Below are 55227 nucleotides of genomic sequence, written 5' to 3'. Positions count from 1 at the left end.
GCTCGCCAATGCCTCGCCCTATACCGAGGCCGTCGGCAAGGGAGCCAGCACGGTCTACCGCGCCCGCTTCACCGGCTTTGCAAGCCGCGATGATGCGAATTCCGCCTGCTCGGCGTTGAAGCGTAAGGACTTCGATTGCATGCTGCTGCCAAGCAAGGGCTGAGTATAAACCCAATTGTATAAAGTCGAGCCGGCGGAGCAATCTCCGCCGGCTCGACTTTTTTGCCGGAATCGTTCATTGATGTTGAGAACATAAGAGGAACGATTTCGATGCTGAAAGATCTGATGACGCAATTCGAAAGGGCGTCGGCGAGTTACGCCGCTGACAACGGCATGGAACGCGACGACGATTGGTTCGTCCTGAAACTCCAGGAAGAAATGGGCGAGTTGGTCCAGATCTGGAATAGGATTACTGGCCGTGGACGCCGCAAGGGCATGAGCGACGCGGATCTCGCGACGGCGCTTGCCGATGAAACGGCCGATGTGCTCGGCCATATTCTTCTATTCGCGCATCGCAACGGCCTCGATCTGCCGGCCGCCGTCGAGCGCAAGTGGCTCTTTCGCCCTCAGGCGTAGCAGGCCGGGGCGGCTAGGCCTTGGTGCCGCCCACCGTGATCTGGTCCATGCGCAGATGCGGCTGACCAACGCCGACGGGAACCCATTGGCCGGCTTTGCCGCAATTGCCGATACCGGTATCGAGCTTCATGTCGTTGCCGATCATCGAAACGCGCTTCATCGCGTCCGGGCCGTTGCCGATCAGCATGGCGCCCTTGATCGGCGCGCCGACCTTGCCGTCCTCGATGAGGTAGGCTTCGGTGCAGCCGAAGACGAACTTGCCTGAGGTGATATCCACCTGGCCGCCGCCGAAGGAAACGGCGTAGATGCCCTTTTTCACCGAGGCGATGATCTCTTCCGGCGTTTTGTCGCCTCCAAGCATATAGGTGTTGGTCATGCGCGGCATCGGGGTATGCGCATAGCCCTGGCGGCGGCCGTTGCCGGTCGCCTTCATGCCCATCAGCCGCGCATTCTGCCGGTCCTGCATGTAGCCGACCAGTTTTCCGTTCTCGATCAGCACGTTGTAGGCCGAAGGCGTGCCTTCGTCGTCGACCGTAATGGAGCCTCGGCGGTTCTCGATCGTCCCGTCATCGACGACGGTGACGCCGGGTGCGGCAACCATCTGACCCAGCAGGCCGGCGAAAGCCGATGTCTTCTTGCGGTTGAAATCGCCTTCCAGCCCGTGGCCGACGGCTTCGTGCAGCATGACGCCCGGCCAGCCGGAACCGAGCACGACGTCCATCGTACCGGCAGGCGCTTCGATCGCTTCCAGGTTGACCAGTGCCTGTCGCAGCGCCTCGTCGGCGCCGTGGTGCCAATTGTCCGCTGTGACGAAGTCGCCGAAGCCGATCCGTCCGCCGGTGCCGAAGGAGCCGGATTCCTGCCGGTCGCCGTCACCCACGATCACGGAGATATTGACACGCGTCATCGGCCTGACATCGCGTACACGGTGACCGTCAGCGCGCAGAATGTCGACCACCTGCCAGCTTGCGGCGATGGATGCCGTCACCTGACGCACCTTGTCGTCCTTATCGCGCAGGTAGCTGTCGATCCGCTGCAGCAGCTTCGCCTTCTCCTCGAAGCTCGGCGTGCCAATCGGGTTCTCGTCGCCGTAGAGCACCTTGTTGGTGCGCTGGGGCGCAGCCGCATAGGAACCAGCATAGCCCGATGTCACCGCGCGCACCGCATCGGCGGCCCGTTTCAGCGCGGCTTCGGACAGGTCGCCCGCATGGGCATAACCCACCGCTTCGCCTGCGACGGCGCGAAGGCCGAAGCCCTGCTCGGTGTTGAAGCTGCCGCCCTTCATCCGGCCGTTGTCGAATGTCAGCGATTCCGCCTGGACATGCTCGATAAAGAGCTCGCCGTCATCGGCGCCGGAAAGAGCTTCGGCAACGATGCCGCGCAGCTTGGCTTCATCGGCATCGAAAAGTGTAAGGAGATCGGTATTCATGGATCAGGTGCTCCGTTCAGAGCCGATGTAGGCTTCGCACCGCGCAAGAGCAAGCCCATGCGGTCAGGGAAGGGCGTCGTAGCCGTCCGCAAAGCCCTTCAAATCCACAGGGATGCCGATGCCTTCTTCCGGCGACTGGAAGACGATGAAGGTTGCCGTGGCACCGCTGCGCAGCGTCTTCAGCAACTGGTCCTCCAGCACGACTTCGGCGTAGCAGCCGTCGGAGAAGCAGCGCACGAAATAGGCGCGGCCGATATCCTTGCCGTCGATATTGAGACCTAGACCGTTTGGCAGCAGCACGCCGAGCGGCGCCAGTACGCGCAGGATCTTGGACTTGCGGTCAGCCGTCTTCAGCACGACGACAGAAAGGCCGATTTCCGGACGATCCTCGGCGATCACGTTCTGCATCAGCGCGCATTGCTCGGTCGCCGCACCAGCCGGCTTGTCGCAGACGACTGACCATGCGCCATGGCTGGAGCGGACCGTGCCCGGCGGCTGTGGAACCTGGCTGGTCGGGACCTGCTGCGTATGCGGCTGCTGCTGGCCCGGCTGGTCCGGCTGCAACTGTTGGGTCTGCTGCGCCGGCGGCTGAGTCTGCTGGCCCTGTTGCGCCCATGCGGGTGCGGCAACTGCGGCAGCGACGCTGCCGGTAACGAGCAAAAGCCGGGCGAGGGAACGAAAACCCATGGAAACCTCTAGATTCGAATCAGTGCCGCTATTGTTGAAGCCCAGGCCGGCAAATGAAAAGCCCCGGCTGCTGGATTCCAACCGACTACGGCGGAAATACGACCTCTACTCCATTTTGTCCCGGCGGCGCCATGGACCACGATGCAATTTTTCGTATGATGATGAAATGCTTGCCATGTCCGGGACAAGCATGGAGGGATATTCGCGCAAAAATGCCGCACTAACAAATGTCTTGAGTTGTTGCGGAGCACCCCAAACTGTGGTTTGAAGCGCAATGGATTGTAGGGATACTGCGTTTGAGGAAGATCTGGGATCAAACGCTGGAGGGAGAGACATCGTGATGAAAAGAGCTTACGCGGCTCTGGCGGCTATGATCTGTCTGCTTTTTGCGACAGGCACCTACGCCGATCAGCCGAGACCTTGGGAAACCGGTATGCAGCAGGCGGCAACCGGCAACATGCATCAAATCCGCTGGTTTGAGGCATACACGCTTTGGTTTATCATTCCGATCACGCTGCTTGTTCTGGTCCTCCTGGTAGTGGTCATGGTCAAGTTCCGGGCTTCCAAGAACCCGGTTCCGTCCAAGACGAGCCACAACACGCTGATCGAAGTCATCTGGACCATCGGACCGGTCCTCATTCTTCTCTTCCTGGCCATTCCCTCCTTCAATCTACTGACCGACCAGCTGACCTTCCCGGAGAAGACGGATGTCACCGTCAAGGCGACGGCGACGCAATGGCAGTGGAACTATGAATATGAGGGCAGCGGCGCGACGCCGGTCGCCTTCGATTCCTTCATGCTGAAGGAACAGGACCGCACCGCCGCCGGCAAGGACGACAAGTCGAAATACCCGCGGCTTCTCGCCGTCGACAATGAAATGGTCGTGCCTGTCGGCAAGAACGTGCGCCTTCTCATCACCGCTGCGCCGGCCGACGTCATTCATTCTTTCGCCATGCCCGCCTTCGGCGTCAGGATCGACGCCATTCCGGGCCGCCTGAACGAAACCTGGTTCAATGCCGACCGCGAAGGCCTTTACTACGGACAGTGTTCCGAGCTCTGCGGCAAGGATCACTCTTTCATGCCGATCGCCATCCGCGTCGTCTCCGATGATCAGTACAAGCAGTGGCTGGCCGCTGCGGCAACAGATGTCGGCAAGGCGAACAAGGCTCTGATGGCCGCCGTCGACCAACCGACGACCGTCAAGGTCGCCGAAAACACGGCGAAGTAAGAGGGGATAGGAACAATGGCTGGATCCACGGCACACGACGATCACTCGCATGATCTTCATGACGCGCACGCGCATGACGATCATCACGCACACAAGCAAAGCTTCGCAAATCGCTGGCTGTTCTCGACGAATCACAAGGACATCGGCACGCTCTATCTGATCTTCGCGATCTTTGCGGGCGTGATCGGCTTCCTCCTCTCCGTTGCCATCCGCATGGAATTGCAGGAGCCCGGCATCCAGATCTTCAGCGGTCTGGCGTCGATGGTCTATGGCTTTTCGGGCGACGCCGCCATCGATGGCGGCAAGCAGATGTACAACGTCTTCGTCACCGCCCACGCGCTGATCATGATCTTCTTCATGGTTATGCCGGCGATGATCGGCGGCTTCGCCAACTGGATGGTGCCGATCATGATCGGCGCGCCCGATATGGCTTTCCCGCGCCTGAACAACATTTCGTTCTGGCTGCTCGTTCCGGCCTTCCTGCTGCTCATCCTCTCGATGTTCGTCGAAGGCCCGGCAGGCGCCTACGGCGCAGGCGGTGGCTGGACGATGTATGTGCCCTTGTCTGGCACGGTCGGCCATCCCGGCCCGGCGATCGATCTGGTCATCTTTGCGCTGCATATCGCGGGCGCTTCGTCGATCCTTGGCGCGATCAACTTCATCACCACGATCCTGAACATGCGCGCTCCGGGCATGACGCTGCACAAGATGCCGCTGTTTGCCTGGTCGGTTCTGATCACCGCATTCCTGCTGCTCCTGTCGCTCCCGGTTCTGGCTGGCGCCATCACCATGGTTCTGACGGACCGCAACTTCGGCACGACCTTCTTCGCGCCGGAAGGCGGCGGCGACCCGCTGCTCTACCAGCACCTCTTCTGGTTCTTCGGTCATCCGGAGGTCTACATCCTGATCCTGCCCGGCTTCGGCATGATCAGCCACATCATCTCGACCTTCTCGCGCAAGCCGATCTTCGGCTATCTCGGCATGGCCTATGCCATGGTCGCGATCGGCGCCGTCGGCTTCGTCGTCTGGGCTCACCACATGTATGTGACCGGCCTCTCGCTCGACACGCAGCGCTACTTCGTCTTCGCGACGATGGTCATCGCGGTTCCGACGGGCGTCAAAGTCTTCTCGTGGATTGCGACGATGTGGGGCGGTTCCATCCAGTTCCGCACGCCGATGATCTGGGCGCTTGGCTTCATCTTCCTGTTCACGCTCGGTGGCGTCACCGGCGTTCAGCTCGCCAATGCCGGCCTCGACCGCGAACTGCACGCAACCTACTTCGTTGTGGCACACTTCCACTACGTTCTGTCGCTCGGCGCCGTCTTCGCCATCTTCGCAGCCTGGTACTACTGGTTCCCGAAGATGACCGGCTACATGTACAATGAGCGGATCGGCAATTGGCATTTCTGGATCACCTTCGTCGGCGTGAACATGGTGTTCTTCCCGCAGCACTTCCTCGGTCGTGCGGGCATGCCACGCCGCTACATCGACTATCCGGATGCCTATGCCGGCTGGAACTTCGTCTCCTCCATCGGCTCCTATGTCGCAGCCGTGGGCCTTTGCTTCTTCTTCTGGGGCGTTATAGATGCGTTCTCGAAGAAGCGTGTCGCAGGCGATAATCCCTGGGGCGAGGGCGCAACCACGCTCGAGTGGCAGCTTTCGTCGCCGCCGCCGCACCATCAGTGGGAAGAGTTGCCGCGCATCAAGTAGCTCATTTCCGGACGCCGTGATAAGCGGCGTCCGGTTCAACGGATAATTGGAAGAAAGCATGACGGTCATCGACAATCACGAAGCACTCGCCAAGCAAGCCGAAACCGGCCTGTCGGAAGCGGGTGCGCGCGATTATTTCGAGCTTCTGAAGCCGCGCGTGATGTCGCTTGTTGTCTTTACCGCCTTCACTGGCCTCGTGCTGGCTCCCGGCCACATCAATCCGGTCCTCGGCTTCATCGCCATCCTCTGCATTGCCGTCGGTGCCGGCGCATCCGGTGCCTTGAACATGTGGTACGACGCCGATATTGACGCGATTATGACCCGCACCGCGCGCCGGCCGATCCCGTCGGGCCGTATCAATCCATCCGAAGCCCTGGCTTTCGGCCTGGTGCTGTCGGGCTTTTCGGTTGTTATCCTCGGTCTCGCGATCAACTGGCTTTCCGCCGGTATTCTCGCCTTCACGATTTTCTTCTATGCCGTCGTCTACACGATGTGGCTGAAGCGCTCGACGCCACAGAACATCGTCATCGGCGGTGCTGCCGGCGCTTTCCCGCCCGTTATTGGCTGGGCCTGCGTCACCGGCAGCGTGCCGGTCGAGAGCATTGTGCTCTTCCTCATCATCTTCCTCTGGACGCCGGCTCATTTCTGGGCGCTGGCACTCTTCAAGATGGGTGACTACGAGGCCGTCGGCGTACCGATGCTGCCGAATGTCTCCGGCATTCAGACAACGAAGAACCAGATTGTCGTCTATGCCGTGCTGACCGCCATCTTCGGCGTCGTGCCGGCTTTCATGGGTTTTGCGAGCTTCGGCTACGGTGTCGTTGCAGCGGTGCTCGGCGCGATCTTCGTGCACTGTTCCATCGCCGTCTGGCGCATGGCCGATGGCGACGTGAAGATGGTGCCGGCAAAGAAGCTCTTCGGTTTCTCCATTTTCTATCTTTTCGCGATCTTTTCCGCGCTGCTAATCGACCGGCTCGTTGCCGTGCTGATGTCGGGCGGCGCTGGAGGCTGGCTATGATCGAACTCGTCAAGCTGACCGAGGTGCAGAAGAAATCGCGGCGAGGGCGCAATATCGCGCTCGGGCTGGTGCTTGCCGGTCTGGTGGTGCTGTTCTACGCAATCACCATCATCAAGGTCGGTTCCGGACACGTTTGAGGAGGCGTCATGGAGGGGGAGGTCACAAAAAGCACGAGAGGCGGCGCCCGCAACAACGGGATGATCGTTGCCATGTGCCTGAGCTTCGTCGTCGGCATGAGCGCCATGTGCGCCGCCGCCGTGCCGCTCTATCGCATGTTCTGCCAGGTGACGGGCTATAACGGCACGACGCAGCGCGTCGAGCAGGTCTCGAACCTCATCCTCGACAAGCAGATTCAGGTTTCGTTCGACGCCAATGTCGCGCCGGGTCTGCCATGGGATTTCACGCCGCTGCAGAAGTCGGTGAGCCCGAAGATCGGCGAGACTGTCGAGGTCAAGTTCCAGATCGAGAACAAATCGGACAAGATGGAGCGCGGCCAGGCGATCTTCAACGTCACGCCGCTGGAAGCCGGGGTCTATTTCAACAAGGTCCAGTGTTTCTGCTTCAACGAGACGGATCTTGCGCCCGGCGAAAAGCGCGAGATGTCGGTGGTTTTCTATGTCGATCCTGAGATCACCAAGGCCGTGGAAACCAAGACGATCAATGCGCTGACACTGTCCTATACCTACTACCCACGGGAGGGCGCAAAGCCCGTGGCTTCCAATGACGGCGGTACGAAGCCGGTGGAAAAGAAACTTTGATGGAGAGTGCTTTTCGGTTTGACCGGAAGCAATATGGGAAAAAGTTATTCGGGGATTGCTGATATGGCCGAGGCGCATCAGAGAAAACACGACTATCACATTATCGATCCCAGCCCGTGGCCGATCATTGCGGCCTTTGGGGCTTTCGTGATCACCTTCGGCGGCGTCTGCTTCATGCGCTACCTGAATGGCGGCGCGCTTCATCTGTTCGGGATCAATTTCGCGCAGCCCTGGCTGTTCTTCATCGGCCTCGCGGTGATCCTCTACGTCATGTATGGCTGGTGGGCCGACACGATCAAGGAAGCGCATGAGGGCGCCCATACCCGCGTCGTCTCGCTGCATCTGCGCTACGGCATGATCATGTTCATCGCTTCCGAAGTGATGTTCTTCGTTGCCTGGTTCTGGGCCTATTTCGATGTCAGCCTATTCCCGAATGAGGCGATCCAGGCATCTCGCACGGCTTTCCTTGGCGGCCAGTTCCCGCCGAAGGGCGTTGAGGTTCTCGACCCCTGGCACTTGCCGATCTACAACACCATCATCCTGCTGCTGTCGGGCACGACCGTCACCTGGGCACACCATGCACTGCTGCATGGCGACCGCAAGGGCCTGATCCAGGGCCTGACGCTCACCGTCCTCCTCGGCGCGTTGTTCTCCTGCGTCCAGGCCTACGAATATGCTCACGCTCCGTTCGAATTCAGAAACTCGATCTATGGCGCGACCTTCTTCATGGCGACCGGCTTCCATGGCTTCCATGTTCTGATCGGCACGATCTTCCTGCTGGTCTGCCTTGTTCGCGCCATCCGGGGTGATTTCACGCCGAAGCAGCATTTCGGCTTCGAGGCGGCGGCCTGGTACTGGCATTTCGTCGACGTGGTCTGGCTGTTCCTGTTCTTCTGCATCTACATCTGGGGCAGCTGGGGCGCACCGCTCGCGGCTGGCTGATCGGTACCGATCTTTCGAAAACAAAAGACGGGCGCTCAGCGCCAGCCTCTAACTGAAATGTGGAATAGTTTCTGTCGTCAAACTCTTATTTGCCAAAGAGTTTGACGACAGATTTCCTTTGAAAATTCAGTGATCCGATTTTGTCGCTAAACTTACGAGATTTGCGACTTCTGCACGACACAGAAAAGATTGCCGTCAGGGTCCTGCAAAACCACATAGTCGGCATTCTCCGGATAGCGCCACGGGTATCGTTTCGCTCCGATTGTCAGCAAACGATTGACTTCCTCCTGCTGGCGATCGGTATAAAGGTCCAGGTGCAGCCAGCTTCTCCGCCAGCCGCTTCGATCACGCGCCTGAAAGGAAACATTCGGGCCGTGGCCTTCAGGATCACGAAGCACAACCCAGTCATCGCTGACAGGCTCACGCGGGACGTAATGCAAGGCTTCCCGCCAGAATGCGACCATGCGCTCAAACTCACAGCAATGAATCACGATCGAGCCAATTTTGATCATTGTGGCTGCCTTCTTCGCGGCATGGCGTGCTCTCGAGTGGAATAAAGTGATATGGCCGTCGCTAAATCCCCGAAGCCTGCGGCACATTTTGGGACTCAAACCCGTGGCGTGACAAGTCTCAGGAATCTGCGACGGGATGTTTGCCAGGTTACTTTCTAAGCATAGGCTAGGCACCAGCCGGGACCTCGAACCCAACATTGTTCAGTTGGCAGCTCATCACCACGGTATAGCCGCGCCACTCTCTTATGTTTCCCGCTCTCGAATGCCGCCGCAAGCGCTTTTTCCGATTCCGCGTCGCGCATTCCTTCACAAGGGAAGATGGCCACCGGCGAAATCCATTGCGCGTGAAATTCCCCGCCCCTGCGCGTCACGAGGAACACCGCTCCTCGGAGGTGCATGTTGCTCCAATTGCTGCTGGTGAACCCAAGATCGGTTGTCAGCGGGAGGACCAGCCTTCCGCCATCATTGAGCCGGTCCAGCCAGATATCTGCCGGTCGAGTTGCTCCCGCGTTTACATAGATCACATCGGCTGAATCGAAAGCCACGGAGCTTCCATCCCCCTGAACCACGGAAACATTCCGATAGGGAGTAAGATTTGCTTTCGCCTGCGCAGCAAGCTCTGGTTCGAACTCGATCGCCGTTACCTTGCCAGGGTCGGCAACGAGGTTGGCCATGATCGCGGAATAATAGCCGGCACCAGCTCCAACATGCACGATATGCTCACCTGCTCGTGGCGCAGCTTGTGAAAGCAGAAAGGCGTGAAGTGATGGTTGCCCGTTGTTGATGTGGCGCTCCGGGACGATGCCAACGATCTCATCCATATAAAGGTAGACCGGATCGGCGGTCGGGGTTGGAACATAGGCTTTGCGCATTCGGAAGATCGGCCAGGGACCGGGACCAAGGAAATCTTCTCGCGGCACTTCGGCAAAAGCTGTTTCGATGCGCTCATCGACAATTCGAACAGCGGCCATGATCTGTTTCGCATAAGCTCGACGCACGATCTTCAATTCGTCCGGTGTCATCGGTGGAAGCAACTCCAATGAATAGTTTTCCCGTCACGAAATTCCCAGTTAAAGCTACAGTTCTGCGACAGTACGCAGAATGCCTCACGAAGATACTTCCAACAAGATAAACCGTCCGAAACGCCGATGTCACAATGGGTTCGGCAGCAGTATTTACTTGGATTCCACATTAAGTCAGGGGCGGCGCTCAGCGCCTGTCTTTTGTTTTGGTGCCCTCAATCTCTTGAGGCAATCCTCTCGAATGCCGTCGGATGAGGCAGACCCTCAGTGAGCAATCGCCGGATTTGCTCGGCGCATGCCTTGGGGCCGCTCACGGATGTATCGATCTCCAGATCGTAAATGCCGGGCCGATGTACCTGTTCCTGCCAGGCAATGACCGGCGCAGGGACAGGCATGCCAGCCTCGACCTTGACGTAAGTGTTCCGTTTTTCCGGCCCTTCGGCCAGCCGCCGCCCCATCACGACATCGAGTGGGCAGCGCACGCCGACGAACAGAGCGGGCAGCCCCGTCAGCAGCCGGGCGCAATCGGCGAGAATGCCAAGCGGTTGGGAATAGCTGTCATGATGACCGAACTCGGCGACGACATTCAATCCCATGCGGCTGTGTGCGGCGATCGACGCATAGAGTGCGGCATAAAGGCGCGCAACCAGCGGCTCGAGATCAGGCCGCTCGCCGCCGGGACGCAAACCGATACCAGGACGGTAGCGTGGAGGCGTGATGTGGCGCGCATAGGCGTCGACACCGAGATTGACCCACACGCCTGCGAATTCAGCCTGAATCACGTCAACGATGCTGCTTTTCCCGGATCGTGGCGCACCGTTCAGAATCACGATTTGGCCAAGTTCTGTACCCTCGCTGAATGCCATGAATTCGATCCTTTCTGCATGCTTTTCACGCTGATGACGGGTACTCGAGAGCTTTTCGATTGGACGGATGCGCACATCGCAGCTACTGATAGTGACAGGGGCGAGATGGATAGGTTCGCCCGCAATGGCAGACCGATCGAGACAGAACTTGACCTCAGAGCAAGACAAGACGCCGGACGAGGCATCCCATAGTGATAGCGCTCTCTTTGCGCCCGTCGATCCATTCAAGGTCGGCATACAGGGATGTTGTCCGCGTTGCGGTCAAGGCAAGCTCTTCGACGGATTATTGTCGCTGAAGCCGCGCTGCGCCGCCTGTGATCTCGATTATGCCTTCGCCGATGCCGGTGATGGGCCAGCGGTCTTCGTCATCCTGATCGTCGGCTTCATCATCATCGGTTCGGTCTTGTGGATGCAGATCAATTATGCGCCGCCGATCTGGGTCTACATAGTGCTGTTCGCCCCGTTGACGATCATCCTTTCCCTGCTGTCCCTGCGCTGGTGCAAGGGCATCCTGATCGCCTTGCAATATCGCAACAACGCCGCCGAAGGGCGCGTCCACCGTGACTGAGTCCGCAGTGCCTGTGCGCCGCGCCAATCCCTTGTGGCAGATCGCCAAGGCACTGCTTCTGCTCGTTGCGCTCGTCATCCTCATCGGGCTCGGCACCTGGCAGGTCGAGCGGCTGCAATGGAAAGAGGGCCTGCTGGCTGACATCGCGGCCCGCAAGGACGCACCGACTATGCCCTTGTCGGCGATCGAGACGATGGCGGCATCCGGCGGCGATATCGAATATCGTGTCGTAACCGCCACCGGCCATTATATCAACGACAAGGAGCGGCATTTCCTCGCCACCTATGATGGCGATCCCGGCTATCACATCTATACGCCGCTGCAGCTGGACGACGGCCGCTTCATCTTCGTCAATCGAGGCTTTGTACCCACAGAGGCGAAGGACCCAGAAAAGCGCAAACAGGGTGAATTGACAGGCGAACAGACTGTCACCGGTCTTGCCCGCGCCAAACTTACCGAGCGGCCCGACGGCATGCCGGATAATGATCTCGGCAAGAACATTTTCTTCTGGAAGGATCTGGACGCCATGGCCTCCAGCGTCGGCCTGCCGAAGGACAAGGTGCTGCCCTTCTTCATCGACGTGGACAAGACGCCCAATCCGGCGGGCCTGCCGATCGGCGGTGTCACCATCATCGATTTGCCGAACAATCACCTGCAATATGCCGTGACCTGGTATGGCTTGGCGGTGGCGCTGGCAGCGATCGTCGCTATATCCTGGTGGCGCAAACGCCATCCGGACGCACCCCGACAATAGAGGCATGCAATAGAATAGCTTCATTTCGATGGAATATTCGGCTAGAGCATGATCCCAAAAAGTGCGCAGCGGTTTTTCGATGAGACCATGCGGACTGAATGGAGCAGGCGGCAGGGCAGCCCATCTATGGCTCAGCCATCGTCGCGCATTTCGGAAGAGATATGAACATAGCCGTTTCCAAACCTGACCTGACCATCCGGCTTTGCGGGCCGCGCGGCTTCTGCGCCGGCGTCGACCGCGCTATTCAAATCGTCGTTCTGGCGTTGAAGGCCTATGGCGCGCCTGTTTATGTCCGCCACGAGATCGTCCACAATCGTTATGTCGTCGAGGGGTTGGAAGCCAAGGGCGCCATCTTCGTCGAGGAGCTGGATGAAATCCCTGCCGAACATCGCGCCCAGCCCGTCGTCTTCTCGGCGCATGGCGTGCCGAAATCCGTGCCGGCCGATGCCGATGCGCGCAATCTCTTCTATCTTGATGCCACCTGCCCGCTGGTCTCGAAGGTACACAAGCAGGCCATGCGCCACAATCGTCTCGGCCGCCACGTCGTGCTGATCGGCCATGCCGGCCATCCGGAAGTGATCGGCACCATGGGCCAGCTGCCAGAGGGTGCCGTGTCATTGATCGAGACGGTCGAGGATGCCGATATCTACGAGCCCGCCGATCCCGACAATCTCGGCTTCGTCACGCAGACGACGCTCTCGGTCGATGATACCGCCGGCGTCATCGCGCGTCTGCAGGAGCGTTTTCCAAATCTCACGGCCCCGGCCGCCGATTCGATCTGCTATGCCACGACGAACCGCCAGGAAGTGGTGAAGGAAGCGGCACCGGGCTGCGATCTCTTCATCGTCGTCGGTGCGCCGAATTCGTCGAATTCCAAGCGCCTCGTCGAAGTGGCGCTGAGGGCAGGGGCGAAGAAATCCGTCCTTGTCCAGCGCGCTGCCGAGATCGATTGGGATAATATCGGCGATATCAAGACGGTCGGTTTGTCCGCTGGTGCATCCGCGCCAGAAGTCATCGTCAACGAGATCATCGAAGCCTTCCGCGCCCGCTATAATGCTGTGGTGGAACTCGCTGAAACTGTGAAGGAAACCGAGAATTTCCTCGTCAATCGCGAGCTTCGCAGTATAGAGCTGACGACAGCAGATATGGCTTTCGTCAACGGAGAATGAGAGGGTCACCTCTTCCTTCGAGGCCTTGCCGCTTGCGCTGACGCTACATCGGCAAAGCACCTCAGGATGAGGTGGAGCGAATTTTGCCGCCAGACGCCTCGATCAGCCCTCATGGTGAGGAGGCGATCCTGAGCTTGTCGAAGGGGGCCGTCTCGAACCACGAGGGCGGGTGGCTGGCTGCGGCAGCTTATATGTATCAAGGGAATAGTTCGTGGCCGTTTATACCGATATTACAGAAGACGATTTGAAGTGGTTCCTGACCGAGTATGATGTCGGCGAGTTGCTCTCCTACAAGGGCATTGCCGAAGGCGTCGAGAATTCGAACTTCCTCTTACATACGAGCCGCGATCCGCTGATCCTGACGCTTTATGAGAAGCGCGTCGACAAGGGCGATCTGCCGTTTTTTCTGGGGCTGATGCAGCATCTGGCGAGCCGTGGCCTGTCCTGTCCGCTGCCCTTGCCGCGCCGTGACGGCGCCTTGCTCGGCCATCTCTCCGGCCGCCCTGCAGCCCTGATCTCCTTCCTCGAGGGTATGTGGCTGCGCAAGCCCGAAGCGCATCATTGCCGCGAAGTCGGCAAGGCACTGGCCGCCATGCATATTGCCGCCGAGGGTTTCGAGATCCGTCGCCCGAATGCATTGTCGATCGCGGGCTGGCAGACACTCTGGGAAAAATCTGAGGTACGCGCTGACGAAGTCGAAGCCGGCCTGCAGGATGAAATCCGCGGCGAACTCGATTTCCTTGCAAAGCATTGGCCAAAGGGTCTGCCCGAGGGCGTCATCCATGCCGATCTCTTTCCGGACAATGTCTTCTTCCTCGGCGACACGCTGTCCGGCTTGATCGATTTCTATTTCGCCTGCAACGATCAGCTCGCCTACGATGTCTCGATCTGCCTGAACGCCTGGTGCTTCGAGAAGGATCACGCCTACAACATCACCAAGGGCATGGCGCTGCTGGAAGGCTATCAGAGCGTGCGGCCGCTGAGCATTGCCGAAATCGCCGCCTTGCCGACGCTTGCCCGCGGCTCGGCGCTGCGTTTCTTCCTGACGCGCCTCTACGATTGGCTGACGACCCCAGCCGGCGCAATGGTCACCAAGAAGGACCCGATCGAATATCTTCGCAAGCTGCGCTTCCACCGCCAGATTGCTTCCTCAGCGGAATACGGGCTGAAGGCATGAAGCACGTCGATATTTTTACAGACGGCGCCTGCTCTGGGAATCCCGGTCCCGGCGGCTGGGGCGCGGTGCTTCGTTACGGCGAGGTGGAAAAGGAACTCTCCGGTGGCGAGGCGGAGACGACCAACAACCGCATGGAGCTGATGGCGGCGATCTCGGCACTCGGCGCCCTTAAGAGCCCATGCGAGGTCGATCTCTATACCGACAGCGTCTACGTCAAGGACGGCATCACCAAGTGGATCTTCGGCTGGAAGAAGAACGGCTGGAAGACCGCAGACAAGAAACCGGTGAAGAATGCCGAGCTCTGGCAGGCGCTGGACGAAGCCTACAATAGGCACAAGGTGACGCTGCACTGGGTGAAGGGCCATGCGGGACACCTGGAGAACGAGCGGGCCGACGAGCTGGCGCGCAAGGGCATGGAGCCTTTCAAGAAGAGGTAGTAGAGGCGGGCTGCTATGTGTGTATCCAACAAACAAGCAACGATGCGCTATCGGGGAAACCTGCAGGGTTAAGGCTGGGCGCCGGCTTGCTTATAAAATGGAGTGAATTGCAAGTCTTTGACCCAAATCGGTCATTCACGCTTAGCGCTGCGGCAGTCATAGGCCAAGTTTTGTCCTCGCCCAACGTACCGAAAGTGGAGAAACTTGGGAGCAACAATTTGCTGTTTTTTAGTTGTGCGCAAGGCATCTTTTCTGCATGTTAGCGCTAAAATTGTATTGAGGAGAATGAAGAATGAGCGTTGCTCCAAAGGGGTTGAGTATTCAGTCATTATATCGCGATTATCGCGATGGTAGTTTAGTAATCAACCGGCAATATCAAAGGAAGTTGGTTTGGACCGTTGCGGAAAAGCAAAAACTTATTGAAAGTGTTCTTCTGAATTACCCAATACCGTTGATACTTCTTGCTGAAAAGAAGGTTGATGGGAAGGGTGTAATCGAAGTAATAGACGGAATGCAACGTCTGAATGCGATTTTTAGTTTCATTGAACATGCTTTACTGTTTCTGGAAAGTGCTTTGATCTCAACGAGTTTGCGCGTGCTCGCCAAGCCAAAGAAGAGAGACTTTTTGACGAGTTTGGTGCAAGCGTTGAGCGACTTACAGCAGCTATTTGTGCAGATTTCCTAGATTACCAACTAGCAATTACATCATTTCCTGGTGAACATGAGGGGAGAATCACGGACATCTTCGGTCGCATTAATTCAGGAGGTAAACAACTGAGTGATCAAGAGAGGCGCCAGGCTGGTGTTTTATCAGGGTTCGCTCAGCTTGTCAGAGATCTTGGGGCCGAGTTGCGTGGAGATGTTTCAAAAGAAAAGCTAGCGCTCTATGAAATGCCTGAGATTAGCATTGAGACCATTAAAAATACCCATGGATATAAGCTCAAAGCAGAAGAAATATTCTGGTGCCGCCAAGGTATTCTGAGGACTGGAGACCTCAGAGATAGTGATGATGAGGAGATGATTATCGATGTTTGTGCATCGATATTGCGTGGCGGCCCTGTCGACGGAACGCGTGTATACAGGGATAATCTGTATAATATTGAAAGCGACGATGCAAAAGAAATAGAAAGACTTCTTTTAGCATATGGAGCAGAAAAGATATCAAAGGAAGTTAAGCTTGTTTTCTCTGCAGTTCGATCCGTTGTCGAAGAAGCTAGCGAGGAGGTCAATTATTTCAGAAAGGTAGTATATCCGACCCCAACCTCGAACGCCCAGAAATCTCCTTTTTATGCCGTTTACATGGCTTTCTTTGACTTAATTGTTAAAGAAGGTATGTACCCCGGCGACTCCAAAAAGATTATGGAGAACCTAACTAATCTTACGAATAGTATAGAAGTTGGGCAAAAGCAGACAAAAGCTACCGATAGGCAGAAGAATATCAACAAGACAAAAGGTCTTATTCGCGACGAATTTGTTAAGAAAGATGTTGCTGCCTTCCAACACGGAGCCGGCGTTGTTTTAGACTTTGAAAATTCGATCACCCGAGCAAAAACTGAAACATCTAGATACGAGTTTAAACAAGGGTTCTTGAGGCTGAATGCTGAACGAGACTTCGATCCAAATATTCTGCAAAATATCCTGGAAACGGTTTGCGGTATAGCAAATGTTGGTCCAGATTTCGATGGTTTTCTGTATGTTGGTATTGCTGACAAAGAAGCAGACGCCAATCGTATTCGTGCACTGGACGGAGTGAATGCAGTCATGGTTCGCCATGTGAGTGTAGTTGGAGTGGAAAGAGAAGCGGCAATACTGAAAAAGAGTATGGATGATTACTTGCGAATTCTTACGGATTTCATACAAAAATCAGGACTTACAGATCCGCTTAAAACTATGCTGGCAACCTCAATCGACACCATTACATACAAGGGCCTCGAGGTAATTAGGGTACGCGTTCCCAAACAAACAAAGATGAGCTTTGTTGGAAATGATGCGTTTTATAGAACGGGTTCAAACACGCACAAGGCAACGGGGCCGCAAATTGCTGCTTTGGCCGCAATGTTTGCATGAAAGGCATTATTTGAATGTGGGGCGCGTTAAGCTCCCCACATTCTTTTGGAAAAGAGCAACTTATGTGATTCTAAGTTATCTTTTGCTTTCTGCTTGATAGCGCCCATTATTACACCGACCGCATTATACCAAAAGTAGCTATTTTGGCAGCCGCTGCGAAAAGCCCCCGGCATCACTTCACCCGTCTTGCCCCATCCCCTTTCTCTCTATGCTGCCCCTGAGGCCCCGGGGAGGCTGAGTTATGATCTTGCATGCGCTTTTCTTCGGCTCAAATCCACCATGACATCGGATGAAAAGAAGGCCCTTTTCCAATCCATAGCCACCTTGCAGCAAGCCATCTCCGGTATTGTCGATGTGAAACACGAGCCGAATGTTTCGCCCGAGGGCCTGCATGGTGGCTTCGCGGATGGATTTGTCGTCACCTTTGAAGGTGCCGAGGCGTGTGATGCCTATCTGATCCATCCCAGACCATGTCGCCGTCGGCGGGCGGATCGTTTCGTTCACAGGCGGTGGCTTGGCCGGCCTAATGCGGCGATGGTTGCAGGCAACCATGTCGGCTGTCCGGAGAATGAGCGGGCCGACGAGCTGGCTCGCAAGGGCATGGAGCCGTTTAAGCGGAAGTAGCTCGTCGGCGATAAACTCGGACCAGCCGCGCCGCACAGAACTCGATCACGCTAAGACATGATCGAGCGCACTTCTCACGCGCGCCTTTTCGGCTGCGGAGAGCGGCAGGATCGGGCGCGGCGGATCGATCCTGCAAAGATCGAGCGCTTCGGCAATCGCAAACATGACGCGGAAGCTGCCAAACTCCTTGAATAGGTTCCATAGCGGCTGAAACTTCTGATCGAGCCGCTGAGCTTCCGCAATGTCGCCGGCTTGGGCAGCCCGTGTGAGCGCCAGCGCCTCAGCGGGCAGAAGGCCGGCGGCCACGCTGTACCAGGCGTCGGCGCCGGCCAGCAGCCCGGCCGCCGCTCCCCAATCGCCGCTATAGCCGATGGCGAAACCCTTCGGCGTTTCCTGGCGCAGACGCCCTATCTCTCCCTCGAAATCGCCTCCTTGCGGCAGAGGCATCTTTACCGCCGCGATATTCGTCACCTTTGCCAGGCGGGCAATCAGCCCATCGCTGAATGTGAATTTCGTCGTGCCGGGATTGTTGTAGATGCAGAGCGGCAGTTCGCCCGCCTCCGCGACGGCTGCGAAGTGCTGATAGACCTCCTCCTCCGTGAGTGGAGTATAAGACACCGGGGCCAGCAGCAGCCCGTCCGCACCGGCCGCCTTGGCATCGCGCGCCAATGCCTGCGCTTCGTCGGTTCGCAGCGCTCCAACCCCAACGATGACGGGGATCTTGCCGCCGACGCTGGCTGTTGCGGCCTGGACAGCCCGCCGGCGCTCGTCGCGTGACAGGAAGGCGTAACCGCCCGTACTGCCAAGCAACCCGATGGAATCAACGCCCGCCAGTTGGATGCGTTCGAGCAGGCGGGCGAGCACTACAATATCAACGTGTCCGGAAGCATCGGTCGGGGTAATCGGAAAGGCCGAAAGGCCAGTAAAGAGCGTCACGATTGTTTTCCTTCTCTGTCAGGCTCCGACCGGCGATAGCGCTCGAAAAGCAGAAGCTGAAATCGTCCTACGCTTGGCGCCGTGTGACTGTCCATGAATGTAACGCAGAAATCATACTCCGCTCAGCAGCTTGGTGGCGATCATCCACATGGTAAGGGCAATGAGCGTTTCCAGAATGCGCCAGGACGCGGGTTTCGCAAAGATCGGTCTCAGCCATCTCGCGCCAAAGCCGAGCGAAAAGAAGAACAGGAAGGAGCCCGTCATGGCACCCGCCGCAAATGAAGCTTCGTTTCCCGGAAATCGAGTCGAGATCGTTCCGAGCAGTGCGACGGTATCGAGATAGACATGCGGGTTGAGCCAGGTGAGCGCCAGGCACATGGCAAGCGTCTGCCGGAAGCTCGATGACTTCGCCTCTCCGGCAGCCAGCACCGCGGAGGAACGAAAGGCGGAATAAAGACTCCTGGCTCCATACCAGATGAGGAAGGCCGCTCCTGCATAGCGCATGACAGGATCGAGCCAGGGCAGCAGCGCGGAGATTTGGCGGAAGCTCGTCACCCCGAGGATGATGAGCGCTGCGTCGGAGAGCGCACATGCAAGGCACACGGCGAATACGTGCTCGTTGCGAAGGCCCTGACGCAGGACGAAGGCGTTTTGCGCGCCGATCGCGACAATCAGGCTGAGCCCCATCATCAGGCCCGTCATATAGATCGAAAAATTCATCCTTGCCGAAGTGCTCCAAAACCGATGAGCATTTCCGGTATCGGCATATGAAGATTTAGGCTACTTAATGTTGCTAATCCAGATTAAGAAAAACTAAGCCATGCTCGACTATTCCGCTCTCCGTGCCGTTTCCATGGTCGTCCAGACCGGCAGCTTCGAAAAGGCGGCAGCCATTCTCAACGTCACGCCTTCGGCCGTCTCGCAGCGGGTGAAGCAGCTTGAAGAGCGCCTGGGCATCGTCTTGATCGTCAGGGGTAATCCCTGCACCGCGACGGAAAAGGGTGATTGGCTCTGCCGCCATATGGAGAATGTCGGCATGCTGGAAGACGAGCTGTTCGGACGTTTACCGGCGCTTGTCGATCCGGGCGATCCCAAGCAACGAGTTACGCTTCACGTTGCCACCAATGCCGACAGTCTTGGGACGTGGTTCGTGGAAGCCATATCCGGTTTTGCCAAAAATTCCTCCTATCTGCTTGATATCGCCATCGACGACCAGGATCATACGGCCGAATGGCTACAGCGGGGGCGAGTTATTGCAGCTGTCACCAGCCTGGAAAAACCGATTCAGGGCTGCTGGCGTATGTTTCTCGGCGCGCTTCGCTACCATGCGACAGCAAGTCCCGATTTCATCGCTCGGCATTTTTCAAAAGGTGTTACCCCGGAAGCGATCCAGAATGCGCCCGCCCTGACCTTCAACCAGAAGGACAGGCTTCAAAGCCGCTGGATACGCCAGACATTCGGAGAGGATTTTGCCTATCCGAGCCACTGGCTGCCTTCGACTCAAGGCTTCGTCGATGCCAGCCTTGCAGGCATGGGATGGGGCATGAATCCCATCCAGCTTGTGCGGGAGCATCTGGAGACCGGGCGCTTGGTCGAGCTGATTCCCGAAACGCCGCTGGATATTCCATTATATTGGCAAGTGAACCGTCTCGCAGCCGACCGGCTTGCGGAATTGACACGCGAAATCACTGCGGCAGCCAAAGCTCATCTGTCGGTGTGAGCTATTTTTCCAGCTAACACGTTGCCATTCGCCTCGCTACCGGAACGCAATGTTCGCGAATTGGTGCCTTGCCCGGCTCCCCTTTCTCTCTATGCTGCCGCCGACCTCCAGGGAGATTGCCTTATGATCCTGCATTGCGTTTTTCTTAGACTCAAGTTCGCCCTGACACAGGACGAGAAGGCGGCGCTCTTCGACTCCGTCGTCGCCCTGCAGAAGGTCATCCCGGGCATTGTTGACGTGAAATATGGGCCGAACGTCTCGCCCGAGGGCCTGCATGGCGGCTTCGCCGATGGATTTGCCGTTACCTTCGAGAGTGTCGAAGCGCGCGATGCCTATCTGGTGCATCCCGATCATGTCGCCGTCGGCGAACGGATCGTTTCCTCCACGGACGGCGGTCTGGCCGGCCTGATGGTCTTCGATTTCAACATTTAAGCGGTGTGGTCGCAGGCAGTCTATGCCTGCGACCTCGATCATTGAGTGATCAGCTCGACTTAGCCATGGCCGTGGCGAGTTGATCAACGTTATAACGGAACATTTTTTCGTAAGTCGAAGCCGGTCCGTTGGCCTTTGACAGCGATTCGACATAGAGCTCACCGCCAGGCTCGGCGCCGGTTGCCTTGGCGACCTGCTTGACGAGGCGCGGATCGTTCGAGTTTTCGAAGAAATAGGTCTTCACATGCTCGGTCTTGATCTGCTCGATCAGCTGGGCGACCTTTGCAGCCGAGGCTTCCGTCTCTGTCGAAAAGCCAATCGGAGCAAGGAAGTTCACTTTATATTCGCGGCCGAAATAGCCGAAGGCGTCGTGGCTCGTCAGCACCTTGCGGCGATCGTCGGCGATCTTGTCGAACTTGCTGTGGGCATAGGCATCAAGCTCGGTCAGGACCTTGGTATAGCGCTCGGCATTGGCCTTGAAGTCAGCCGCATCGGCCGGATCCACCGCAGAAAGCGCCTTCTCGATATTGGCGACCCAGACCTTCACATTGACCGGGCTGTTCCAGACATGCGGATCGGTGACCGTCTTGCCATCATCGACCATGGTGCGCGTGTCGATGCCTTCCGAAGCGACAACAGGCGTTCCCTTGTAGCCGGATGCGCTGATCAGCCGGTCCATCCAGCCTTCCAGGCCTTCGCCGCTAACGAAGACGATCTTGGCCGCATTCAGCGTCTTGGCATCGGCCGGCGAAGGTTCGAATTCATGGGGGTCGCCGTTCGGGCCGACGAGGCTGGACACCTTTACATGGTCGCCGCCGACATGCTTGACGACATCGGCAAGCACAGTGAAGGACGCCACCACATTGAGGGTTTCGGCGGAAGCAGGTGCGGCGACGCCAAAGGCGACGAAGGCTGCCGCAGCGGCTGAGAGGAGCAGTCTCTGTTTGTTCATGCGAGTCTCCTTGTTCGGATTAGCCCCGGAGATGGGGACGGGGGAAGAACCGCCGGGCAAGGCCCGAGGGTGCGAAGAGAATGGAGAAGCCGTAGATCAGGCTGGCGGTGATGATGATGGTCGGGCCCGATGCGAATTCGAGATGATAGGATGCGATGAGGCCGACATAACCTGAAGCCGTCGCCGTTCCTGTTGCGATCATCATCATGGCGGGCAGGCTGCGCGACCAGAGCTGCGCCACGGCCGCCGGCAGCATCATCAGCCCGACGGCCATCAGCGTGCCGAGCGCCTGGAAGCTAGCGACGAGGTTGAGAACGACCAGCAGCAGGAACAGGAAGTGATAGAGCGGTCCGCGCCCGCCGACGGCACGCAGGAAACCGGGATCGAAGCATTCCATGACCAGCGGCCGATAGATGACGGCGAGCGCCAGCAGCGTCACCGTCGTGATCGCACCGATCTGGTAGAGAGCCGGCGCGTCGATTGCGAGGATCGTGCCGAAGAGCACATGCAGGAGATCGATATTGGAGCCGCGCAGCGACACGATGAGGACGCCGAGCGCCAACGAAGTCAGGTAGAAGCTGGCAAAGCTCGCATCCTCCTGCAGCACGGTCACCCGACTGACGAGGCCGGACAGCAGCGCCACCGAAAGGCCAGCGACAAGCCCGCCTAGCCCCATGGCCGTCAGCGACAGCGAGCCGGCGATGAGATAGCCGATGGCAGCACCAGGCAGGACGGCATGGCTCATGGCATCGCCCATCAGGCTCATGCGCCGGAGCATCAGGAAGACGCCGATTGGGCCGGAGCCGAGGCCGAGACAGACGCAGGCAATCAGCGCGCGCCGCATGAAACCGTAGTCCGCAAAAGGGGCGAGGAAGATATCGTAGACGGTCATTCGGCAGGCTCCCGCTTCACGAGGGCGCCTTCGTCATGCTCTTCCTCGGACAGGCATGTCGCAGCCTCGTCATCCCAGCGCTCGGCCATTGCGCGCGCCTTGATGAGATTGGCGGGGCTCATAATATCCTGCGTCTTGCCCCATCCCACAAGTTCGCGGGCGATCAGCAGTGTCTCGGGAAAATAGCTTCGCACCTGCTCGAAATCGTGCAGCACGGCGATGACCGTGCGTCCCTCCCGGTTCCATCGCAGTACGAGGTCGAGAAGATCGCGTGTCGTGCGCTGATCGATCGCGGTGAAAGGTTCGTCCAGTAGAATGACGCGGGCATCCTGCAGCAGTAGCCGCGCGAATAGCACGCGCTGGAACTGCCCCGCCGAAAGCGAGCCGATATACCTCTTTTCGAAGCCCGAAAGTCCGACGATGCCGAGCGCCTCTTGCGCCCGCTCGGCATCCTCTAGAGAAAACCGGCCAAAGGCGCCGGAATTCTTCCACGCGCCGAGCATGACGGTATCGGCAACCGAGATCGGAAAGCGTCTGTTGATATCGGCGGCTTGCGGCAGATAGCCGAAATCGTTGCGGGCCAGCCCCCCGCGATCGATCGACCCTTCCGCCGGGCTGAGTTCGCCGACGATCGCTTTGAGCAAGGTCGATTTTCCCGCCCCGTTCGGCCCGGCAATCGCCGTCAGGCTACCGGTGGCAAAGCCGCCCGAGATGTGGTGAACGGCCGGATGGCGTTCATAGGTGACGGTGAGATTGTTGAGGCGGATCAGATCGTTCATGCCAGCGCCACCGCCCAGCCGATGGCTGCCCAAAGCACAGCAATGCCAACCGCTACATAGGCCAGGCGCATCAAGGCCGAGCGCCCCATGAGGGACGACGCGAAGGGATCACGATCAAAAGGCATTTCGGGGCTTTCAATTATGTAATAACATAACATGTTGTAACCGGTGAAATGGGGCGAAAAAGAGGCGAAGGGTGAATTGAGGGTTTTGAGCACCGGTAATTGGCGCTCTCCGCCGTTGATGCTATATATGGGGCATTATCTGTTATTCAGATATTCGGCGAGCCTGAAGAGGAGACGGATATGAATGTTTCTATCGGCGAACGCTGGGAGAAATTCGTTGAGAAAACCGTGGAAGAGGGGCGTTACAGCTCCGCCAGCGAAGTTGTGCGCGAAGGTCTCCGGCTCGTAGAGGAGCGTGAGGCGAAAATAGCAGCGTTACGGCGTACTTTAGAGGCATCGATCGATCGCGGAGGCGATATATCTGACGAGCAGCTTGGCGCCGCTTTGGAAGCCAAGGCTGCCGAACTGGCAAAAGAAAGCCATTGAGTGCCTCGGCTTCGTTATATAGCTGCCGCTCAGGATAACATCCTGGGTATTCTTGTATTTATAACGCGTCAAAGCGGCAACCCATCGGTCGCTTTGAAATTTACCGAAGAGCTACGCCGCAAGTGCGCAAGTCTTGCGGCCTTACCCGGTCAAATGGGCCGCCTCCGACCGGAACTGAGAGACGATATGCGAAGCTTCGCATTTCGTGGGTACGTGATCTTTTTCCGTTATGTCGACGATGTCTTCGAGGTTTTGAATGTGCTCGAAGGACATCGAGATTTCGACACTCATTTCAATGAGGAAGAATAAAACAAAGGGCGCTTTTGAGGCGCCCTGTTTCTTCCGTCCATCAAAATCTTAAAGCTGCTCGATCATCGCGGCAGCACCTGAAACCGTCGCCTGGCCGGGGCTTTCCTCGATATTCAGCGTCTTTACCACGCCGTTTTCCACCAGCATGGAATAACGCTTGGAGCGAATGCCGAGCCCACCGGCTGAGAGATCGACCTCGAGGCCGAGCGCTTTGGTGAAGGCGCCGTCCCAATCGGCGAGGAAGTGGATCTTGCCGAGGCCGCCGGACGATTGCGCCCAGGCGCCCATGACGTGCCAGTCGTTGATGGAAACCACGGCGATGTCATCGATGCCCTTGGCAAGAATGGCATCGCGGTTTTCGAGAAAGCCCGGTAAGTGATTGAGCGAGCAGGTGGGCGTGAACGCGCCGGGAACGGCGAAGAGGACGACGCGCTTGCCGGCAAACAGCTGCTCGGTGCTGATCTCGACCGGGCCGTCGGTGGTCTTTTCCTTGAAGGTGGCGGCAGGCAGCGTGTCGCCGATGGCGATAGTCATGGCTCTCTCCTTGGGTCGTTGTTTCGGGGCACTCGAACGGCCGCCGATGGCATGAAGATGGTTCAGAGAACTATAGATCCCAGCTATTCCAGCGCAAGGGTGGTTTCCATCGCCCGGTCGCCATCGACGACCAGAATACTCCAGTCCTTGCCTTTCGGATCATAATCCTTCGGCAATTTGCCGATCTCGATCTCGGCCGAGAAGGCAGTTCCCTCGCGCTTCGCATTCGCTTGCTGAAAGAACACGTAGCCCGACGGCCCCGTGACATAGATATCAGGCATCTTCCGGCTTGCCTCCGGCAGCGTCAGATGCAGCGAAAGGCTCTTGGCGTCGGTAGAGATCTTATGGCTCTGGACGGCGAAATCCGGGGAAGGAGGCTGCGGTAGCACAGCCTTTGCCGCATCGAGCAAGGCCAGTTCATGCGAGGTCGGCTGCACATCTGTCGGCAAGGGCAGGGAGTATTCGGCCTGGAAAGGAATGCAGATATCCTTGCAGAGGCCGATGAAAGCCGTCAGCTCAAGCTTTGCCGGCGCCTTGCCGGTGACACGCAGATCAAGCGGAAACGTGACCGGCGCGTCGTAGCCGATTTCCTGGATGGGGCCGACGCGGATCGGCTTCGGCACGGGATAGCCCGCCCTTTCCAGGGTTACGCCGCTGCCGGCTGCCGGCGTTATTTGCGGCGGAATTCCGCCCTGACCTGGTTCGCGCCAATAGGTGATCCAGCCCGGCTCCGGCTCGATCTGCAAGGCGGCACGGATATGCTCTTCCGCGTCCGGCGCCAGTGCGATCAGACGCATTCTGCCGCCCTGATTGTCTATCCACTCGCTCGTTGCGGCATGGGCCGCCGCGGTGCTGAAAAACAAAGTGGCGAGAAGTGCCGACAGGCGGGCAACGGTGCTTATTTCGATCATGGAACAAGGATTTAGCGGATAGGGCTGCCGGGAGCCAGCAGGACCGAAGAGGTAAATGATCATTTTCAGTTGATTGATTTATTACATTGCCCCATCTTGGTATGAGGCGGCGCAGTTGTGAACTGCGGTCAGGAGGCACGATGTCCCTATCGACGCTGAAGAATAGACGCGAAAGAGGTTTTCTCGATGGTCAGTTCCTGATCGCCATGCCCGGCATGGAGGATCGGAACTTTCATCGCACGGTTGTTTATATCTGCGCCCATTCCGATGCCGGCGCCATGGGCTTTGTCATCAACCGGGCTCAAAAGCTGACATTCACCGATGTCCTCTTGCATCTCGAAATGATAAAGGACGACGATGCTATCGTGCTTCCGCAGATGGCGCGCGATTTCCCGATCCAGACCGGCGGTCCTGTCGAAAGTGGCCGCGGTTTCGTTCTGCATTCCGACGATTACATCAGCGACAGCAGCATTCCGGTCAGCGACGATATCAGCCTGACGGCGACGCTCGATATCGTCCGGGCCATTTCCAAGGGAAGCGGCCCGAAGCGCGCGACCATGTTGCTCGGCTATGCAGGCTGGGGCGCTGGTCAGCTCGAGGCGGAGATCGGCAACAATGGCTGGTTGAACTGCCCTGCAAACGAAGAATTGATCTTCGATCGCAGCCTCGACAACAAGTATGACCGTGCGTTGGCTCTCATGGGTATCAATCCGGTCATGCTGTCACCGCATGCCGGCCATAGCTGAGCCGATTTGCGTTATTTTGGAACGAAATAGCTGATGTGACGTTTTTCTGGCAGAGCGACGGCAATTCCGCCGTCCTAGCCCAGGAGGCGTCAGACATGAGCAGCACGACCGACAAGGTGTCCGGTAAGGCGAACGAAATTGCCGGCAAGGCCAAACAGATGGCCGGCAAGGCGACGAATGATAAGGAAATGCGCGCCAAGGGCGCTGCGCAGGAAGCCAAGGGCAAGGTGCAGACCGCCGTCGGCAAGGCCAAAGATAAGGTCAAGGGGGCGGTCGACCGGATGTGACCGGCTGCTTGTTTTGCCAATCCATGGTCGCTGCTCCGTTTGAATTAACGTCGAAGCGGCGATGTTGGGAGGAAGAGCCTGTTACGGAAACGTGGCAGGCTCTTTAATATTCAGTATAGGGCAACCATCCTTTGCGAGGGGGGCATGCGGCTTTTCACCTGCGACCATTGCGGCCAGCCAGTGCATTTCGACAACAGGCAGTGTGTCCGTTGCGGACATCAGCTCGGCTTCGTTCCGGATCTGATGGCGATTCACGCGCTGGAGCCCGGTGAGAGCCCGAATTGGCATCTGGTTTCCGAACCCACCAGGCATCTGCGCTTTTGCGCCAATGCCGAGCTCGATATCTGCAACTGGCTCATCGATGCCGAGGATCAGCAGCTCTATTGCGTCGCGTGCCGGCACAATCGTCTCGTGCCGAACACCGACACCGAGCAGGGCGTAGATCGCTGGCGACGCATCGGCCAGGCGCAGCGGCATCTGTTCTATTCGCTCTTGCGCTTGAAGCTGCCCCATCCTAACCGGACAGAGGACCCGCAAGGCGGGCTGGTGTTCGACTTCCTTGAAGACGAAGTGCAAGGCGGCACTGTCGTCCCGGCGATGACAGGTCATGAGGAAGGACTGATCGCGATCCGCGCTGCGGAGGCCGACGATGCGACGCGCGAACAGGCGCGCACCTCGATGAACGAGCCCTATCGCACTTTGCTCGGCCACTTCCGCCACGAGACCGGCCATTTCATCTGGAACAAGCTTGTCCGTGATCGCGGGCAATTCGACCCCTTTCGCGCCATCTTCGGCGACGAGCGCGCCGATTATGGCTTGGCACTTCAGGCCCATTACGACAATGGCCCGCCTGCAAACTGGCAGGAAAGTTTCATCAGCGCCTATGCCAGCTCCCATCCATGGGAGGATTTCGCCGAATGCTTCGCGCATTATCTGCACATCGTCGATACGCTGGAAACGGCGTGCTCCTTCGGCTTGGCGATCGATCCCCATCGCTATCACGACATGGCGGCCGAGGTGGATTTCAATCCTTACAAGGCGGAAAGTGCCGAGCAGCTCGTCAGCGCCTGGATCCCTTTGAGCGTGGCGATCAATTCCATCCAGCGCAGCATGGGGCAGCCGGATTCCTATCCCTTCATTCTCTCGCCGCCGGTGGTTGCCAAGCTCGACTATATCAGGGAATTGATCGACAGCGCGTGATCGAATACTCAGGCGCGCTTCGTCAGCGGAAAGCGTTCCTTCAACAGGCGTATCACCGAATCCGATCCCATCGGCGGCCCGAAGATGAAGCTCTGGCCGTAGCTGCAGCCGATTTTGGCAAGCTCCAGCGCATCCTCTTCCGATTCGATGCCTTCGGCCACGACGCGCATGTTGAGTTCGCGCGCCATGGAAATGACCGAACGCAGCAGAACTGCCTTCTTGTCGCTATCGTCGCGGACCATCGCCTTGTCGAGTTTGATCGTATCGAAGGGAAAGCGGGTGAGATAGGCGAGGGAGGAGTAGCCGGTGCCGAAGTCGTCGAGCGCAAGGCCTATGCCGGCGTCACGCAGCTTGTCGAGGACGAGCCGTGCCTGTTCCGGATTTTCCATCACTTGCGATTCCGTCAGCTCCAGCTTGATGCGGCTTGGATCGCAATGGGTCTTGGCGAGCAGCGCACGGATATCGTCGTAAAGCTCGTTGTTGAGGAGCTGAACGCTGGAAAGGTTGATGGAGACGAACAGCGGCAGGTCACCGGTCTGTCGCTGCCATGCCTTCAGGTCGTTGGTCGCTTGCTCCAGGGCGAACATGCCGAGCGGGCCGATGATATCGGAAGCCTCGGCGATCGGGATGAATTCGGACGGCGGGATATTGCCGCGCTTCGGATGCTCCCAGCGCATCAGCGCCTCAAAGCCTGCGATTTCTGCATCCTCAAGCCGAACGATTGGCTGATAGACGAGCGAAAGTTCCTTGCGTTCGACCGCACGGCGCAAATCGGTTTCAAGCTGCAGCCGGTCGGTGCCGAAGCTGCGGAAGGCCGGTTGGAAAGGCTCGACGCGGTTGCCGCCGGCGCGCTTGGCGCGGTACATGGCAAGTTCCGCGTCGCTGAGCATCCCCGCCGCATTTTCCTGCTGATCGACCCAGGAGGTCAAGCCGACCGATGCCGTCAAAATGATCTCGCGGTTAGCGAAATTGATCGGTACCATGATCGCCTTGCTGATCGCGTCGGCAAAATCTGCGACCTTGGCGGGATCTCGTTCGGAAACGAGGATGAGGCCGAACTGATCGCCCGAAAGACGGGCGAGCGTATCCTGCGGCTTCATCAGGCGGCGAAGGCGACGGGTCAGCGCGATCAGGATATTGTCACCAGCGGCAAAGCCAAGAGTATCGTTGACGAGTTTATAGCGATCGATGTCGATGACGATGACTGTCGGCCGCAATTGATTTCCATCGGAAGCCAGCGTCAGAACGGCCTGCAGACGATCAAGGAAGACCTGGCGGTTCGGCAATCCGGTGAGATTGTCATGCACGGCATCGTGCAGCAGCCGCTCAATCGAATTCTTCTGCTCGGTAATGTCGACGATCGTACCGACGCAGCGAATGATCTCACCATTGGAGCCCAGCACTGGCCGGGCGCGGATCGACAGCCAGTGGAAATGCCCGTCTTCCGCGCGAATACGGAATTCGTGGTTCAGCCGGCCCCGCCGATGTTCCAGAAGCACGTCGAGTGTAGCGCGGAAACGGTCGCGATCATCGGGATGCAGCCGCGGCAGCCAGTTGCGCGCTGCGCCGTGCATGGTTCCGGGCGAAAGGCCGAGCTTCACCGAGATATCGGGCGTCGTCACCACGCGGTCGCGGGCCACGTCCCAATCCCAGACGGTATCGCCGGAGCCTGTCAGCGCCAGGGACTGTCGCTCCAGATCGGAGAACAGCCCTTGCTGGAAAGCACCGCCGGCAAAGGCGTGCTGCATAACCGTGAAGCCGATCAGGAGCACGATCAGCACGAGACCTCCGCCGAGTGCCGGCTGGATGATGTCATTGTCAAGCTTGCCCATGACCGTCATCCAGGCGCCGAACAGCCAGACGAGGATCAGCGCCCAGGCGGGCACGAGCAAGATGGCCCGGTCATATCGGCTGAAGCCGAGATAGATGATGAGCAGCAGGCCGGCCGTTGCCGTCAGCGCCAGCGACAGCCGGGCGATGCCGGCCGCAATCGACGGATCGTAGATCGCCACGCCGAAGAGCAGGGCAAGGCCGAGCACCCAGGCGAGCGTCACATAGCCGAGGTGAGCGTGCCAGCGATTGAGATTGAGATAGGTGAAGAGGAAGATCACCAGGCTGGAGGCGAGCGCCACCTCCGCGCAGGCGCGCCATATTCGCTGGTCGCTGGACGTGATGCTGATGAGCTTGCCGAGGAAGCCGAAATCAACGCAGATATAGCCGAGCACCGCCCAGGCGAGTGCGGCCGTCGCCGGCAGCATCGAGGTTCCCTTGACCACGAAAAGAATGGTCAGGAACACCGCCAGCAGGCCGGCGATGCCGAGCACGATGCCGCGATAGAGCGTGAAGGCGTTGACCGTGTCCTTGTACGCGTTCGGTTCCCAGAGATAGAGCTGCGGCAGGTTCGGCGACGAAAGCTCGGCAACGAAGGTGACGACGGCGCCGGGGTTCAGCGTTATGCGGAAAACATCGGCTTCGTCGCTAGGCTGACGATCGAGTGCGAAACCTTCGCTCGGCGTGATCGCGACGATGCGCTGCGAGCCGAGATCGGGCCAGAAGACTTTTGAATTCACAAGGCGGAAATGCGGGGCAACGATGACGCGCTCGAGCTGCTCTTCGGAGACATTGGCGAGCGCGAAAACCGCCCAGTCACCCTGATGATTGGGCGAGGAGGAGCGAACCTCGATGCGGCGGCGGATGCCATCGGCGCCGGCAGCCGTCGAAACCTGAAAGGCTTCACCCTGATTGGTGTAGATTTCGGTCGTCGCTGTGAGGTCGAGCGCAGTATCGTCACGCGAGATCTTCACGGGCTCGGCTGCATCGGCCATCCCGGCGATCAACAGCAGCATGGCGGCAGCAAGCGTTGCGATCACGGCGCATAGCCGGCGGGCCATCGGCCACGTCTGCATCGATCCGGCGATCATCGCTGGTCGAAGCTTCGGTTCGGGTTGGTGTCGGATGCCAACCTTGAAAACATCACATGGTCGCGCCACTGACCGTTGATTTTAAGATAACCGCGCAAATGACCTTCCCGCTGGAAACCGGCTTTTTCCAAAAGCCGCATGCTACGCTCGTTATCCGGAATACAGGCTGCTTCAATTCGGTGCAACTCAAGTCCGGAAAAGATATAGGGTATAACCAACTGAAGTGCGGCGAACATATGGCCCTGACCGGAGTAGCGCTCGCCCATCCAATACCCGATCATGCAGCTCTGCGCAGCACCTCGGCGAATATAGCCGATCGTGATGCCGCCAACCAGCGTCATGTTTTCCCTGAGAAAAATGAAGAGCGGTATGGCCTGGCCGGAGCTGTATTCCTGCTTACCACGGATGATGCGCGCCCGATAGGCACCTTCGGTCAGCTCGTCATGCCGCCAGGTGGGCTCCCAGGGTTCCAGAAAGCGGCGGCTTTCCGCCCGAAGCTTATGCCATTGATTGAAATCGGAATAGCGCGGCAGCCGCAGCAAATAATTGTCGTTTTCGAGTTCAACCGCGTCCGAATGACGTGAGAGAAACCGAAAGACAGATTTTTGCATGCCGCCAAGCACTCCCCCGAGAATTGCACCCATAGGCCTGCGGCGTGCCCTTAGCCGCTTGCGCTTCTGGAGGCAGGGACCGGCGACGACAGCGAGGTGACGATGTCCTCCATCGGCGCGAGCTGCTCCAGCGGCCCGATCGCAGAAAGCGTCGGTACTGTATCGAAGAACAGCCGGCCGGCAAGATCCGTCAGGCGATCGATCGTGATGCCTTCCAGGCGCTCCAGCATCTCCTGGTTCGGGATGGGGCGGCCATAAAGCATCATCTGCCTTGCGACCTGGCCGGCGCGGGCGGCCGGGCTTTCCTGGCCCATCAGCAGCTGTGCGCGGATCTGGGCGCGAGCTCGCTCGATTTCCTGCTGCTGAATGTCATGGGAGGATTTATGCAGCTCGTCGATGATGACGGGCAGCAGCTCCGGCAGGTTCTCGCCGCCGGTTGCGGCATGGATGCCGAAGATGCCGGTATCGGAGAAGCCCCAATGGAAGGCGTAGACCGAATAACAGAGACCGCGGAATTCGCGCACTTCCTGGAACAGCCGCGAGGACATGCCGCCGCCGAGGATATTGGCGAGGATCTGCGAGCAATAGAAATCGCGCGTGTGATAGGCGCGGCCTTCGAAGCCGAGCAGGATCTGCGCATCCATCAGGTCGCGCGTTTCGCGAATGTTGCCGCCGATATAGCGCGCCGGCTCGATAACGGGCGGAGCGGACGGTTTTGTCGGCAGGCTGGAGAAGCGCTCCTCGACCTGGCGTACGAAGCTTTCATGGTCGACAGCGCCGGCCGCCACGACGAACATGCGGTCGGTCGTATAGTTGCGGCTGAGATAATGGCGGATCTGTTCCGGCGAGAAGGATACGACGGTTTCCGGCGTGCCGAGAATGGCGCGCCCGAGCGTCTGGCCGCGATAGGCGACCTCGGAAAACTTGTCGAAGACGACATCGTCGGGCGTATCGTTGGCGGCATTGATTTCCTGCAGGATGACCTGCTTTTCGCGCGCCAGCTCTTCTTCGTCGAAAGCCGACTCGGTCAGGATATCGGCAAGGATATCGACGGCGAGCGGCACATGGTCCTTCAGCACGCGGGCATAATAGGACGTGGTTTCGGTCGAGGTGGCGGCGTTGACTTCGCCGCCGACATTCTCGATTTCCTCGGCGATCTGCCGGGCCGAGCGCCGCGCCGTGCCCTTGAATGCCATATGCTCGAGCAGATGCGCGATACCGTGTTCTGCTTCGGTTTCGTTGCGCGAACCCGACTTGATCCAAACGCCGAGTGCCACGCTTTCGAGGTGTGGCATCGATTGGGTCGCTACTGTCAGCCCGGACGCTAGCCGGGTGCACTCCACTGTCATCGCTTGTCTTTCCGCGTCTGTTATTCGCCGGTCCGGATATGCCTGCCGATAAAGCTTTCGACGGCTTTAAGTTCCGGATCGAGAATGTCGAAACGCTCCTCCCTGGTCATCAGACCAGCAAGCCACGTCGGAAGCGCCGGGTCAATACCGGATGCGGATTTTACTGCGGCGGGGAATTTTGCCGGGTGGGCGGTCGCAAGCGTTACCATCGGACTGCTGGGACGCTCGTTCTTGCCCGCAATGAAGACGCCGATTGCCGTATGCGGATCGAGCAGATAGCCTGTATCGGCAAGGGTTTTGCGGATCGTTTCGGCCACCTGCTTCTCGCTGGCGCGGCCAGCGCGGAAGTCCTTCTTGATGAACTTCAGAGCCTCTTCGCTGACCGAAAATCCGTTCGACTGCTTCAGGCTCTCCATGGCGGCGCGCACCTTGGAGGCGTCGCGGCCGTTGGCCTCGAACAGGAGCCGCTCGAAATTGGAGGAGATCTGGATATCCATCGACGGCGAGGTGGTTGCCTTGACTGAGCGCATTTCATAGCGGCCAGTCTTCAGCATGCGGGCGAGGATATCGTTTTCATTGGTGGCGATAACAAGCTTTTCGATCGGCAGGCCCATGCGCTTGGCGACGTAGCCAGCGAAAATATCGCCGAAATTGCCCGTGGGTACAGTGAACGAGATTTTGCGGTCCGGACCGCCGAGGGCGACGGCTGTCGTGAAATAATAGACAACCTGCGCCATGATTCGCGCCCAGTTGATGGAATTGACGCCGGAAAGCTTGACCTTGTCGCGGAAGGCGGCGTCGTTGAACATGGCTTTGACGAGGTTTTGGCAATCGTCGAAATTGCCCTTGATCGCCAGCGCGTGAACATTTGCCGCCGTCGAGGTGGTCATTTGCCGCTGCTGCACCGGCGAGACTTTTCCATGCGGGAAAAGAATGAAGATATCGGTGCGTTCGCGTCCGGCAAAGGCGTCGATCGCCGCACCGCCAGTATCGCCCGAGGTCGCGCCGACGATGGTCGCCCGCTGGCCGCGCTTTTCCAGCGCATAGTCCATAAGCCGCGCGAGCAGCTGCATGGCGACATCCTTGAAGGCGAGCGTCGTGCCGTGGAAGAGCTCCATGACGAAGCTGTTCGGCCCGGTCTGGACGAGCGGTGCGACCGCCGGATGCCGGAAGGTGGCGTAGGCATCATCGATCATGCCGCGGAAGACATCGGCCGGGATTTCGCCATTGGTGAAGGGCGAAAGGACGGCGAAGGCGACATCCTGATAGCTCTTGCCGCGGAACGCGCGGATTTCCTTCTTCGTCAGGACAGGCCATTCACGGGGAACATAAAGCCCGCCGTCACGAGCAAGGCCGGCCAGAAGAGCGTCGCAGAAGCCAAGGGCAGGGGCTTCTCCCCGCGTTGAAATGTAGTCCACGGTCTAGAATTCCTTTGGTCGCAAAATTGCCTGAGTGATCGATTGAGAGGGTAGAGGAACGAAGCGACGGCGGCCGGTCTTTTTGCGTCGGATCAGCCGCGTGGTTTTCGCGTTTGCGCAAGGCGCGTGGGATCGGCGCCATGTGGCGTCTGTTTGTGGCAATGTGTGGATCTCGAAAAGTGAGCCAAAACGGTGTCTACCCAATCGATTTTTCGCTGCGTCGCTGGTATAGACCATCGCCAAGTGTCATAAAAGGCCCGTTTGACAGGCTGCAGGCCGATTACATGAAATATATGGAGAGGGTGGAATTATAGTGTTTGGCAAGGTTTCGCGTCGTCTTTTCTCCGCTTCGCTTCTGGCATTGCTGACGGGTTGCAGCACTCTCGGCATCGGCGGCAACAGTGAAAAACAGCCGGCAACGGATGTAACGGTAGCGCCGCAAACCGGAGCCACGACTGCTGCACCTACGGGCGGTCAGACCTATGTCGCCGGCAAGTGCCCGCAGGCTGTCATCCGCGACGAGGATTCGGTCTATCGCACCTACGCCAAGGGCGCCAAGGACGATCCGAACCAGCTGATCTATCAGGCTTCGCTGGCACAGGCGACCCGCCAGTGCACCACGGACGGCACCAGCCTCGGCATTCACGTCGTAGCGCAGGGACGCCTGGTTGCCGGTCCCATGGGCAGCTCCGGCAAGATAACCCTGCCGATCCATGTTGCCGTCATGGACAACGACAATGCGCTCTATAGCAAGACCATTATGTACACGGCGGAAATCCCGCCGGGCGAGACCACTGCGCAGTTCCTTTTCACCGATGACGATATCCAGGTTGCCGGTGGCTCGGGCGGCTTCACCATCGTCCAGATCGGCTTCGATCAAGGCCCGCAGAAGCCGGCAAAGGGCGAGAAGCCGGCGCGCAAGAAGCGTCACTAAGGTTGGGGTCAAGCGGTAGGCGGTAGGCAGTAGGCAGTAGGCAGTAGGCAGTAGGAAAAGATCACCTTGTCCTTGTTGCCGCCGGCACTATAGCCGCAACATTTATTGCCTATTGCCTATTGTCTCAGAGGACGCCATCCCATTCGGCGAGTGCCATGACGACGCCGGGCAGCTCGGCCATGCGGCTGACAACGGTTTCGGCACCGGCATCGGTCAGCCTGTCGGCATGCGAAGGATAGCTGTGCGATGCGCCGGTGAAGCCGATGACGCGCATGCCGGCAGCGCGCGCCGCCTGGACGCCGTGAACCGAATCTTCGACGACGATCGTATTAGCTGGGCTGACATTCATCTGCTTGGCGCCATGCAGGAAGATGTCCGGCTTGGGCTTTACGCGGTCGGCGCCGAGATCCTTGGCGGAAAAGATATTGGGAGCAAACAGCTTGAAGTAACCGACCTTTGTCAGCATCATTTCAAGCCGCGCGGCGCTGGAGTTCGAGCAGATGCAGCGCGGCATCGGCAGGCGTGACAGCGCCTGCGGCACGCCCGATATAGCCTGAACGTCGCTGGCAAGCGCTAGGTCGAGCAGTTTTTCCGATTTGTCGAGCAGCGAAGCAGAGAGGGGGATGCTGGCCTCGCGCTCGACTTCGAACAGGATGTTGCGCCACGTCATGCCGGAGAAGCGTTCGCCCATTTCCTCGGCGCTGATCGGATAGCCGGCATCGGTCAGCAGCTTCGATTCAACCTGCGCCGCGATGATTTCCGAATCGACCAGAACGCCGTCGCAATCGAAAATGATGAGGTCGAAACCATTGCTCATGAAATTACTGCCTTTGATGTGGCTGGGATCGGCACGCTCCAGGAAACCATCGGTGTTTCGGGAGGTGCTCTGAAAAACGACCGCCGGGCTTTACACGATATGTCGGCAAAGCTCAACCAATTGGCGGGCATGGCTGCGCTGCAGTGAGCGAAAAGGTCGAAATGCGCAAAAGAGGTGACGAAGGTTTCTTGTCGCTCGACATCGGATGGCCCCGCCTTTAAGGATCGGCCATGGCCAAGGGGCGCGACGACACCATTGCTAGCCGCATCAGCCGGGTGCTTGCCGACCGCATCATCCGCGGCGAGATCGCGCCCGATGCCCGCTTGCGGCAGGATCATATCGCCGAGGAATTCGGCACCAGCCATGTGCCCGTGCGCGAGGCGTTCCGGCGGCTGGAGGCGCAGGGGCTGGCGATCAGCCTGCCGCGCCGCGGCGTTCGCGTCGCCTCCTTCGATCTGAAAGAAGTCCGCGAGGTTGCGGAAATGCGCGCAGCCCTCGAAGGTCTCGCGCTCAAGCACGCGGCTCCACATTTGACCGCAGCCATTCTGGACGAAGCCGAGCAGGCGACGCGCGACGGCGATGCCGCCGGTGACGTTCATGCCTGGGAGGAAGCCAATCGGCGCTTCCATCGCCTGATCCTGGCGCCCTGCGGCATGGCACGCCTGCTCGCGGCGATCGACGATCTGCATGCCGTGAGCGCTCGCTTTCTCTTCTCCGCCTGGCAATCCGGCTGGGAGAAGCGCACGGATCACGACCACCGCGCCATTCTGGCGGCACTCCGTCAGGGGCGGGCCGAAGAGGCTGCTGCGATCCTGCAGAAGCATGTGCAATGGATCGGCCGCGCGCCGGTGCGCACGCCTTCGGGATCGACACGCGACGCTTTCGCAATCGTCGGCTAAAAATTATAGATAATTTTGAGATATGTGGCTGAGCACGCTTTGAAGGCGGCGCTCTACGAGGGCTTCCTTCGCCCTGATGTCGCCGCGCCACGGTCAGTGCCCTGCTTTAGTGAGTCGCGTCTCTTGGATTTTATTACCCTTATTTTTCAATGGTATTTCGTGCTCAGTCGAAATATCGAACGCTTGCCACTTGCCTGGTTGCGCGATCTCTCTCATAAAATAGATGAGAATCAAAAATTATCTATAATTCTGGAAGGAGAGCCCATGTCCCTGTTGCAGCATCATGATGAAGTCGCTTTCGATCCGCTCCGCCTTGGCCAGCGTTCCCTCATTGCCAAGACCGTGTTCATTCTCGCCGGAACGCTGATCCTGGCGCTCGCATCGCGAATCTCGGTTCCGATGGTGCCGGTGCCGATCACCATGCAGACATTCGCGATCACCATGATCGGCGCTCTCTATGGCTGGCGTCTTGGTGCGGTCACGGTTCTTGCATGGCTGGGCGAAGCCGCGATCGGCTTTCCGGTGCTCGCCGGCGGGGCAGGCGGCGTTGCGCCCTTCATGGGGCCGACGGCGGGTTATCTGGCCTCCTTCCCGATCATCGCAGCCCTTGTCGGCTGGCTTGCCGAGCGCGGCTGGAGCGGCAACCGCGGCGTGCGCAGCTTCATCGCCCATCTCTCGGCCAACATTCTTTGCCTGGCGATCGGCGGCGCATGGCTTGCAGCGCTGATCGGCGTGGAGAAGGGCTGGCTGCTTGGCGTAGCGCCCTTCATCCTCGGCGCTGTGCTCAAGTCGGCGCTTGCGGCTGCAGTGCTGAAGACCATCCAGGTCTATGGCGGCAAGGCGCGTCTGAATTGACCGTCAGGCTTCGCGCCCACCATCTGCTCTGCATGCTGACCTTCGTCGGTGAAGGCTATACTTCAGCCTTCACCGACAATTATCGCCGCATCGCCGAGCGGCTGTCGGATGGGGAGGAGATCAAACTGGTCTCAGGCCCCGATGACATCTGCGCGCCCCTCCTGAACGGGGAGGAGCCGCATTGCTTCAAGACCTCGGTCATCGAGCGGGACGCGGCTGCTCTTGCCGATATCGCGGCATTGCTGGGCGAGGAGATCGGCCCCGGAACCGTGTTGGTGCCGGATGCCAGGCTGCTTTCCAAGCTCCGCCGTAATTTCGCCAGCGGTGAAATCCGTCACGCCTGCCTCGGCTGCGAATGGGGTGAGCTCTGCAGCCGTATTGCTGCAAACAATTTCAGTGGTGTCCTGATCAAGGCAGCCTAAGGCGTGTTATCCAGCTCCGGCTGCGAGGTGCTCTCGCTTAATTCAAGTGGAAAGAGCGCCAGAAATCGGCGCTCGCCTTCTGGCGTGAAGAAGATCGAGCGGCTGTTTTCGGTGCGCCGCGCCCATCCCTTGTCGAGGAAATTCGAAAGCAGTGCTTTGCCGAGGCTACCGGCGAGATGCGCACGCCGCTCGCTCCAATCCAGGCAGGATCGGCAAAGCGGACGGCGGCTCGAGCGCAGCCCGGAGACATCGATGCCGATCGACCCCAGATGCCTCTCGCCGTCGGCTGTCAGGCTCAGACCTTCGCCCACGGCGGATATCGACCCGGCCTCGATCAGGCTGTCGAGCATGCGCACGCCATAGTCGCCGGCCAGATGATCGTAGCAGATGCGCGCCTTGCGCAGCGCCGGCTCCTTCGGGCCGGGACGATGGCGCAGATGGCCGCGGCTTGCGGCAAAGCCCATGATGCTCTCAAGCAGTTTGCCGACGCGATCGTCGGCCAGCGTGAAATAGCGATGGCGGCCCTGCTTGCGCTGTACCAGCAGGCCGCCCGCTTCGAGCTTGGAAAGATGAGCGCTCGCGGTCTGCAGCGTCACGCCGGCAGCCGCTGCCAGTTCCGTTGCCGTCAACGCCCGGCCGCCCATAAGCGCCGTCAAAATATTCGCTCGCGCGGGATCGCCGATCAGCGAGCCGATCTGTGCTATGTCTGGACCTTCTTTCATACTTCGATCGTAACCGAACTATCTCCGTCCTGCAATGTGCGAAAACACTCCCATCAGCAAAGGAGAAAGCCAATGATTACCTGTTTCATCCGCTATCAGATCGATCCGTTCAAGCAGGACGCCTTCGCGGAATATGGCAAGGCCTGGGGCCAGGTCATCCCGCGCAACGGCGCGGACCTGATCGGCTATTTCGCCCCGCACGAGGGCTCGCTGACGACGGCCTACGGCATCTACAACATCGAAAATCTCGCCGCCTACGAAGCCTATCGCAAGAGCCTCGCCGCCGATCCGCTGGCGCAGGCCAATCTCGATTTTGCCCGCCGCGAGCGCTTCATCTTGCAGGAAGACCGCATTTTCCTGAAGAATGTCTCGTTGCCGCACGCTCCGAGGGTATCGCCATGATCGCAGTCATTTTTGAAGTCATTCCCCATCCCGACGAGCGTCAGCACTATCTGGACATTGCTGCAATGCTGCGCTCCGAACTCGAAACGATCGACGGCTTTATCTCGATCGAGCGCTTCGAAAGCCTGAGCCAGCCAGGTAAATTCCTGTCGCTGTCCTTTTGGCGCGACGAGGCGGCCGTTCGCCAATGGCGAAACCGCGAGGCACATCGTGCCGCCCAGAAAGCGGGTCGCAAGACGGTCTTTGCCGACTATCGTTTGCGTGTCGCGCAGGTGCTTCGCGATTATGGGATGAGCGAACGCGCAGAAGCGCCCGACGACAGCCACGCAGTGCACGATAATCTAGGGCTTTCAACGCGATAGCGCCTTTTGACGAGGCCTGCATTCTCGGCGGCTTCGTCGGGAATGCAGAAAATATGACGCCGCTTTAGTCTTTGGTAACCAAGTTAGGTAACCATAACACTCAGTTAAGAGCACCGAGTAAGTGTAACAGCGAGTATCACATGGCGTCAGTTTTCCCGCTTGCCGACCTCAGGACCTCCGCAACCCCGGGTTCCTGGATCGACACGATCATCAAGGGCGATTGCGTGGCCGCTCTTGAGGCACTGCCCAATCAATCCGTCGACGTCATCTTCGCCGACCCGCCGTATAATCTCCAGCTCGGCGGCACGCTGCATCGTCCGGACCAGTCGCTGGTCGACGCCGTCGATGACGAATGGGACCAGTTCGCCTCCTTCGAAGCCTATGATGCCTTCACCCGCGCCTGGCTGCTCGCCTGCCGCCGCGTGCTGAAGCCGACGGGCACGATCTGGGTTATCGGCTCCTATCACAATATCTTCCGCGTTGGCGCGACCCTCCAGGATCTGAACTTCTGGATCCTCAACGACATCGTCTGGCGCAAGACCAACCCGATGCCGAATTTCAAGGGCCGCCGTTTCCAGAATGCCCATGAGACGATGATCTGGGCGAGTCCGAACGCCAAGGCGAAGGGCTATACCTTCAACTACGATGCCATGAAGGCCGCCAATGACGATGTGCAGATGCGCTCGGACTGGCTGTTCCCGATCTGCAATGGCAATGAGCGGCTGAAGGGCGATGACGGCAAGAAGGTGCATCCGACGCAGAAGCCGGAAGCGCTGCTGGCCCGTGTCATCATGGCCTCGTCGAAGCCCGGCGACATCATTCTCGATCCCTTCTTCGGATCGGGCACGACGGGCGCCGTTGCCAAGCGTCTCGGCCGCCACTTCGTCGGCATCGAGCGCGAGCAGGATTATATCGACGCGGCAAGCGCCCGTATCGCGGCCGTCGAGCCTCTCGGCAAGGCGGAACTGACTGTGATGACCGGCAAGAAGGCGGAAGTGCGCGTTGCGTTCAACGTGCTCATCGAGAGCGGTCTCATCAAGCCCGGCCAGGTGCTGACCGATGCCAAGCGCCGCTACAGCGCCATCGTTCGCGCCGACGGCACGGTTGCCTCGGGTGGCGAGGCCGGCTCCATTCATCGCCTTGGCGCGAAAGTCCAGGGCCTTGATGCATGCAATGGGTGGATGTTCTGGCATTTCGACGATGGCCGTTCCCTGCGTCCGATCGACGAACTGAGAGCCATTATCCGCAGCGATCTGGCCAAGGTTGAGTAGCTTCAGCCATTTCCCGCAAACATATCCGCCTTCTTCCGCCGTGTACCTCCAGTCAGGGAAGAAGGTGAAATGCGCAGGGCCTTGCCGGACGATCTATCCGGCAAGGCCCTGCGCGTCTTTAGTTTCAGATTTTAGAAGTCCTGATAATCCGTGACGTCGACGCGCACGACGCGGCCATTCTCATCGAAGGTGATCGTTTCCTCTCCTTCGCGGATCAGCGGCTTGCCCGTCTTGCTGTTGGTGGCGCGGACCGACCAAACGGCGCGGCCTGACAGGGGCGTCAGCGTTTCCACGAGAGAATTCGATGCCGTCTGATCAGGATAGGTATCGAAATAGCCGCGGAAGGCTTCCATGATCGCCGCGCGGCCGGCAAGGCTGCCGACGCCGTTCGAAACATAGGTGGCATCCTCGGCGAAGAAGTTCTCGATCGCCTCATAGTCGAGGCGATTGATTGCATCATGGAACAGATCGATGCGCTCTGCAGGGTCGAAGATCATCGGCTCAAACCTTTATGCCATAGGCGGCGAGATCGCTGCGCAGCTTCTCGGCGCCGGTGAAGTGAACTGCATGCCAGCCGGCAGCGCGCGCGCCTTCGACATTCGGATAGGAATCATCGATGAAGATCGTCGAGGCCGGATCGAGATCGAAGCTCTTGGCGTGGGTATCATAAATCGCCACATCCGGCTTGATCAGGCCTATATCGCCGGAAACTGTCACGCCGCGCGGCTTCTTGAGAAAGGGATAGCGCTCCTGCGCTTCGCGAAAGGTGTCCGAGGCGAAATTGGTCAGCATGGTGACGTCGCGGCCTTCCGCGATGAGCTGTTCCAGAATGGCGACGCTGTCGTCATAGGCATGCGGAACCATCTCGTGCCAATATTGGCGGAAGGCACGGATCTGTTCCTCGCGCTCCGGATGGTCGGCGATCAGCAGCGCCTCGGCATCGCTCCATGTGCGGCCGCGATCCTGCTCGATGTTCCAGTCGCTGGTGCACACATTGGTGAAAAACCATTCGCGCTCGGCATCGTCGGGAATGATGCGGCTATAGGGGAGGCTGGGATCGTAATGCAGCAGAACCTTGCCGATATCGAAAACGATATGCCGTATTTCCGTCGTCATGAATGAATTCCTGATTTTTGCTCTAAAGGCATTTTTGCGAACGCGTTGGGAATAGCCTGCGTGATCGCTTTTTTCATGACTGTCGGGAGTGCCTGCTCTTCAAGATTTGTAACCGGCGCCCACCATCCGTCATGGTTGTCCGCGTATGAGACGGACCTCGCGCGCCAGATCGACAGCCGCAGTTCGAAATGGGTGAAGACATGTATCACCATGCCCGCCGACTGCCAATCGGCTGGAAAGGGGGCGGCCTCAATTCCGGTCTCGCCATCGATGCGTGCCGTCCAGCCGGTCGTTGGAACCTCGGTCATGCCGCCGAGCAGCCCGCTTTCAATGCGACGGCGCAGGAAGATTTCCCCCTCGTCATTGACGGCGACGAAGGCCGCACCCTGGCGCACCGGCTTCTCCTTCTTGGCTGCCTTGACCGGGAAACGTTCGGGATCATGCCCGGCCAGCGCCTGACAGGCGCCGTTGAAGGGACAGAGCGAGCAGACCGGACGCTTCGGCGTGCAGATCGTCGCACCGAGATCCATCATCGCCTGGGCGAAATCGCCTGGTCGGTCCGCCGGCGTCAGCAGCGCTACCTTCTGCTTCATCAGCGGCTTGGCGCCGGGCAGCGGCGCCGAAATCGCATAGAGGCGGGAAATGACGCGCTCGACATTGCCGTCCATCACGGCCGCCTGGCGATTGAAGGCGATGGCGGCGACGGCGGCAGATGTATAATCGCCGATGCCGGGAAGCGCCCGCAGCCCTTCCTCGGTGTCTGGAAAGCGGCCGCCATGATCGGCTGCAACCGCTTCGGCGCATTTCTTCAGGTTGCGGGCGCGAGCGTAGTAGCCGAGCCCCGCCCACGCCGCCATGACGTCTTCATTCGCAGCGGCGGCGAGATCATCGACCGTGGGCCAGCGCTCCAGGAACTTCGCGAAATAGGATTTGACCGCCGGCACGGTTGTCTGCTGCAACATCACTTCCGACAGCCAGATGCGATAGGGGTCGGGCTTGACGCCGCGCGCGGCCATCGGCGGCGAGACCCGCCAGGGCAGGTCGCGGTGATGTCGGTCGTACCAGGCAAGCAGGCGTGCGGCCGTGGGGGATTCTAAAGTCGTGGTCATGATTTGCCGCGTTGAGGGGAAGTGCTCTATACTTGGCCAAGCTGCGTCGGACGATCAAGGTCCGCGATGCACAAAGCATGCACCGGAAGCCGATTGAGATGAGTTATCCCCGAAAAGGCGAAAAGCAGATATCCGAGCTGACCAACGGCATCGTCGATCCGGTGCTGGCAAAGCGCGCCGGCATCAACACGACGCTGCTTGGCTGCTGGGACGAAATCGCCGGTGAGGACTTTGCCGATTGCACGCGGCCGGAGAAGATCGCCTGGGCAAAGCGAACCAGCCCCGGCATGGATGACCGTTATCAGCCCGGCGTGCTGACGATCGCCTGCGAGGGGGCCCGCGCACTCTTCCTGACCCATGCGCAAGGCGAACTCATCCAGCGCATCAACAGCTTCTTCGGTTTCTATGCCGTCAATCAGATCCGCATCGTGCAGAAGCCGGTCTCGGTCGCCTCCAAACGCTCCCGCACGCCGCCGCCCTTGAAGGGCGAGGCGGCGCGCAAGCTGGCTGACATGATGGACGGTATCGAGGATGAGAAGATCAGGGCCGCCGTGCAGCGTCTTGGCACGGCCATGGCCTGGAAGCGGCGATAGGAAATAATCCAGGCTTGCTTTTCTGTTGATTACACTGTCATACTCGGGCGAGATTTACGAGGAGCTGGATATGCGAAGCAGCAAGCCGATCACGGTTACACTGGGTAACCAGCAGCGTGGTGTGGATGCCCGATTGGAATCCGGAGCATACGACTCAGCCAGTGAGGTTCTGCGCGCTGCTTTGAGGGCATTGGACCGTGAAGAAGAAGTCATCAATCAAATAATGCGTGCAAAGATCCAGGAAGCTCTTGATGATCCGCGACCTAGCAAAGATGCGGACGAAGTTTTTGATAAAGTTGAAAGAATTCATGCCGAACGAATGAAAGCCGCGGGTCGTGACATATAAGGTCTCTTTCAGCGCTCTTGCCGAAGAAGACGTTATTGGCATCTATGAGTTCATTGCGAAAGACAGTGCGGGCCGCGCATTGTCGTTTATCCGAAGGCTTCGAGAGCAGTGCGAAACACTTAAAACAATGGCCACCCGAGGACCCCAACGCGAGAGTTTAGGTCCGGGTGTTCGCATTATGGTGTTTGAGCGGCGGGTTACCGCCGCTCATCATATAAAGAACGAGGAGGTCGTTATTCTACGTCTCTTTTATGCCGGTCAAAATATCCCATCGACCTTGCTCGATGAACACTGAATTTGAATACATCCGCACGGATTCCGACAACAATTTTAGCTTTTTGTCTTTGCCAGGTCACAATTCTTTGAAGAAAGTTGGCCAACCGTGCCTTGTTAGCGGCAAGCTGCCGTTATATCGCATGAAACATTCGAAGACCTCTTTCAACGACGGGTGACTCTATGCCGATGTCCGACATGCTCTTGACCAAACGCCATCTGCTGGGCGGCTCTGCCGTTGCAGCCCTCTCCGTGGCGTTCTCTGCCGTTGCCGGCACCGCATCCGCCGCAACTGCAGAAGACGAAGTGCCGCCGTCTGACGGCAATGTCGACATGAACGAAGTGCTGAAGCCCGGTCCGCTGCCGGAGATCGCGCTCGGCAAGGAAGATGCGCCTGTCAAGATCGTCGAATACATGTCGCTGACCTGCCCGCACTGCGCGCATTTTGCCGTTACGACTTTCGACACGATCAAGCAGAAATACGTCGATACCGGCAAGGTTCGCTTCATCATCCGCGAATTCCCGTTCGATCCGCGCGCTGCCGCAGCCTTCATGCTGGCCCGCTGCGCTCCGCAGGAACAGTACATGCCGATGGTCGAAATGCTGTTCAAGCAGCAGATCGCCTGGGCCTCTCCGGATGTCGACGGCCGCGCCGCACTGCTCCAGATGTCGAAACTCGCTGGTTTTACTGAGGATAGCTTCACGAAATGCTTGACGAACCAGAAGCTTCTGGATGATGTCAATTCCGTACGGGAACGCGCAGCCAAGGATTTCGGCGTCAATGCCACGCCGACCTTCCTGATCAATGGCAAGCGCTATGCAGGGGACATGTCTGTTGCTGCCATGTCGAAGCTTATCGACAGCCTGCTCTGATCCGCGCCTTTTTCGATTACAGGCGGGCGGTCGAGGTCGCGCGCCTGTGAGTGCCTCTTTTAAATTCGAGTTTGGAGCGATCACGCTCCCGATGCCGGCATCGTGGACGGCCTTCTCCTCGCAGGGGAGAAGAGGGCACCGCCTATGAAGTTCAACAGACTGAGACTTGTCGGCTTCAAATCCTTCGTCGAACCGGCGGAATTCGTCATCGAGCGCGGCTTGACCGGCGTCGTCGGCCCGAACGGCTGCGGCAAGTCCAATCTTGTCGAAGCGCTGCGCTGGGTCATGGGCGAGAACTCCTACAAGAACATGCGCGCCTCCGGCATGGACGACGTGATCTTTTCCGGATCCGGCAACCGCCCGGCCCGCAACACCGCCGAAGTCGGCCTCTACCTCGACAATAGCGACCGCACCGCGCCCGCCGCTTTCAACGACAGCGACGAAATCCAGGTGACGCGCCGTATCGAGCGCGAACAGGGCTCGGTCTATCGTATCAACGGCAAGGAAGCGCGTGCCAAGGATGTGCAGCTGCTGTTTGCCGATGCCTCCACCGGCGCGCGTTCACCTTCCATGGTCGGGCAGGGGCGTATCGGTGAGCTGATCCAGGCAAAGCCCCAGGCGAGGCGGCAGCTTTTGGAAGAGGCGGCGGGCATTTCCGGCCTGCATTCGCGCCGGCATGAAGCCGAGCTGCGCCTGCGCGCCGCGGAAAGCAATCTCGAGCGACTGGATGACGTGACATCGCAGCTCGAAAGCCAGATCGAAAGCCTGAAGCGCCAGGCGCGGCAGGCCAACCGTTTCAAGACGCTCTCGGCCGAGATTCGGGCCCGTGAGGCCATGCTGCTGCATATCCGCTGGGTGCAGGCCAAGGAAGCCGAGGCCGAGGCCGATAGCGCGCTCAACCAGGCAACCGTGCTTGTCGCCGAAAAGGCGCAGATCCAGATGGAGGCGGCAAAGGCGCAGGGCATCGCCAGCTTCAAGCTGCCGGAGCTGCGCGAGGATGAGGCAAAGGCCGCCGCTGCCCTGCAGCGTCTGCAGATCGCTCGCTCTCAGCTGGAGGAGGATGTCAACCGCATCCTGCGCCGCCGGGACGAATTGATCCGTCGCCTGGCGCAATTGGCAGAGGATATCAGCCGCGAGCAGCGACTTGTCGCCGACAATGCCACTATTCTGACAAAGCTCGACGACGAAGAAGCCGATCTCGCCGATATTCTTGCCGATTCCGGCAGGCTCGCCGAGGAAACGCGCTTAGCCTTCGAAGAGGCGGCCACAAAGCTCGCCGACAGCGAGCGGATTTTTACTGTTCTGACCGCAGAACGGGCCGAAGCCGCTGCCGCCCGCAACCAGCTGGAGCGCGCCATCCGTGATCTGGCCGATCGCAAGATGCGGCTGGAACGTCAGGCCGATGAAGCGAACCGCGAGCTTGCCGCTATCGACGAAAAGATGGCCGATCTGCCGGACCCGAGCGAAAAGCGTGACATGGTCGAGGCGGCGGAAAACGTCGTCGCGGATGCGGAAGGCGAGATCCAGCGCGTCGAAGCCGTTCTTGCCAAGGCGCGCGAAACCGAGGCGCTGTCGCGTGGCCCGGTGGAGCAGGCGCGGGCGCGTCTGAATGCGCTGGAAACCGAGGCGCGGACCATTTCCAAGATGTTGGCGGCGGGCGATACGTCCGGTGCCTTTTCGCCTGTTGCCGAAGAGCTGCGTGTCGACCGTGGCTTCGAAACGGCGCTTGGCGCAGCACTTGGCGATGATCTGGAATCCTCGCTCAATTCCGAGGCACCCGTCTATTGGTCGGACAATGGCAGCGGTGCCAACGATCCGGCCTTGCCGGAAGGTGCCGCGCCGCTGATTACCCATGTCGGCGCGCCGGCGGCACTGACGCGCCGTCTGCGCCAGATCGGCATTGTCTCGGTGGAAGATGCGCTGCGGCTCATGCCCGAGCTGAAGCCGGGACAGCGGCTGGTGACCAGGGATGGCGCCGTGTTCCGCTGGGACGGTCACGTCACCGGCGCAGATGCGCCGAGTGCGGCTGCCTTGCGGCTCGCCCAGAAGAATCGCCTTTCCGAGCTGGAGGCCGAAGCCGAGCTCGCCCGCGATGTGCTTGTCGAGGCCGAAGAGCGCCTTTCGGCCGCCGCCGATGCGATCCGGGGTGAAGAGGGCCGTTTGGCGACCGCCCGCGACGCCAGCCGCCTTGCCGCCCGGCATCTGGCCGAGGCGCGCGAAGCGCTTGCCGCCGCGGAACGTGCTTCGGGCGACCTCATCCGCCGTCGCGACGTGATCGTCGAGGCCGTCAGCCGCCTGCAGGAGCAGTTGGAAGATGTGGCCATGCAGGATGAAAATGCCCGCATCGAGCTGGAGGATGCGCCGAACCTCGACGCCATCGACCTGAAACTGCGTGACCAGCAGGCCGAAGTTGCGACGGATCGCGGCGTTCTGGCCGAAGCCCGCGCCCGCCATGAGGGTCTGAATCGCGAAAACGAGGCCCGGCAACGTCGTATCCTTGCGATCCGCCAGGAGCGCGACACCTGGCGCCAGCGTGCGGCCAGCGCCGACGAGCACATTCAGACGCTGCGCGACCGTGAAGAGGAAGCGCGCGAGGAGGCGGCCGAACTCGATTTGGCACCCGATGAGTTCGACGACAAGCGTCGCGCCTTGATGAACGAGTTGCAGAAGGCCGAGGATGGCCGCCGCCAGGCCGCCGATCGCCTTGCCGAAGCCGAAGGCATCCAGCGCGAAGCCGATCGCCATGCGGCGACGGCACTCTCCGAGCTTGCCGAAAGCCGGGAAAAGCGCGGCCGTGTCGAGGAGCGGCTGGTCTCGGCGCGTGAGCGTCGGCAGGAAAGCGAATTGCGCATACGCCAGTCCCTGAATGTCGAGCCGCATGAAGCCATGCGCCTGACCGGCCTTTCAGCATCGCAAAACATGCCTGACCTCCGCGAGGTCGAGCGCGAGCTGGAGCGCCTGAAGATCGAACGCGAGCGCCTCGGTGCCGTCAACCTGCGCGCCGAGGAGGAGAGCAAGGAGCTAACGGAGCGGCTGCAGGCGCTGATCAAGGAGCGCGATGACGTCATCGACGCCATCCGGAAGCTGCGCGGCGCGATCCAGAGCCTCAACCGCGAGGGCCGCGAACGTCTGATCGTCGCCTTCGACATCGTCAATGCGCAGTTCCAGCGGCTGTTCACTCATCTTTTCGGCGGCGGCACGGCCGAACTGCAGCTCATCGAGTCGGACGACCCGCTGGAGGCAGGTCTCGAAATTCTCGCCCGTCCGCCAGGCAAGAAGCCGCAGACCATGACGCTGCTTTCCGGCGGCGAGCAGGCGCTGACGGCCATGGCACTGATCTTCGCGGTGTTCCTCACCAATCCCGCGCCGATCTGCGTTCTGGACGAAGTGGATGCGCCGCTCGACGACCACAATGTCGAGCGCTACTGCAACCTCATGGACGAGATGGCGGCCTCCACGGAGACACGCTTCGTGGTCATCACCCACAATCCCATCACCATGGCCCGCATGGATCGCCTCTTCGGCGTCACCATGGCGGAGCAGGGCGTCTCGCAACTCGTCTCCGTCGATCTGCAGACCGCCGAACGGCTGCGCGAAATCGCTTGAGTGCCGTTCCACGCCTGGATTGAGAAAACTGTTCCCGTTTCGACAAGAAATTGTTGCGTCGGCTGCCGCGCATCATGAAAGCGTGCTAGTTTTGTTTTTCGATCAACAACATGGGCGCTGATCCGCCCGGAAGGGACGTATGTCTGACTCGACTGGCGGTATTTTCGATGTTCTCGGAATACTTGCCGTATTGCTCCTCGTCGCTGCCAACGGCTTTTTCGTTGCGGCCGAGTTCTCCCTGGTTTCCGTTCGCCGCAGCCGTGTGACGGAGCTCGTTGCCGAAGGGCGCATGAACGCCAAGGCGCTGCAGAAGGCGGTCGATAATCTCGACGCCAACCTGGCGGCCACGCAGCTCGGCATCACGATTTCTTCGCTCGCCCTTGGTTGGGTCGGCGAACCGGCCCTTGCTCATCTGCTGGAGCCGCTGCTCGATTTTCTCCCCGGAACATGGGCCGCGGCCGGATCGCACGCGATCGCCGTCGCCATTTCCTTCATCATCATCACCGCGCTTCATATCGTGCTTGGCGAGCTTGCGCCGAAGAGCCTGGCATTGCAGCGCAGCGAAGGCACCGCGCTCGGCGTCGTGCGCCCGCTCGGACTGTTTCTTTTCCTGCTGCGTCCGGCCATCACCGTGCTCAACGGTCTCGGCAATCTCGTGCTCCGCCTTTTCGGTCTGCGCCCTGGTGCCGGCGAGGGTTCGTTGCATTCGCCAGCCGAGATCAAGCTCCTGATCGCTGAAAGCCAGGAGGCCGGCCTGTTGGAACAGGCGCAGCAGGATCTGGTCGAGCGCGTCTTCAATATCGGCGACCGCGATGTCTCTGACATCATGACGCCGCGGCTCGAGGTCGAATGGATCGATGCCGACGATCCGCCGGAGGAAGTGCAGAAGACCATTCGCGAAAGCCGTTTCGAGCAGCTTCTCGTCGGACGCGGCTCTATCGACGAGCCGATCGGCATGATCCTGAAGAAGGATCTGCTCGACCAGCTTCTGAACGGCGAACCTCTGAACCCGATGGCCGTCATCCGCCAGCCGCTGGTCGTTCACGAATCCACGGCCGTGTTCAAGGTGCTGGAAAACTTCAAGCGCGCGCCGGTCCGCCTCGCCATGGTCATCGACGAATATGGCAGTCTGGAAGGCATCGTCACCCAGACGGATCTGCTGGAAGCGATCGCCGGCGATCTGCCCGATATGGACAACGACACGCCCGATGTCGTCGAGCGCGCCGACGGATCGCTGCTGATGGAAGGCATGATGCCCGTCTATGATGCCTTCGCGCGCCTGGGCCTGCGCTTCAGCGAGGAAGAGGTCAATTTCCATACGCTCGCGGGCTTTGCCCTCTACCAGCTCGGCCATCTGCCCGAGGTGGGCGAAAGCTTCTCCTTCGGCGAATGGCATTTTGAGATTGTCGATCTCGACGGCATGCGCATCGACAAGATTCTGGCCCAGCGCGAGCCGCAGGGCTACCCTCATTAGTTGCTATGGATGCTCCGGAAGCTCCCGATTTCGATCAATCGATTGAAATCGGGAGCATTCAGGTCATATTTATTGTGCAGTGCAACATTTTGCCGTATTTGTCGATTTTCATTTGTGCTGCAGTGAATTAAGTTCAACCGGAGGAGTTGGACGGAGACGATGACGAATTGGGTCTACACATTCGGCGACGGCAAGGCCGAGGGGGGCGCCGGCGATTTTGAACGGCTCGGCGGTAAGGGCGCTAATCTTGCGGAAATGTGCAATCTCGGCCTGCCGGTTCCGCCGGGCCTGACGATCGTCAGCGAAGTCTGCACCTTCTATTACAAGAACGGGCGCAAAATCCCTGAAGAGCTGAAGCCGCAGGTCATGCGAGGTCTCCAGCGGATGGAGGCCGTCACCGGACGCAAGTTCGGCGATACAGAACGACCGCTACTGGTATCCGTGCGTTCCGGCGGCCGCGCCTCGATGCCGGGCATGATGGATACCGTCCTCAATCTCGGCCTCAACGACGCTACGGTGCAGGCACTTGGCCACGATGCCGGCGACGCACGGTTTGCCTGGGACAGCTACCGCCGCTTCATCCAGATGTATGCCGATGTCGTCATGGGTCTCGACAACGAAGTCTTCGAAGAGATCCTCGAGGATGAAAAGGCGCGGTTCGGCCATGAGTTCGATACCGATCTCACCGCCGTCGAATGGCAGCACGTCGTCTCGATCTACAAGAGCGTCATCGAGGAAGAATTGGGCGAAGCTTTCCCGCAGGAGCCGGAGGTTCAGCTCTGGGGCGCCGTCGGTGCCGTTTTTGCCAGCTGGATGAACGCCCGCGCCGTCACCTATCGCCAATTGCACAATATTCCCGAGGCGTGGGGAACCGCCGTCAACATTCAGGCGATGGTGTTCGGCAATCTCGGCAATTCGTCCGCGACAGGCGTTGCCTTTACACGCAATCCATCGACTGGGGAAAAAGAGCTTTACGGCGAATTCCTCGTCAATGCGCAGGGGGAGGATGTCGTTGCCGGCATCCGCACGCCGCAAAGCATTACCGAAATCGCCCGCATCGCCTCCGGCTACGATAAGCCGTCGATGGAAAAGCTGATGCCTGAAGCCTTTGCCGAGTTCCGCAGCATCTGCGCACAGCTGGAAGCGCATTACCGCGACGTGCAGGATCTGGAGTTCACCATCGAGCGCGGCAAGCTTTGGATGCTGCAGACCCGCAATGCCAAGCGAACCACCAAGGCGGCGATGAAGATCGCCGTCGACATGGTCGACGAGGGGCTGATTACCGAACACGAAGCTGTTTCCCGCATCGATCCGACGTCGCTGGACCAGCTTTTGCATCCGACGATAGACCCGCGCGTCCGGCGCGAGGTGATCGGTTCCGGCCTGCCCGCATCGCCGGGTGCTGCGACGGGCGAAATCGTCTTCACCGCCGAAGAGGCGATCATTGCCGAAGAAGAGGGCCGCAAAGCCATTCTCGTGCGCATCGAAACGAGCCCGGAAGACATTCACGGCATGCATGCCGCCGAGGCGATCCTGACCACCCGCGGCGGCATGACCAGCCATGCGGCCGTCGTTGCCCGCGGCATGGGCATTCCCTGCGTCGTCGGCGCCGGAACCATGCGCATCGACATGCGCAATGAAAAGCTGATCGGCATTGGCGTCATCTTGAAGAGGGGCGATATCGTCACGATCGACGGCTCTACCGGCCAGGTCCTCAAGGGCGAAGTGCCGATGATCCAGCCGGAATTGTCAGGCGATTTCGGGCGTATCATGGCCTGGGCGGACCGTTCGCGCCGCATGACTGTGCGCACCAATGCCGACACGCCTGCCGACGCCCGTGCGGCTCGTTCCTTCGGCGCCGAAGGTATCGGCCTTTGCCGTACAGAGCATATGTTCTTCGAGGGCGATCGCATCCATGTGATGCGAGAGATGATCCTTGCGGAGGATGAAGCGGGCCGCCGAGCAGCCCTTGCCAAGCTCATGCCGATGCAGCGGCTCGATTTCACCGGCTTGTTCACCATCATGCACGGTTTGCCGGTGACGATCCGCCTGCTCGATCCGCCGCTGCACGAATTCCTGCCGAAGACGGATGAGGAAATCGCCGAAGTGGCCGGGATCATGGGCATGGAGCCCTCCGCGCTGCGCCAGCGGGTGGATGCACTGCACGAGTTCAATCCCATGCTTGGCCATCGCGGCTGCCGCCTGGCGATTTCCTATCCGGAGATCGTCGAAATGCAGGCCCGCGCGATCTTCGAGGCGGCGGTCCTTGCCGCACGCGAGACAGGGGCGGCGGTCGTGCCCGAAATCATGGTGCCGCTCGTTGGCTTGCGCTCGGAGCTGGATTACGTCAAGGCTCGCATCGACGAGGTGGCGCGTGCCGTCATGACTGAGGCGAAGATGAAGATCGACTATCTCGTCGGCACGATGATCGAACTGCCGCGCGCGGCCTTGCGGGCTCATATCATCGCCGAAGCGGCCGAATTCTTCTCTTTCGGCACGAACGACCTGACGCAGACGACATTCGGCATGTCGCGCGATGACGCTGCCGCCTTCATCCCGACATATCAGCGCAAGGGCATCATCGAGCACGATCCTTTCATCTCGCTCGATTTCGATGGGGTCGGCGAGCTCATCCGCATCGCGTCGGAGCGTGGCCGCCGCACGCGCAACGACATGAAGCTCGGTATCTGCGGTGAGCATGGCGGCGATCCCGCCTCGATCCATTTCTGCGAGGATATCGGGCTGGACTACGTGTCCTGTTCCCCCTTCCGCGTGCCGATCGCGCGGTTAGCCGCAGCCCAGGCGGCAATCAAAGGGCGAGCCTGATTTTCTTGAGGTCAGCGGCGCCAGTAGCCACGGTGATATCCCGGGCCGCCGACCACGATTGTCGGACCCCAGAAGAAATCATCGTTGCTTTCCATGAAAGCCCGCTGGTCCGCCCGCCGGCTAAGATCCTGATTCATCAGGCAATTAGCGAAGTTTTGGGTGCCTGGCCTGAAGCCGTAGCCACTGCATCTCGCCTCGTCAGCCGCGCGTATTTCCTCGGCAGTCTGGCAGGAGGAGAGCGCAAGCGTGATGGTGAGGAGGGAAAGGATGGAGGCGGCGATACGCATGACTTTGTGTCCTGGATGCTGATGTGCAGGCACGAACTATAGTGCCGCGCGGCATGGCGCGAAAGGCGTATTGCACCGTAGGCCGGATAGCTTACGCTGCTTCCTTGGGCTTTGCCGGCAGCCTTTGCAAGAGATCGACGAAGGCATCGGCGAAACGTAACAGGTGTTCGGTCTCTTCGTCCGGCTGCAGCAAACGGATTTCCGCGCCATCCTCGTCCAGCGCGGCAAAGAGCGTGCGCATCGTCGCATCGCTTTCGGGAATCCGGATGACGGCCAGCCTCCGGCAATCGGAGATCAGTCCTGCTGCGGGGAGATCGAAGAGGAAATCGCCGTGCACCGCCGAGGCGGCGTGCCGCACGGCCTCGCAAAAGCCCGGTTCCCCGCCGGAAAAACCTTCGAGCGAAAGCTCCAGCTCCAGGAGTTCCAACGGCAGAATCGGGTCGCTCGTATCGGCTCCGGCAATTGCCGCGCCCGGCAGTGCCTTGGCAGCGACGTCTTGAGAAAGCATCGGTTCCATCTCATCAAGTCCTTTCGAAGCCTCGATAAAACGCTAAAGAATGGCCTTTTTTAGGAATTTAAGCAAGCGCTCACGTTTTTGGTCTAAAGCATGGCGCGCAAAAGTGCGTAGCGGTTTTGCGATAACGTCATGCGAAGAAACGAGGGCCTAAAGCGCGAGGAGCGAATCTCAGAGATCGCGACGCGCTTTAGGCGTTACTGGTTTCAGCCTCGAGAGAACATTGCGTGTTGGTGCCGTGACATTCGATTTATTTTCGCCGTTTCTTGATCTAAACATAGGTCGTATTTTGGGATTCGGTGCGTCCGGCTTCCGATCCGACGCGCCGACGAGCCCTTGATGACCATTCGCTTCGACCGTCCCGTTTCACATGCCGCCCGCGCCGCGCGTCTGATTGCTTCGTTTGCCTTGGTGCTCTGCGGGGTGACCCTGATCGGCCATCGCTTCGCGCCGCTGGAAACGCCTTACTTCGTTCTGCTGCTCCTGATTTCCGCCGGCTGTGCCATTCTGGCGGTGCTGCTTGCGCTGGTCGGCCTTGCTCAGCTTTGGCAGAGTGCCGCCATCGGCGGCGTCTCCGCCGTCAAGGCTCTCATCTATGCCGCCCTGCCGCTTGCCATTTTCGGCTTCGGTGCCGAGCGCTACTGGACCCGGCCGCATATCTACGAGATTTCGACCGATCTCAACGATCCGCCGGAATGGCTGGCAACACCGGATGCGCGGCAGCTGTGGCTGCCGCCGCGCCATCTGGTGACGCAGCAGGAACGCGAGGCGCAGTTCGATGCCTATCCCGCTTTGATCAGCCGCCGCTACGAGGGCGCTGCCGACCGTGTTCTGGAGGCGGTGCGCAAGGTCGCGCATGATTATCACATCACCATCGTCAAGGCCGAAGGCGCCGATGTGGCCGATCCGAATGGCAATGTGAGGCCGAAGCGGCGTGGACGCCCGCAGACCGTCAATCCAGCCCAGGATGACAGCGCAGCCGGAGATGTGCCCGCCATCGTTCCCGTGCCGACGCCACGTCCCTTCCGTGATGGAGTGGCGGAACTCATCCGCCAGAATACCGATGTCATCCTGCAGGGCGACGTGCGAACCCGCATTTTTGGCCTGCCGTGCGACATACTGATCCGTATTCGCGAGGAGGCGGAAACGACGCTCGTCGATATCCGTGTTGCCTCCCGCTATGGCCAGGATGATCTCGGCGTCAGCGCTGATCTGGCCGATGGTTACCTGAAGGCGCTGGATGCCGAACTGCTCGGCATCGCTGGAAGCTGAGTTTCCCAATCTCTCCTTCTCCCCGAGGCAGGGGTATCGCATATGAACTGAAATCGCAGCTGACCCCTTCTCCCCAGCGGGGAGAAGGTGCCGTCAGGCGGATGAGGGGGTGCCCGCCAAGACTACGAAAATCCATGAATTCAAATCGATAGCCCCCTCATC

61 protein-coding genes and 2 pseudogenes (1 of these 63 only partly in view) are annotated in these 55227 nt (G+C 59.4%); 39 read left to right on the top strand and 24 right to left on the bottom strand.

What is annotated here, in order from left to right:
* On the top strand, positions 1-163 hold the 3' portion of the coding sequence (locus PH562_RS24355; protein WP_113232042.1) for a D-alanyl-D-alanine carboxypeptidase family protein. It extends 1145 nt beyond the left edge of the window; 163 of the gene's 1308 nt are visible here — the last part of the coding sequence; the start codon falls outside the window, past its left edge; its stop codon occupies positions 161-163.
* 107 nt (positions 164-270) lie between these two features.
* On the top strand, positions 271-576 hold the full coding sequence (locus PH562_RS24350) for a nucleoside triphosphate pyrophosphohydrolase family protein (protein WP_113232043.1): 306 nt from the start codon (positions 271-273) through the stop codon (positions 574-576).
* A 13-nt stretch (positions 577-589) separates the two neighbouring features.
* Here the strand turns inward: PH562_RS24350 and tldD are convergent, their stop codons facing one another.
* Positions 590-2005 carry a metalloprotease TldD gene (tldD, locus tag PH562_RS24345; RefSeq protein WP_285176241.1) on the bottom strand — a complete coding sequence of 472 codons (1416 nt, stop codon included), beginning with the start codon at positions 2003-2005 and terminating at the stop codon, positions 590-592.
* Between the two features lie 63 nt (positions 2006-2068).
* Positions 2069-2692, bottom strand: coding sequence for an invasion associated locus B family protein (locus PH562_RS24340; protein WP_041677818.1), 624 nt, complete (start codon positions 2690-2692; stop codon positions 2069-2071).
* A gap of 340 nt (positions 2693-3032) precedes the next feature.
* Between PH562_RS24340 and coxB the strand changes: the two genes are divergently transcribed.
* From coxB to PH562_RS24310, 6 genes are all read left to right on the top strand, one after another.
* Positions 3033-3920, top strand: coding sequence for a cytochrome c oxidase subunit II (gene coxB, locus PH562_RS24335; protein WP_113232045.1), 888 nt, complete (start codon positions 3033-3035; stop codon positions 3918-3920).
* Between the two features lie 15 nt (positions 3921-3935).
* Positions 3936-5630 carry a cytochrome c oxidase subunit I gene (ctaD, locus tag PH562_RS24330; protein ID WP_113232046.1) on the top strand — a complete coding sequence of 565 codons (1695 nt, stop codon included), beginning with the start codon at positions 3936-3938 and terminating at the stop codon, positions 5628-5630.
* A gap of 58 nt (positions 5631-5688) precedes the next feature.
* Positions 5689-6648 (top strand): heme o synthase, encoded by a 960-nt coding sequence (locus tag PH562_RS24325; RefSeq protein ID WP_113232047.1) that lies wholly within the window; start codon positions 5689-5691, stop codon positions 6646-6648.
* Positions 6645-6785 (top strand): hypothetical protein, encoded by a 141-nt coding sequence (locus tag PH562_RS24320; protein WP_167078204.1) that lies wholly within the window; start codon positions 6645-6647, stop codon positions 6783-6785. Before PH562_RS24325 ends, PH562_RS24320 begins: the two co-directional genes overlap by 4 nt.
* Positions 6786-6794: 9 nt before the next feature.
* The gene (locus PH562_RS24315) at positions 6795-7406 is read left to right on the top strand and encodes a cytochrome c oxidase assembly protein (protein ID WP_113232048.1); all 612 of its coding nucleotides are present in this window, start codon (positions 6795-6797) and stop codon (positions 7404-7406) included.
* Between the two features lie 63 nt (positions 7407-7469).
* On the top strand, positions 7470-8348 hold the full coding sequence (locus PH562_RS24310) for a cytochrome c oxidase subunit 3 (protein WP_113232093.1): 879 nt from the start codon (positions 7470-7472) through the stop codon (positions 8346-8348).
* Positions 8349-8500: 152 nt separating this feature from the next.
* Here PH562_RS24310 and PH562_RS24305 read toward each other — a convergent pair whose 3' ends face one another.
* The 3 genes from PH562_RS24305 to PH562_RS24295 all read right to left on the bottom strand — a co-directional run bounded on the left by PH562_RS24305 (position 8501) and on the right by PH562_RS24295 (position 10748).
* Entirely contained in the window at positions 8501-8860 is a 360-nt protein-coding gene (locus PH562_RS24305; protein ID WP_113232049.1) for a VOC family protein, read from the bottom strand.
* Between the two features lie 155 nt (positions 8861-9015).
* On the bottom strand, positions 9016-9882 hold the full coding sequence (locus PH562_RS24300; RefSeq protein ID WP_285176239.1) for a protein-L-isoaspartate O-methyltransferase family protein: 867 nt from the start codon (positions 9880-9882) through the stop codon (positions 9016-9018).
* A gap of 215 nt (positions 9883-10097) precedes the next feature.
* A complete protein-coding gene (locus tag PH562_RS24295; RefSeq protein ID WP_285176238.1) occupies positions 10098-10748 on the bottom strand; it encodes a chloramphenicol phosphotransferase CPT family protein in 651 nt (216 codons plus the stop codon).
* Positions 10749-10896: 148 nt separating this feature from the next.
* Between PH562_RS24295 and PH562_RS24290 the strand changes: the two genes are divergently transcribed.
* From PH562_RS24290 to PH562_RS24250, 9 genes and pseudogenes are all read left to right on the top strand, one after another.
* Positions 10897-11316, top strand: a complete 420-nt coding sequence (locus PH562_RS24290; RefSeq protein WP_113232051.1) for a DUF983 domain-containing protein — start codon at positions 10897-10899, stop codon at positions 11314-11316.
* A complete protein-coding gene (locus PH562_RS24285; RefSeq protein WP_285176237.1) occupies positions 11309-12070 on the top strand; it encodes an SURF1 family protein in 762 nt (253 codons plus the stop codon). The genes PH562_RS24290 and PH562_RS24285 overlap by 8 nt, the downstream gene beginning before the upstream one ends.
* A 161-nt stretch (positions 12071-12231) precedes the next feature.
* Positions 12232-13239 carry a 4-hydroxy-3-methylbut-2-enyl diphosphate reductase gene (ispH, locus tag PH562_RS24280; protein WP_113232096.1) on the top strand — a complete coding sequence of 336 codons (1008 nt, stop codon included), beginning with the start codon at positions 12232-12234 and terminating at the stop codon, positions 13237-13239.
* A gap of 211 nt (positions 13240-13450) precedes the next feature.
* Complete coding sequence (locus tag PH562_RS24275; RefSeq protein WP_285176236.1) at positions 13451-14416, top strand: homoserine kinase; 966 nt, start codon at positions 13451-13453, stop codon at positions 14414-14416.
* Complete coding sequence (gene rnhA, locus PH562_RS24270) at positions 14413-14853, top strand: ribonuclease HI (protein WP_285176235.1); 441 nt, start codon at positions 14413-14415, stop codon at positions 14851-14853. The genes PH562_RS24275 and rnhA overlap by 4 nt, the downstream gene beginning before the upstream one ends.
* 292 nt (positions 14854-15145) lie before the next feature.
* Positions 15146-15538 carry a DUF262 domain-containing protein gene (locus tag PH562_RS24265; protein WP_285176233.1) on the top strand — a complete coding sequence of 131 codons (393 nt, stop codon included), beginning with the start codon at positions 15146-15148 and terminating at the stop codon, positions 15536-15538.
* Positions 15539-15702: 164 nt separating this feature from the next.
* Positions 15703-16920 carry an AlbA family DNA-binding domain-containing protein gene (locus PH562_RS24260; RefSeq protein WP_285176232.1) on the top strand — a complete coding sequence of 406 codons (1218 nt, stop codon included), beginning with the start codon at positions 15703-15705 and terminating at the stop codon, positions 16918-16920.
* A gap of 279 nt (positions 16921-17199) precedes the next feature.
* A pseudogene (locus tag PH562_RS30825) lies at positions 17200-17328 on the top strand (antibiotic biosynthesis monooxygenase family protein); the annotation flags it as partial.
* Positions 17329-17469: 141 nt separating this feature from the next.
* Positions 17470-17544, top strand: a pseudogene (locus tag PH562_RS24250) (ribonuclease HI); the annotation flags it as partial.
* A 45-nt stretch (positions 17545-17589) separates the two neighbouring features.
* Here PH562_RS24250 and PH562_RS24245 read toward each other — a convergent pair.
* Positions 17590-18480 carry a dihydrodipicolinate synthase family protein gene (locus PH562_RS24245; RefSeq protein ID WP_285176231.1) on the bottom strand — a complete coding sequence of 297 codons (891 nt, stop codon included), beginning with the start codon at positions 18478-18480 and terminating at the stop codon, positions 17590-17592.
* 111 nt (positions 18481-18591) lie between these two features.
* Complete coding sequence (locus PH562_RS24240; RefSeq protein ID WP_285176230.1) at positions 18592-19200, bottom strand: LysE/ArgO family amino acid transporter; 609 nt, start codon at positions 19198-19200, stop codon at positions 18592-18594.
* Positions 19201-19300: 100 nt separating this feature from the next.
* On the opposite strand from PH562_RS24240, the gene PH562_RS24235 reads away from it, so the two are divergent.
* Positions 19301-20200, top strand: coding sequence for a LysR family transcriptional regulator ArgP (locus PH562_RS24235; RefSeq protein WP_285176228.1), 900 nt, complete (start codon positions 19301-19303; stop codon positions 20198-20200).
* Positions 20201-20323: 123 nt separating this feature from the next.
* Positions 20324-20632: a Dabb family protein gene (locus PH562_RS24230; RefSeq protein WP_285176226.1), complete on the top strand. Its 309-nt coding sequence runs from the start codon at positions 20324-20326 to the stop codon at positions 20630-20632.
* A gap of 49 nt (positions 20633-20681) precedes the next feature.
* On the opposite strand, the gene PH562_RS24225 is transcribed toward PH562_RS24230, so the two are convergent.
* The 4 genes from PH562_RS24225 to PH562_RS24210 are packed head-to-tail and all read right to left on the bottom strand — an operon-like array spanning position 20682 to position 23380.
* The gene (locus tag PH562_RS24225) at positions 20682-21584 is read right to left on the bottom strand and encodes a metal ABC transporter solute-binding protein, Zn/Mn family (RefSeq protein WP_285176224.1); all 903 of its coding nucleotides are present in this window, start codon (positions 21582-21584) and stop codon (positions 20682-20684) included.
* A gap of 19 nt (positions 21585-21603) precedes the next feature.
* Positions 21604-22476, bottom strand: a complete 873-nt coding sequence (locus tag PH562_RS24220) for a metal ABC transporter permease (protein WP_285176223.1) — start codon at positions 22474-22476, stop codon at positions 21604-21606.
* On the bottom strand, positions 22473-23255 hold the full coding sequence (locus PH562_RS24215; protein WP_285176222.1) for a metal ABC transporter ATP-binding protein: 783 nt from the start codon (positions 23253-23255) through the stop codon (positions 22473-22475). The genes PH562_RS24220 and PH562_RS24215 overlap by 4 nt, the downstream gene beginning before the upstream one ends.
* Positions 23252-23380, bottom strand: coding sequence for a hypothetical protein (locus tag PH562_RS24210; protein ID WP_280949796.1), 129 nt, complete (start codon positions 23378-23380; stop codon positions 23252-23254). Before PH562_RS24210 ends, PH562_RS24215 begins: the two co-directional genes overlap by 4 nt.
* A gap of 180 nt (positions 23381-23560) precedes the next feature.
* On the opposite strand from PH562_RS24210, the gene PH562_RS24205 reads away from it, so the two are divergent.
* Entirely contained in the window at positions 23561-23806 is a 246-nt protein-coding gene (locus PH562_RS24205; RefSeq protein ID WP_113232062.1) for a type II toxin-antitoxin system ParD family antitoxin, read from the top strand.
* A complete protein-coding gene (locus tag PH562_RS24200) occupies positions 23807-24115 on the top strand; it encodes a type II toxin-antitoxin system RelE/ParE family toxin (RefSeq protein WP_285176217.1) in 309 nt (102 codons plus the stop codon).
* Positions 24116-24163: 48 nt separating this feature from the next.
* Here PH562_RS24200 and PH562_RS24195 read toward each other — a convergent pair whose 3' ends face one another.
* Both PH562_RS24195 and PH562_RS24190 read right to left on the bottom strand, forming a co-directional pair.
* Positions 24164-24649, bottom strand: coding sequence for a peroxiredoxin (locus PH562_RS24195; protein ID WP_113232064.1), 486 nt, complete (start codon positions 24647-24649; stop codon positions 24164-24166).
* Positions 24650-24732: 83 nt separating this feature from the next.
* Positions 24733-25560: a protein-disulfide reductase DsbD domain-containing protein gene (locus PH562_RS24190; protein WP_285176215.1), complete on the bottom strand. Its 828-nt coding sequence runs from the start codon at positions 25558-25560 to the stop codon at positions 24733-24735.
* 140 nt (positions 25561-25700) lie between these two features.
* Here PH562_RS24190 and PH562_RS24185 point away from each other — a divergent pair, with 140 nt between their 5' ends.
* From PH562_RS24185 to PH562_RS24175, 3 genes are all read left to right on the top strand, one after another.
* Positions 25701-26306 carry a YqgE/AlgH family protein gene (locus PH562_RS24185; RefSeq protein WP_113232065.1) on the top strand — a complete coding sequence of 202 codons (606 nt, stop codon included), beginning with the start codon at positions 25701-25703 and terminating at the stop codon, positions 26304-26306.
* 95 nt (positions 26307-26401) lie between these two features.
* The gene (locus PH562_RS24180) at positions 26402-26593 is read left to right on the top strand and encodes a CsbD family protein (protein WP_069613771.1); all 192 of its coding nucleotides are present in this window, start codon (positions 26402-26404) and stop codon (positions 26591-26593) included.
* Positions 26594-26737: 144 nt separating this feature from the next.
* Positions 26738-27793, top strand: a complete 1056-nt coding sequence (locus PH562_RS24175) for a zinc-binding metallopeptidase family protein (RefSeq protein ID WP_285176213.1) — start codon at positions 26738-26740, stop codon at positions 27791-27793.
* A gap of 8 nt (positions 27794-27801) precedes the next feature.
* Here the strand turns inward: PH562_RS24175 and PH562_RS24170 are convergent, their stop codons facing one another.
* Genes PH562_RS24170 through thrC form a run of 4 tightly spaced genes read right to left on the bottom strand, consistent with a single transcriptional unit; the run spans position 27802 to position 34092 of the window.
* The gene (locus PH562_RS24170) at positions 27802-30714 is read right to left on the bottom strand and encodes a sensor domain-containing phosphodiesterase (protein WP_285176212.1); all 2913 of its coding nucleotides are present in this window, start codon (positions 30712-30714) and stop codon (positions 27802-27804) included.
* On the bottom strand, positions 30711-31325 hold the full coding sequence (locus tag PH562_RS24165; protein WP_113232068.1) for a GNAT family N-acetyltransferase: 615 nt from the start codon (positions 31323-31325) through the stop codon (positions 30711-30713). The genes PH562_RS24170 and PH562_RS24165 overlap by 4 nt, the downstream gene beginning before the upstream one ends.
* Positions 31326-31375: 50 nt before the next feature.
* Positions 31376-32674 (bottom strand): M16 family metallopeptidase, encoded by a 1299-nt coding sequence (locus PH562_RS24160; RefSeq protein WP_113232069.1) that lies wholly within the window; start codon positions 32672-32674, stop codon positions 31376-31378.
* A gap of 20 nt (positions 32675-32694) precedes the next feature.
* Positions 32695-34092, bottom strand: a complete 1398-nt coding sequence (thrC, locus tag PH562_RS24155; RefSeq protein WP_285176210.1) for a threonine synthase — start codon at positions 34090-34092, stop codon at positions 32695-32697.
* 313 nt (positions 34093-34405) lie between these two features.
* Between thrC and PH562_RS24150 the strand changes: the two genes are divergently transcribed.
* Positions 34406-35026 carry a hypothetical protein gene (locus PH562_RS24150; RefSeq protein WP_285176209.1) on the top strand — a complete coding sequence of 207 codons (621 nt, stop codon included), beginning with the start codon at positions 34406-34408 and terminating at the stop codon, positions 35024-35026.
* Between the two features lie 124 nt (positions 35027-35150).
* On the opposite strand, the gene PH562_RS24145 is transcribed toward PH562_RS24150, so the two are convergent.
* A complete protein-coding gene (locus PH562_RS24145; RefSeq protein ID WP_285176208.1) occupies positions 35151-35843 on the bottom strand; it encodes an HAD family hydrolase in 693 nt (230 codons plus the stop codon).
* A 230-nt stretch (positions 35844-36073) separates the two neighbouring features.
* On the opposite strand from PH562_RS24145, the gene PH562_RS24140 reads away from it, so the two are divergent.
* The 3 genes from PH562_RS24140 to PH562_RS24130 all read left to right on the top strand — a co-directional run bounded on the left by PH562_RS24140 (position 36074) and on the right by PH562_RS24130 (position 38019).
* Positions 36074-36742: a GntR family transcriptional regulator gene (locus PH562_RS24140; protein ID WP_285176206.1), complete on the top strand. Its 669-nt coding sequence runs from the start codon at positions 36074-36076 to the stop codon at positions 36740-36742.
* 264 nt (positions 36743-37006) lie between these two features.
* Complete coding sequence (locus PH562_RS24135) at positions 37007-37597, top strand: biotin transporter BioY (protein WP_285176205.1); 591 nt, start codon at positions 37007-37009, stop codon at positions 37595-37597.
* Entirely contained in the window at positions 37594-38019 is a 426-nt protein-coding gene (locus PH562_RS24130; protein WP_285176204.1) for a DUF1284 domain-containing protein, read from the top strand. Before PH562_RS24135 ends, PH562_RS24130 begins: the two co-directional genes overlap by 4 nt.
* Here the strand turns inward: PH562_RS24130 and PH562_RS24125 are convergent.
* Positions 38016-38741 carry an ArsR/SmtB family transcription factor gene (locus tag PH562_RS24125; RefSeq protein WP_285176202.1) on the bottom strand — a complete coding sequence of 242 codons (726 nt, stop codon included), beginning with the start codon at positions 38739-38741 and terminating at the stop codon, positions 38016-38018. The two genes, PH562_RS24130 and PH562_RS24125, sit on opposite strands and share 4 nt — an antisense overlap.
* 72 nt (positions 38742-38813) lie before the next feature.
* Between PH562_RS24125 and PH562_RS24120 the strand changes: the two genes are divergently transcribed.
* From PH562_RS24120 to PH562_RS24110, 3 genes are all read left to right on the top strand, one after another.
* Positions 38814-39143, top strand: coding sequence for an NIPSNAP family protein (locus tag PH562_RS24120; protein WP_285176200.1), 330 nt, complete (start codon positions 38814-38816; stop codon positions 39141-39143).
* A complete protein-coding gene (locus PH562_RS24115; RefSeq protein ID WP_285176199.1) occupies positions 39140-39505 on the top strand; it encodes an antibiotic biosynthesis monooxygenase family protein in 366 nt (121 codons plus the stop codon). The genes PH562_RS24120 and PH562_RS24115 overlap by 4 nt, the downstream gene beginning before the upstream one ends.
* A gap of 140 nt (positions 39506-39645) precedes the next feature.
* Positions 39646-40776 (top strand): site-specific DNA-methyltransferase, encoded by a 1131-nt coding sequence (locus tag PH562_RS24110; RefSeq protein WP_285176197.1) that lies wholly within the window; start codon positions 39646-39648, stop codon positions 40774-40776.
* A 131-nt stretch (positions 40777-40907) separates the two neighbouring features.
* On the opposite strand, the gene PH562_RS24105 is transcribed toward PH562_RS24110, so the two are convergent.
* The 3 genes from PH562_RS24105 to mutY are packed head-to-tail and all read right to left on the bottom strand — an operon-like array spanning position 40908 to position 43001.
* Entirely contained in the window at positions 40908-41273 is a 366-nt protein-coding gene (locus PH562_RS24105; RefSeq protein ID WP_113232079.1) for a nuclear transport factor 2 family protein, read from the bottom strand.
* Positions 41274-41277: 4 nt separating this feature from the next.
* Positions 41278-41892 carry an HAD family hydrolase gene (locus PH562_RS24100; protein WP_285176195.1) on the bottom strand — a complete coding sequence of 205 codons (615 nt, stop codon included), beginning with the start codon at positions 41890-41892 and terminating at the stop codon, positions 41278-41280.
* A complete protein-coding gene (gene mutY / locus PH562_RS24095) occupies positions 41889-43001 on the bottom strand; it encodes an A/G-specific adenine glycosylase (RefSeq protein ID WP_285176193.1) in 1113 nt (370 codons plus the stop codon). Before mutY ends, PH562_RS24100 begins: the two co-directional genes overlap by 4 nt.
* A gap of 98 nt (positions 43002-43099) precedes the next feature.
* On the opposite strand from mutY, the gene PH562_RS24090 reads away from it, so the two are divergent.
* From PH562_RS24090 to ppdK, 7 genes are all read left to right on the top strand, one after another.
* Positions 43100-43594: a DUF721 domain-containing protein gene (locus PH562_RS24090; protein WP_285176192.1), complete on the top strand. Its 495-nt coding sequence runs from the start codon at positions 43100-43102 to the stop codon at positions 43592-43594.
* A 70-nt stretch (positions 43595-43664) separates the two neighbouring features.
* Complete coding sequence (locus PH562_RS24085; RefSeq protein WP_113232099.1) at positions 43665-43940, top strand: type II toxin-antitoxin system ParD family antitoxin; 276 nt, start codon at positions 43665-43667, stop codon at positions 43938-43940.
* Positions 43930-44235 carry a type II toxin-antitoxin system RelE/ParE family toxin gene (locus PH562_RS24080; RefSeq protein WP_285176190.1) on the top strand — a complete coding sequence of 102 codons (306 nt, stop codon included), beginning with the start codon at positions 43930-43932 and terminating at the stop codon, positions 44233-44235. Before PH562_RS24085 ends, PH562_RS24080 begins: the two co-directional genes overlap by 11 nt.
* A gap of 161 nt (positions 44236-44396) precedes the next feature.
* A complete protein-coding gene (locus PH562_RS24075) occupies positions 44397-45086 on the top strand; it encodes a DsbA family protein (protein ID WP_069613791.1) in 690 nt (229 codons plus the stop codon).
* Between the two features lie 144 nt (positions 45087-45230).
* Positions 45231-48692, top strand: coding sequence for a chromosome segregation protein SMC (smc, locus tag PH562_RS24070; protein WP_285176188.1), 3462 nt, complete (start codon positions 45231-45233; stop codon positions 48690-48692).
* Positions 48693-48831: 139 nt separating this feature from the next.
* Complete coding sequence (locus PH562_RS24065; protein ID WP_285176186.1) at positions 48832-50166, top strand: hemolysin family protein; 1335 nt, start codon at positions 48832-48834, stop codon at positions 50164-50166.
* 159 nt (positions 50167-50325) lie between these two features.
* Positions 50326-52992 carry a pyruvate, phosphate dikinase gene (gene ppdK / locus PH562_RS24060; protein ID WP_285176185.1) on the top strand — a complete coding sequence of 889 codons (2667 nt, stop codon included), beginning with the start codon at positions 50326-50328 and terminating at the stop codon, positions 52990-52992.
* Positions 52993-53003: 11 nt separating this feature from the next.
* Here ppdK and PH562_RS24055 read toward each other — a convergent pair whose 3' ends face one another.
* On the bottom strand, positions 53004-53279 hold the full coding sequence (locus PH562_RS24055; protein WP_113232086.1) for a hypothetical protein: 276 nt from the start codon (positions 53277-53279) through the stop codon (positions 53004-53006).
* 91 nt (positions 53280-53370) lie between these two features.
* Positions 53371-53787 (bottom strand): hypothetical protein, encoded by a 417-nt coding sequence (locus tag PH562_RS24050; RefSeq protein WP_113232100.1) that lies wholly within the window; start codon positions 53785-53787, stop codon positions 53371-53373.
* 345 nt (positions 53788-54132) lie between these two features.
* Between PH562_RS24050 and PH562_RS24045 the strand changes: the two genes are divergently transcribed.
* Complete coding sequence (locus tag PH562_RS24045; RefSeq protein ID WP_113232087.1) at positions 54133-55065, top strand: DUF1499 domain-containing protein; 933 nt, start codon at positions 54133-54135, stop codon at positions 55063-55065.
* Positions 55066-55227 lie beyond the last annotated feature (162 nt).

This window comes from Rhizobium centroccidentale (genome assembly GCF_030182565.1).
Classification (GTDB): Bacteria; Pseudomonadota; Alphaproteobacteria; order Rhizobiales; family Rhizobiaceae; genus Rhizobium.
Note: the sequence above shows the minus strand (reverse complement) of the source record. Positions and strands in the feature narration are given on the sequence as shown.

Coding starts and splice junctions, on each gene's coding strand:
- PH562_RS24220 (WP_285176223.1), bottom strand. CDS start 22,476: ATGACCGTCTACGATATCTTCCTCGCCCCTTTTGCGGACTACGGTTTC.
- PH562_RS24230 (WP_285176226.1), top strand. CDS start 20,324: ATGATCCTGCATTGCGTTTTTCTTAGACTCAAGTTCGCCCTGACACAG.
- PH562_RS24320 (WP_167078204.1), top strand. CDS start 6,645: ATGATCGAACTCGTCAAGCTGACCGAGGTGCAGAAGAAATCGCGGCGA.
- PH562_RS24140 (WP_285176206.1), top strand. CDS start 36,074: ATGGCCAAGGGGCGCGACGACACCATTGCTAGCCGCATCAGCCGGGTG.
- PH562_RS24190 (WP_285176215.1), bottom strand. CDS start 25,560: ATGATCGAAATAAGCACCGTTGCCCGCCTGTCGGCACTTCTCGCCACT.
- PH562_RS24205 (WP_113232062.1), top strand. CDS start 23,561: ATGAATGTTTCTATCGGCGAACGCTGGGAGAAATTCGTTGAGAAAACC.
- PH562_RS24110 (WP_285176197.1), top strand. CDS start 39,646: ATGGCGTCAGTTTTCCCGCTTGCCGACCTCAGGACCTCCGCAACCCCG.
- PH562_RS24340 (WP_041677818.1), bottom strand. CDS start 2,692: ATGGGTTTTCGTTCCCTCGCCCGGCTTTTGCTCGTTACCGGCAGCGTC.
- tldD (WP_285176241.1), bottom strand. CDS start 2,005: ATGAATACCGATCTCCTTACACTTTTCGATGCCGATGAAGCCAAGCTG.
- PH562_RS24265 (WP_285176233.1), top strand. CDS start 15,146: ATGAGCGTTGCTCCAAAGGGGTTGAGTATTCAGTCATTATATCGCGAT.
- PH562_RS24145 (WP_285176208.1), bottom strand. CDS start 35,843: ATGAGCAATGGTTTCGACCTCATCATTTTCGATTGCGACGGCGTTCTG.
- PH562_RS24295 (WP_285176238.1), bottom strand. CDS start 10,748: ATGGCATTCAGCGAGGGTACAGAACTTGGCCAAATCGTGATTCTGAAC.
- PH562_RS24105 (WP_113232079.1), bottom strand. CDS start 41,273: ATGATCTTCGACCCTGCAGAGCGCATCGATCTGTTCCATGATGCAATC.
- PH562_RS24175 (WP_285176213.1), top strand. CDS start 26,738: ATGCGGCTTTTCACCTGCGACCATTGCGGCCAGCCAGTGCATTTCGAC.
- PH562_RS24310 (WP_113232093.1), top strand. CDS start 7,470: ATGGCCGAGGCGCATCAGAGAAAACACGACTATCACATTATCGATCCC.
- PH562_RS24170 (WP_285176212.1), bottom strand. CDS start 30,714: ATGATCGCCGGATCGATGCAGACGTGGCCGATGGCCCGCCGGCTATGC.
- PH562_RS24125 (WP_285176202.1), bottom strand. CDS start 38,741: ATGAAAGAAGGTCCAGACATAGCACAGATCGGCTCGCTGATCGGCGAT.
- PH562_RS24185 (WP_113232065.1), top strand. CDS start 25,701: ATGTCCCTATCGACGCTGAAGAATAGACGCGAAAGAGGTTTTCTCGAT.
- PH562_RS24165 (WP_113232068.1), bottom strand. CDS start 31,325: ATGCAAAAATCTGTCTTTCGGTTTCTCTCACGTCATTCGGACGCGGTT.
- PH562_RS24045 (WP_113232087.1), top strand. CDS start 54,133: ATGACCATTCGCTTCGACCGTCCCGTTTCACATGCCGCCCGCGCCGCG.
- PH562_RS24300 (WP_285176239.1), bottom strand. CDS start 9,882: ATGACACCGGACGAATTGAAGATCGTGCGTCGAGCTTATGCGAAACAG.
- coxB (WP_113232045.1), top strand. CDS start 3,033: ATGAAAAGAGCTTACGCGGCTCTGGCGGCTATGATCTGTCTGCTTTTT.
- PH562_RS24350 (WP_113232043.1), top strand. CDS start 271: ATGCTGAAAGATCTGATGACGCAATTCGAAAGGGCGTCGGCGAGTTAC.
- PH562_RS24065 (WP_285176186.1), top strand. CDS start 48,832: ATGTCTGACTCGACTGGCGGTATTTTCGATGTTCTCGGAATACTTGCC.
- rnhA (WP_285176235.1), top strand. CDS start 14,413: ATGAAGCACGTCGATATTTTTACAGACGGCGCCTGCTCTGGGAATCCC.
- PH562_RS24180 (WP_069613771.1), top strand. CDS start 26,402: ATGAGCAGCACGACCGACAAGGTGTCCGGTAAGGCGAACGAAATTGCC.
- PH562_RS24210 (WP_280949796.1), bottom strand. CDS start 23,380: ATGCCTTTTGATCGTGATCCCTTCGCGTCGTCCCTCATGGGGCGCTCG.
- ispH (WP_113232096.1), top strand. CDS start 12,232: ATGAACATAGCCGTTTCCAAACCTGACCTGACCATCCGGCTTTGCGGG.
- PH562_RS24055 (WP_113232086.1), bottom strand. CDS start 53,279: ATGCGTATCGCCGCCTCCATCCTTTCCCTCCTCACCATCACGCTTGCG.
- ctaD (WP_113232046.1), top strand. CDS start 3,936: ATGGCTGGATCCACGGCACACGACGATCACTCGCATGATCTTCATGAC.
- PH562_RS24240 (WP_285176230.1), bottom strand. CDS start 19,200: ATGAATTTTTCGATCTATATGACGGGCCTGATGATGGGGCTCAGCCTG.
- PH562_RS24160 (WP_113232069.1), bottom strand. CDS start 32,674: ATGACAGTGGAGTGCACCCGGCTAGCGTCCGGGCTGACAGTAGCGACC.
- PH562_RS24120 (WP_285176200.1), top strand. CDS start 38,814: ATGATTACCTGTTTCATCCGCTATCAGATCGATCCGTTCAAGCAGGAC.
- PH562_RS24075 (WP_069613791.1), top strand. CDS start 44,397: ATGCCGATGTCCGACATGCTCTTGACCAAACGCCATCTGCTGGGCGGC.
- PH562_RS24085 (WP_113232099.1), top strand. CDS start 43,665: ATGCGAAGCAGCAAGCCGATCACGGTTACACTGGGTAACCAGCAGCGT.
- smc (WP_285176188.1), top strand. CDS start 45,231: ATGAAGTTCAACAGACTGAGACTTGTCGGCTTCAAATCCTTCGTCGAA.
- PH562_RS24195 (WP_113232064.1), bottom strand. CDS start 24,649: ATGACTATCGCCATCGGCGACACGCTGCCTGCCGCCACCTTCAAGGAA.
- mutY (WP_285176193.1), bottom strand. CDS start 43,001: ATGACCACGACTTTAGAATCCCCCACGGCCGCACGCCTGCTTGCCTGG.
- PH562_RS24090 (WP_285176192.1), top strand. CDS start 43,100: ATGAGTTATCCCCGAAAAGGCGAAAAGCAGATATCCGAGCTGACCAAC.
- PH562_RS24100 (WP_285176195.1), bottom strand. CDS start 41,892: ATGACGACGGAAATACGGCATATCGTTTTCGATATCGGCAAGGTTCTG.
- PH562_RS24225 (WP_285176224.1), bottom strand. CDS start 21,584: ATGAACAAACAGAGACTGCTCCTCTCAGCCGCTGCGGCAGCCTTCGTC.
- ppdK (WP_285176185.1), top strand. CDS start 50,326: ATGACGAATTGGGTCTACACATTCGGCGACGGCAAGGCCGAGGGGGGC.
- PH562_RS24315 (WP_113232048.1), top strand. CDS start 6,795: ATGGAGGGGGAGGTCACAAAAAGCACGAGAGGCGGCGCCCGCAACAAC.
- PH562_RS24305 (WP_113232049.1), bottom strand. CDS start 8,860: ATGATCAAAATTGGCTCGATCGTGATTCATTGCTGTGAGTTTGAGCGC.
- PH562_RS24115 (WP_285176199.1), top strand. CDS start 39,140: ATGATCGCAGTCATTTTTGAAGTCATTCCCCATCCCGACGAGCGTCAG.
- PH562_RS24050 (WP_113232100.1), bottom strand. CDS start 53,787: ATGCTTTCTCAAGACGTCGCTGCCAAGGCACTGCCGGGCGCGGCAATT.
- PH562_RS24215 (WP_285176222.1), bottom strand. CDS start 23,255: ATGAACGATCTGATCCGCCTCAACAATCTCACCGTCACCTATGAACGC.
- PH562_RS24235 (WP_285176228.1), top strand. CDS start 19,301: ATGCTCGACTATTCCGCTCTCCGTGCCGTTTCCATGGTCGTCCAGACC.
- PH562_RS24135 (WP_285176205.1), top strand. CDS start 37,007: ATGTCCCTGTTGCAGCATCATGATGAAGTCGCTTTCGATCCGCTCCGC.
- PH562_RS24325 (WP_113232047.1), top strand. CDS start 5,689: ATGACGGTCATCGACAATCACGAAGCACTCGCCAAGCAAGCCGAAACC.